Here is a 57,671-nt window from a genome sequence, read left to right as displayed (position 1 = left end):
TTTATCCGTATTGTATTATAAGAAAGTCATAAAAGAAGCATTGTAAACGGGTGCCTGTCACTATTCCTTTTTCGACATTATTCGTCAAAATTCGAGGAGTGACAGGCACCTTTTAAGCATAATGAATATTATTTGTTTCAATGCAATATTTATAAAGGGATACAAATTCATCCCAAACGGATAGTAATAAGTCTGTAAGCTTTGGATCAAAGTGTTTTCCATTATCTTCCATTATGATTGCTTTTACTTTCTCTGGTGGAAATGCTTCTTTATAAGAACGTTTCGACAATAGTGCATCGAATACATCAACGATGGAGACAATCCGTCCTTCTAAAGGAATTTCATCTCCTTTTAAATGGTTGGGATAACCGCATCCATTCCAGCGTTCATGGTGTGTCTTTGCAATTTGGGCTGCCATCTGAATGACAGGGAGTTCTAAGTTTGATAATATTTTGTGACCAATATTTACATGTGTTTTCATTGATTCCCATTCTTCACTGGACAGTTTTCCGGGTTTATTTAAAATGGAATCTGGTATTCCTACCTTTCCAATATCATGGAATTTAGCGGCAATTCGAATATCTCGGACAAACTTTTCATCACAACCAGCAATTTCTGCTAACTTTCCAGCAAATAAACCTATTCGATTCACATGTTCACCTGTATCATCATCACGGTATTCAGCAAGGTGCAATAGACTCTCAACTGTATCAAACATAACCTTTGTTTCCTTACTAACATTCTGACTTACGAGTAATCGATGAGTGAACTCAGATAATTTCGATTGAGGTAATCTCCATGTTTTATAGTATGTTGGCTTTTCTTCATGATCGGATGAAGTGAGGATTGCTTCCCTCTTTAAATCACGTGCTGGACAACCATTACACGGAAGTACACGGCCGTAAAATAATTCATAGCAGCGTTTATTTGTCATATCTTTGTCGGTTTGTCCCCTAGCTTCTAACGCTCTTTTCGTATTATCATCCATCCAAGTAATTATTCCAAAATCAATCATACTAATTTCATAGCTATAAATATCCAGAAAAGATGACACATTTAAGCTATAATAAGGCCGCAATAATTTCCTTAGGATGGCTAACGTAAATCGAGTAAATCGTTCAAAAGCATTTAATAAATCTGTGATGGATTTATCCATGTTTTCTTTTTTCTTAAAAAATGTTTCTCTAGTAGTTTCGTTTAATGTATCCACGAAAGAAATAATCAATTCTTCCGATATATTTTGGTCGATGAGCTTTCTTGTCCAATCACGAATCGTCCTGTAGAATGATGCTTCGTCTCGATACATTTTATTTTGGAAAAATTGTTTCAGAAAATTGTGTAAGTAGGCTAAATAAGATTCAACAAAAGGGAGTAGTTGTGCATTTTGGCTTCGCTTCATTAAAGCGGAGCGATAATTATAGATAATTTCATCCAAATGAAAGGTGAATAGCCCACTAAAAGAATCGAGTTTTTCAAAGTCAGTATCTATTATTCCTGACTTTCTCTGTAGTTGCTTAAATTCATACTGCAAAGGATAAGCTGCTTTATTAATTTCCATTTGATTATAAGCGTCTGCAGTGATTTGCATATCAAAGTTTAATAAAGAATCAATGGCTTGAATTAGCGGTAGGACCTCATCGCTCGGGATGAGACCAGTTAAATGGTCAGTAATAATTTGAATGTAACGACGGTTTGTAGAAATAAACCAAGGTAATTCTAACCCGATTTTAGAGTGAACATTACCAATTAAATAACGATAATGTATATAAGATTCATCAATATTAGGTGAAAAAATAGATTTCAAGTAATTTACTTGTCTTATTTTTAATCTTTCTAAATTAGAGTTGTCATCGATTATTTTCTTTAGATGCTCTACTTTGTAAATCTCATCATATAATTGATCAACAATCGGACGACTGAATGGCATTAAGATGTTTGCATATTCATGGATGCGTGCTAAAGATTCTTCTGTAATCCCTGTCAAAGAAATTTGTGTCAGACGTTCTGGATCATTGGTATTAATATGCATAATAGTTGCACTCCCTAAAATTTATTAGACCATATTATTGTTTGAAATGATCATAATCAACAACATATTTCTTTTCATTTATTTTTAAAGGGAGTTATGTGTACCCTTTCTTCCGTCATAGTAAATATTGTATACGTTCGTTTCATAATGTAAAAAATTCTCTATACAGAGGATATTATATATCAAAAAAATTACAACAACATCATTTTTTGCCTTTATTCGACAAAAATTCATAAAATTCAAGGAGTGACAAATTTGATTGTTTTTGAATGTTTTTGATGGTAAAATGCGGTTGGGAGGGTTATCATGTTAACAGATGAACGGTATTCACTCATTTTAACTATATTGAAAGAAAAGGGTATCGCAAAGACACAAGATTTAATGAATGCGTTAAATTGCTCGGAATCTACTATCAGGCGCGACCTAGAGTATCTTGATAAAATAGGAAAACTTAAACGTATTCACGGTGGTGCAAAACGAATGTATCATTTACATGAAGAATTATCCAATCAAGAAAAATCGCTCAAAAACATTCAAGAAAAAACATTGATTGGAAAATATGCAGCATCACTAATTGAGAAAAACGATTGTATTTTCCTAGATGCTGGTACAACTACACTTGCCATGATTGATTTTATCGATAATGGAGATATTACAATAGTAACAAATGGTATATTACATGCTTCTTTACTTGCAGATCGTAATATTCAATCCGTACTGATTGGTGGAAAAATAAAGGCCTCCACTAAAGCTATTGTGGGTGCAACAAGTTTAAGCCAATTAAAGGATTATCGGTTTAGCAAAGCTTTTATTGGAATCAATGGGATTGATGTGGAATTTGGTTGCACGACTCCAGATCCCGAAGAAGCAGCCATTAAAAGCTTAATACTTAAGCAGTCAGCTTTAACTTTTGCATTAGCTGATGAAACGAAATGGAACAAGGTTAATTTCGTAAAAGTTTGTAATATAGAAGATGTAACAATTATTTCGAATGAGATAAAAGATAGCAACCATTTGTTTCGAGAAAAAACAACGATTTTGGAGGCAAAGGAATGATTTATACCGTAACACTTAATCCATCCATTGATTATGTTGTCCAAGTAGAAGAAGTAACACTTGGAAAGTTAAATAAAATCCACACCGATTTTAAATTACCGGGTGGGAAAGGCATAAATGTTTCCCGGATTTTACATGCTTTAGAAACGGAGTCAACAGCGCTTGGATTTCTTGGAGGCTTTACAGGAGAGTTTATTGCGAATTGGTTAAAAAACGAGTGTATCGATACCGATTTTATTCAGGTTCAAGATGACACACGCATCAATATCAAATTAAAATCCATTGAAGAAACAGAAATTAATGGACGTGGACCGACAATTACGAACGAGGAAGCGGACAGGCTTTTAAGGAAATTAAGTGAGCTAAAAGAGGATGATGTCGTTATCTTATCTGGTAGCAAGCCACCTTCTTTGCCTGAAGACTTTTACCAGCAGCTGATTAAAAGAATTAGCGGTTCGAATGCGACTTTTGTAATAGATACAACTGGGAAAGACCTTGAGACAGCTCTTTCCTATAAGCCTTTGTTAATAAAACCAAATACCGTGGAATTATCGGATTTATTTAACGTTGATCTCAAGAAGCAAGAAGAGATTATTCCATACGGGAAAAAATTACTCGAATTAGGTGCAGAACATGTCATTGTTTCGATGGCTGGAGATGGGGCACTCCTTTTTACAAGTGAAGGTGTTTTTCGTGGAATTAGTCCAAGTGGAACAGTTAAAAATTCTGTTGGTGCAGGAGATTCGATGATCGCTGGTTTTATAGGGGAATTTATGAAGTCAAAAAATGCTGTGAAAGCATTTAAAATGGGATTAGCAGCTGGGAGTGCGACGGCTTTTTCAGATGATTTAGCGAAGAAGGAAGACATCCTTTCCATACTTGCTGCAGTGCAAGTTGAAGAATTCTAATAGAGGTGATAGATAAATGAAGATTACCGATTTACTTCGGAAGGACATTATGGTCCTTGACTTACAGGCGAAAGAGAAAGAAGCTGTCATTGATGAAATGATTGCAAGCCTTGATAAGCATGACGTTATAACAGATGCAAAAGAATTTAAAGATGCGATATTAAAGCGCGAGGCGCAGACGTCAACTGGGCTTGGGGATGGAATTGCTATGCCCCATGCAAAGAACAAAGCAGTAAAAGAACCGACAGTACTTTTTGCTAAAAGTAAAAGTGGAGTGGAGTACGAATCACTTGACGGACAACCTGCCTATTTATTTTTTATGATTGCTGTTCCAGAAGGTGCAAATAATACCCATCTGGAAACATTAGCGGCATTGTCGAGACAGTTAATAGATAGCGATTTTATTAAGAAATTGAAAGATGCTGAAACACCAGATGAAGTTCATGCTTTGTTTCAGGAGGAGCAAGAGGAGGTAGAGCAGGAAGATAAGTCTGAGGATGTTCCAAATGAGAGGGATGGTAAGCCGTTTGTTGTTGCCATTACAGCGTGCCCAACTGGAATTGCCCATACGTTTATGGCAGAGGATGCATTAAAGAAAAAAGCGAAAGAAATGGATATTGAGATCCGTGTGGAAACACAGGGGTCAGAAGGTGCAAAAAATACTTTAACGGCTGATGAGATTAATCGAGCTGAGGCAGTTATTATTGCAGCGAGCAAAAAAGTAGACCTCGACCGTTTCAACGGGAAACATGTTATTCAACGTCCTGTAGCCGATGGAATTAATAAATCAGAAGAGCTAATTACAAAGGCGATAAAACAAGATGCGCCAGTCCTTCATGGAGAAGGGACTAAGCAAAAGGCTGATGATGTGGAGGATAAAGCAAATTCCGTTTGGGGAAAAGTATATAAAGATTTAATGAACGGGATTAGTCATATGCTTCCATTTGTTGTTGGTGGAGGGATTATACTTGCACTCTCTTTCCTTTTTGAAAGTATACTTGGTAGTGATAGTACAGTATTTACCTTCTTGAACGGGTTAGGCGGGAATGCGTTTAACTTCTTAATTCCTATTTTTGCTGGGTTTATTGCTTTAAGTATTGCAGACAGGCCTGGTTTAATGCCTGGTATGGTTGGTGGTTTGATTGCAGTTGAGAGTAATGCTGGTTTCCTAGGTGGATTAGTAGCAGGTTTCTTAGCTGGTTACGTGGTGATCTTGTTGAAAAAAGCATTTCGTGGATTACCAAGGTCACTTGAAGGATTAAAACCAATCTTAATTTATCCTGTATTAGGACTATTTTTTACTGGGATTTTAATGTATTTCATCTTTGGCCCGATTTTCTCTACAATAAATACAGCAATGGTGGACTTCCTGCAAAATCTTGGAACAGGAAATGCGGTTATTCTTGGAGCAATTCTTGGTGGAATGATGGCCATCGATATGGGTGGCCCATTTAATAAAGCGGCTTATGCCTTTTCCATTGGAATCTTCACAGATACTGGTGATGGCAGCTTGATGGCAGCTGTTATGGCAGGCGGTATGGTTCCGCCACTTGCGATAGCATTAGCAAGTACGATTTTCAAGAAAAAATTCTCCGAAGAAGAGAGAAAGTCAGGTGTGACAAACTATGTCATGGGATTCTCCTTTATTACGGAAGGAGCGATTCCGTTTGCAGCAGCAGATCCGTTACGTGTAATTGGCTCTTCCGTTATAGGTGCAGCTATTGCAGGAGGCTTAACACAGTTTTGGAATAGTGCGATACCAGCACCACATGGTGGGATTTTCGTTGTACCGTTAGCTGACAATGCAATCTTCTTCTTGTTAGCGCTCGTTATTGGAGCTATCGTTTCGGCAGTTTTGTTAGGTGTTTGGAGAAAAACAGTAGAGGATAATTAATATAATGAAGCGTGCCTGTCACTGTAAGGTTTTTGACAATGTACGACAAAAACCGACAAGTGACAGGCACCTTTATTCATTTATCCAGTTTATGGTATCGTTCATTTTAACGTTAAATACAGAATTGAATCCGTTATAAGCTAAAATTTCAACTAATTGTTCGGCCATATAATTAGGTGTATATTTATATTCGCTATTCACCCACTCAACAATTAAACCAAAGAGAGCGTAGGCTTTATAGCTTGCAATTAAATTGTGATCTATTTTTTTGTTTTTATTCTTTACCATATCTAAGTCATATAGTGCCAGTTGCTTTAACACGCTACATATTTTAGCTTGATATCCAGTTAAGACATTTGATTTTATGATAATTGAATAGAATTTGGAATAAGAATAGACATGATTAAAGATTTTAACAGTAGAACTTGTTAATTCTCCAATATTGAACTGATTCGAACGAACATAGGGTTCTCTATATGAATGAACCAAATCCTCCATCACATCATCAATAAGCTCGTTTAGTAGTTCTTCTTTTTCTTGATAATGTTTATAAAAGGTACCACGATTTAAGTTTGCGCAGGTAACAATATCAGTGATGGTAATCTTATTAAAATTTTTCTTTTCCATGAGTAGAATCAAAGCTTCTTTTAATGCATGTTTCGATTTATAAATACGTCGATCATTGCTCATAAACAAATTACCACCTTTTTGTTCATTATATAACCAATTTTAGACAGAATGATGAACGGTCATACAAAAATAGACAAATCTATATTGGTTTGTATCTTGATATTTTAATTATAAACCAATAAAATTAAGGTGTACAAATGGTAACGCTCTCTTATATTTACATATTTAGATTACGATAAATTTACTAAAGGAGAAGATACATATGAAACTCGATGGAAAAGTAGCAGTTGTTACAGGAGCAGCATCTGGTATGGGGAAAGCGATCGCAGAATTATATGCAAAAGAAGGGGCAAAAGTAATTGTTGCCGACCTTAACCTTGAAGGAGCAGAAGCTGTTGTTAATGAAATTTCTAATAACGGTGGAACCGCAAAGTCTGTAAAAGTGAATGTTGCAGAACGAGAAGATATTGAAAACATGATTGATACAGCAGTAAATGAATACGGAACATTGGATATTTTAGTTAATAATGCAGGTATTATGGATGGATTTGAACCTATTGGAGAAATCTCTGATGAAAAATGGGATTTGATTTTTAATGTGAATACAAAAGGTGTTATGCAGGCAATTCGGAAAGCAGTGCCTATTTTCTTAGAAAAAGGAAAAGGTGTTATTGTTAACACTGCTTCTACTGGCGGGCTAAACGGTGCACATGCAGGTGTTGCATATGGTGCTTCCAAGCATGCTGTTGTAGGAATTACGAAAAATACTGGTTTTATGTATGCGCAGAAAGGTATTCGTTGTAATGCGATTGCACCAGGTGCCGTAGAAACTAATATCGCATCTTCCATGAAGAATGTGAGTGAATTTGGTGCTAGTCGTACACAGGTTGCACAAGCTGTGATACCGAGAACGGGTAAACCAGAAGAAATTGCACAAGTTGCATTATTCCTAGCTTCTGATGAATCTAGCTTTTTAAATGGTACAGTTGTAACCGCTGATGGTGGCTGGACAGCAGCATTTTAATAGTAGTAGTGTTTAAAGGGAGTGATCGCTCTAGAAGGGGCGACTACTCCTTTTTTTGTGCTTGTAACTATCTTTGCTTTCGACAAATTACGACAAGTGACAGGCACCGTAAGAGCGCTAAGTTTTTGTAAAGTTTGTACAATCACTCTATTCGCTAACATATACTTATTGTAGACTATATGTATATGAGGAGAAGGGGGTAAGTGTAGTGGGGAGATATAAAAAAGAAGAGAAGAGTTGGATGATGTATGACTGGGCAAATTCAGCCTATTCGATTATTATTACGACAGCAATTTTTCCGATTTTTTTTAAAGGAGTTGCTGAAAATGCCGGTGTTAGTGGGGCTGATTCCACTGCCTATTTGGGGTACACAATTTCAATCTCTACATTTATTTTAGCGATGCTTGGGCCAATTTTAGGAACCATCGCAGATTATAAAGGGATGAAAAAGAAATTCTTCCTTTTTTTCTTTATCTTAGGAACCGCATCAACCATAGCTTTGGTTTTCGTCCCAGCGAATAATTGGGTCATGTTATTAATTGTTTATATGCTGACTACGATAGGTGCGCGTGGAGCAAATGTTTTCTATGATGCATTTATCGTTGATGTGACAGAAGCTGAGCGAATGGATGAGGTATCTGCAAGAGGCTATGCTCTAGGCTACATTGGTAGTGTCATTCCATTTATTATTTGTATTGCTATCATTCTCTTATCACAAATGGAAATGATTCCACTCGCTGTCAGTACAGCAAGTAAAATCGCTTTTTTAATTACAGCGATATGGTGGATTTGTTTTACCCTTCCATTACTGAAAAATGTAAAACAAATTCATTGGGTGGAACGTGAACCGAGAATTGTGGCAAGTAGTTTTACACGACTTGGAAAAACCTTTAAAGATATTCGGCAGTACAGAGCAATTTTTCTTTTTCTACTTGCTTATTTTTTCTACATTGATGGGGTAGGAACAATAATATCGATGTCAACTGCCTATGGTTCTGATGTAGGATTAAGTTCCACTGGATTAATTATTGCATTGCTGGCAGTCCAAATTGTTGCAGCGCCATTTGCTATTCTATTTGGTAAACTTGCAATACGGTTCGGTGCAAAGAAAATGATCTATGCTGGAATTATTATTTATATATTTGTTTGTATATATGCAATGTTTCTTGAAACACTTGTAGACTTTTGGGTCTTGGCAATGCTAGTAGCAACAGCACAGGGTGGTATTCAAGCACTAAGCCGTTCTTTCTTTGCACAAATGGTTCCGAAAGAGAAATCGAATGAGTTTTTCGGATTCTATAATATTTTTGGTAGATTTGCAGCAGTTACAGGTCCATTCCTTGTTGGTGTTACAACACAAATGACAGGTAGCTCTGCTATTGGCGTGTTTAGCTTAGCGATATTATTTGTTATCGGATTCGTTATATTAATGTTTGTCCCAGAACCTAAGAGTGACAGGCACTATCCTGGATTCGACAAATCCTGACAAGTGCCTGTCACCACAAAATTAATGAATATGTTCTACTTCATAACCGTTTTCTTCTAGAATGGATATAATATGTGGTTCCATGATATAGTGTAAGCTACCTACGATAACGAAATATGTTTTCCCGTTATCTTCTTCAAGGAACCCCATGATGTCCTCTGCCATTCCATCGTTTCTATTATCATTCAATGCCTCCATAAATTCCTGATCTTCTTCGGTCATGTCCACATCTTCCTCTGCTGTTAAAGCAGCTAATAATTTATCAATATCCCCTTCTTTGTATAACCCGATTAACGTATCAAGGTCCTGCTTGTAGATTTCTAGATCGATTAACGATTCTTCTAGCATTTGTACCTGATATTCTAGTGAAGTCTCTGCAAAAATATTAAATTGCTCTTCTGCTGTTTCTAACGCAATGATTTCCTTCCCGTCGTCAGCTGCACGGTTTAAAAAGTATTCATCCACTCCATGTATGTAACCAAGTTGTTCTGTCATTAGTTGTTGAATGGTTGAAGATAAAATCCACGGTTTGTACATCTCTAATAGCTGTAGAGGTATACCAATTTCTTCCAATGTAGCTCCTACATTATTGTACAATTCTTCTGGTATGTGATCTTTGATTGTGGTCCCATCTTGATATGTACCGAGCTCTACCATAACATCTTGTAATTCAAATGGGTTAAGTGTAGTTAGGTCAATTTCAGGTACGATGACATCGGATGATGCATATGCTTCCTCGATTTTCTCATGCAATGGGTATAAGTCTTCTATTCCAATATGAATGGTTCCTTGCAAGTAAACTGTTGTGTCTCCGTTTTCTACTTCCCAAAGGAAGCCACCAGGACCATCAGGACTACCGACGATTTCTGGTTTCGTATTGATAACCTCGATACCCTTTTCATTTAGTTCTTCTAATAATGTTTGTGTCTCTTCATTTTCATCGATTGGATTGCCAACAACATTAACTTTTTCTAGATTCTCTAACTCTGTTAAAATCGAAAAATCAGTGATTTCATTGTCCTCAAGTGATAGTGTTTCCAAACTATCCAATACTTCTAGGCCACTTAAGTCACCAATTCCTAATTCGGATAAATTAATTTCAACAATTTCATCAAAATCTGTTTCATAAAGTTCCTCGTCTGATGCTTTACCTGCTTCCTCTCTTAATGCGATTTCTAATTGCTCATCAGAAAAAGTAATCGGTTCTGCTACGTTCTCATCCTGACATGCAATCAAGACAGAAGCTACCATTATCCATAATAGAATTGGTAATATGCGTTTCATTAAAACTTCAGCTCCATCTCCTAAGATTTTAACTATATCTATTCATACCACAATTAATGGATACCTGTCACCATCCGGTTTTCGGCATATTTCGCGGTGGCAGGAAACGAAAAAGTTGTTGATATTATTCAAGGAATTTTTTTCTCTTTTTTAATCGCCTCTACAACTTGGCGGTAGGTCCTATAAGCAAATTCTTTGTAGAAAGAATCAAGAATTGGCTCAAAGTTTTCCTTTGCCAATGTAGCAAACGTAAGAGCTTGTTCTAAGTTATCAAGCTTCAAATGACATAAAGCTTTATAGGAATCTCCTATATATAAGAGTGATAAATCATATGGATGATGCAAGTAGTATGGTACGTTTACTTTGTTTAGCCAATGGATTGCCTCTTCATAATGGCCAAGTTCATAAAGGCATTTTCCCTTCACAATGATGAAATGTGGGTCCAACGTTTCAATACTTACTTCATTTAAGTGTTTTTCAATGCGATCTAATGCACCAGAAAAATTTTGCTCCTTAAAAATCATTCTCTCAGCTGCTATAAAATCTGCGAAAGCATGATAAAATGGATCATCAACAAATTCACCATAGTGCTTTAATTTATTCGTATAATAGGATATCTTTTCTTCATCATGAAATAATAGCCCATACCCAGCGGCGATACGGAATAAATCATCGATATGATAAAAAATTTTATGTGTTTTTGAGTATTGAATGGCATTCTCAATCACTTGCATTGCTACATCTGTATCCCCTATAGCCAATCGATAAACTGCCTCACTATAGTCAAAATCAAGTTTTATTAGTGGATCGATGTATGGCTCTTTCTGTTCAATTTTTTCTTTTTCTTGTAAAAGTACCTGTAGGGCAGACGAATACTTATTTTTGGAAAACAAAACAGTTGCTTGAAAGATTCCAATACTCGCTCTCTTTGAAGTTGCATTTATCTTTTCATAAATGTTAGCAGCATGCTTTAACGTATCTTGCCAGCCGTCTTGGTTGGAATAAAACAGGCTATAGCTATACAGTTGCAATAAACGAGCAGATTCATATCCATCTTCAAGTTGATTCAAGTAAGGCCTAATATGTTCGACCACTTTAGTGAATTTCCTGACCAACTGATCCTGCACATATATTTCTGATTCGGAGTGATAAAGTACTTCCGCTTGTTTTAATAGCTTTCTTATTTCTTTCTTATCCCCCTGTTGCATTAGTTCTCCTACGCCAACTCCAAGCTGTTCACTAATAAAGGTTAAACTTTCCATCGAAGGTTGTGCCTTATTATTTTCGATCAGGCTTAACATGCTTTTGGATATTCTTTCCCCAGCTAGTTCTTCCAGCGTCATTTTTTTTTCTTTTCTCATTTTACGGATACGTTCACCTAATGTTTCCATAGAAGCCACCTCGCAATTTATCCTGTCAACCATCCATAAGACTCCCACCACAGTAGTACTAAGAATTTTAGGTGGAGAGATTAGACACTAACACCCCGATTGGTTCAACTAACAAACTATGGGGAAAAGGAAGCCCCACACTGATTGAAGTTTACAGTTATATATTTTAATTATATTAAATATTATTCAATATGAAAAGCGTTCTGTTTTTACAAAAAGTTTAATTATATTTAACTTTTGTGTTGTAAATATTCTCCAAATTTCCTATAATAAGTTTAATCAAATTAAACTTAAGGAGTGTGCTAAAGAATGAATGAACAGTTAAAATTTAAAAAGGCAACATACCATTTGTGGACGTTCATCGTTAGTAAATTTATTTCCAGTTTTGGAGCACAAGTATACGCGTTCGCTGCTAGTTTTTATATTTTGCAAGTAACAGGGTCTGCTACCAACTTTGCATTAAATTTACTTTGCAATGTATTGCCGAGGACGATTGCAGCACCATTTGCTGGATATGTGGCTGATCGTTTCTCGAGAAAAAAGGTTGTTATTATTTCCCACATTGCAACTGTCTTGACCATCATTAGTTTAATCACGATTAGCTTGACGATTGGTTTTTCAATTACGACAATTTATATAGCAACAGCGATTTTTTCACTTACGTCAACATTTTCTGGATTGGCATTTACATCTTCTATTAGTGGTCTAATTGATTCCGATAGAATCCAAAAGGCGATGTCATTAAACCAAATGGTCGTCTCAATTGCTTCCATTGCGAGTCCTGCAGTAGGTGGTATATTGTATGGATTCGTATCCATAACTGTCTTACTTGCGATTTATCTTGTTGCTATGATTATTGCGCTCAGTCTTGAATCAACGATGCAGTTCAACCTATTTATAAATTTGAAGGAAAATGTTGCGGGCAAAGAACAGGGGTCTATGTGGCAAAGCATGAAAGAAGGTTTTGCTTATGTGAAGGGAAAATCTGTCATTATGGCAATCATTTCGATTGCACTTGTTATTAATTTCTTTGTAGGTGCCTTTCAAGTAGGCTATTCCTTTATCCTTATTGACAATTTGCATATGTCATCTGAGCATTTTGGGATCGTCGAAAGCTCTTTTGCTGTAGGTATGCTCATCATGTCAGTTTATTTATCTATTCGCAAGGAATTGGTTTATCCACTTGTGTATGCCAAGAGAGGAATTCTATTATTAGGAATCATTCTTGCAATTTATTCCTTACCTTTGCTTGTCAAAATACCATATATGGGTATGTTTTCTTTTTATATGATTCTAATGTTCTTGTTGGGAGCCATCATTATGTTTATCAATACACCTATTAATGTCATGATGCAAAAACAAATTGATGATGCTTACAAGGGGCGTGTATTTTCCATTATGGAAACAAGTGCACAGGCATTGATTCCACTCGGTACAATCCTATTTGGTTTTCTTTATGATACGCTACCAGCACCTTGGATCATGGGAATATCAGCAATATTACTTATTGTCTCTGTCCTTTATCTCGCTAGGCCTTTTGTTTTACATAAGGCACACCCGGAATGGGGCGAAAGGCGAAAAAACATGTCTGGATTTAAACAAAAAGATACAGGATGAGTTGGGTGCCACCGTTTGGTTTCAGACAAATTTCACAAGGGGAGGCACTATGTTAGGAACTGTGTGATTTGCGTCACAGAACTTTTTATTTAATTGGATTATGATGATGTTAAGAAAAAATAGGAGGTTATATGATGCAATTTACAGTTGAACATACACCAGCAAATATTGTGAAGATTTTTCCAAAGGCGAGTGATTTATTCAAAGAACATCGAATTGATTTCTGCTGTGGGGGAAATCGCCCGTTGAAGGAAACCTTTGTAGAGAAGGACTTGGATGAAAAATTGATATTATCGAAGTTAAATACTAGTTTTGAAACGTGGAACAAAGAAGATCATGAGGTTGTAGACTGGGATTCCAAGCCACTATCAGAACTAGTCGATCACATTAGACATCACCATCATGCTTATTTAATGGAAGAACTACCAGCACTCGGTCAATTTGTTACGAAAATCTTTCGTAAACATGGTCCGAACCATCCACATTTAATGGATTTATACCGTATTTATAGCAAGTTTTCAATGGAGATGGAAGAACATACGATGAAAGAAGAAAATGATGTATTTCCACTTATTAAAGAATATGAAGCAAATCCTAGTAAGGACTTATTAGAGAAAATAAGAGAAGCGAATGGGGAACTAGAGGATGAACATAACGAAGTTGGTGAGCTATTGAAGTTGATGCGGGATATTACAAATGACTTCCAGCCACCAGCAAATACATGTGGTTCCTACCAAATTACTTACGCCCGCCTAGCTGAAATGGAAGAAAATACGTTCCAACATATACATCTTGAAAACAACGTTTTGTTTGCGAAATTATAAGTAGTATAAGACTAATCCGTATCCGACTGCTGGACATGGGTTAGTCTTTTCTTGTAGGTACCTGGTACGGTTCGTATTTCGACAACTTCCTACATTTTTCGACGAGTGACAGGCACCCCAGTGGGACTCTAGACGTGTTATAATGTTTGTATTATATTCTGGGGTTCAGGTAAAGAGGGATTGTAATCATGCAAACAAAATTAAATCCAAAGATTATTAAAGAACGATGTGGTACGGTTTCCTTTAAAAGAGGGGATGCTTTTTATCGTAATGGAAAAGTAAGCATGGAGAAACGATCACCAAAAAGCATTGAAGCAACAGTTGAAGGGATCGAGAATTTTCATGTCACTCTTGAGAAGGATAAGCACGGGAAATTACAAACAGCATGTAGCTGCCCACGGCTTTCCTCTTATAATAAAGATTGTCAGCATATTGCAGCAGTATTAATAGCATTGCATGATCAAAAGAATCAAAGAACAGATGGTAGTCTCTCGGACGGGGAACATCCACACCAAACAACAGAGGAGCTTTCGGACAAGCTATTATCACTTTTTCAGGAGCCCAGCGTTCAGCAAAGTAGTCATCAGCGCCACTTTGAAAATAGAGAAATAATCGATATAACATTTCTTTGTAAGCCAGTTACAGTTGAAATGCAAAAGACAATGTTTGGGATTGAATTGACTGTTGATCAAGCCCCATTATTAAAAATCCGCGATTTTCTTGAAAAGGTGAGGGCAGGTAAGTCGTATCACGTTTCAACATCTAAAAAGTATGATCCAGTCAAACACTGTTTTCAGACGGAAGCGGATAGGGTCATTCAAGAACTGATTCAAGTAATGGATGACCAAAAAATGTATCAGCGCGCCATTCCTAGTAAATTTATTGATGACAGTATGGAGCAACTTATACTTATTCCAGCATCTTCATGGGAACGTATCGAGCCTTTACTCGTTAAAGTCCCGTCAGTCGTGCTGGAATACGATGGGAAAAGGTATAGGCATTTTCAATTATCCGATGAAACACTTCCGTTAAAATTTGAATTTGAAGAAGCGAAAGCAGAGGGGTATCAGCTTAGAATTAATGGATTTAATCGTATGTTCGTGATGAGAGACTATCACACGGTACTATTTAATGGAAAACTTATTCCAATGAAAAGAGATGATACCGAACGATTGTCTGAACTAAAAAGGATGCTTGAAAATTCAGGTACAAATGAAATCCCAATACGAGAGGCACAAATGAAATATTTTATGGAAAAATTAGTGCCTGCACTCAGGAAAATGGGGGAAATACACTTATCTGGTGCCATTACAAAAAGATTAAGAAAAACGCCATTATCCGCAAAGCTTTACTTAGATCGAGTGAAAGACCGATTACTTGCAGGACTTGAGTTTCAATATGAAAATGTCATCATTAATCCACTTGATAAAAGGGAGTCACAAGTTGGTTCGATGATTATAAGGGATACCGAGAAAGAAAAAGAAATCTTACAAATTATAGAAGATAGCCAGTTTAATGAAACAGAGAGCGGCTACTACTTTCATAATGAAGCATTAGAGTACAACTTTTTATACCATGAGCTCCCAAAGATTCAGAAACTTGCTCAAGTATATGCGACTACCGCTGTAAGAACGCGGATAATCCCCAAAAACCCACGGCCAAGAATTAGGGTGAAGCATAAAAAGGAACGTACCAATTGGCTCGAGTTTACGTTTGATATGGACGGTATTCCGCAGAAGGAAATTAAGGAAGTACTAGTCGCATTGGAAGAAAAAAGAAAATACTATCGATTAAAAGATGGTGCATTGCTGTCACTTGAAACAAGGGAAATGGAAGAAATCAGTCGTTTTCTTAATGCTGTGCCGATGCAGGATGAGGAATTCGAAAAGGGCATAGAAGTACCTGTTATAAAAGGACTTAGACTTCTAGATTCTGTAGGAGATAGTGACACAATCTCAATTGAAGCCTCGTTTCGTGATTTTCTGGAAAGTATCTATCACCCTGAACAGTTGAAATCTAAAGTTCCAGAACGATTAGATAATATTTTACGAAACTATCAGAAACAAGGATATAGATGGATGAAACAGGTAGCGAGCTATGGATTTGGAGGAATTCTTGCAGATGATATGGGACTAGGAAAAACAATACAGAGTATCACCTTCATTGTGTCAGAGCTTAAACAAATCCGTGAAGGAAATAAACCTGTACTAATCGTTTGTCCATCATCACTGACTTATAATTGGCAAGCGGAAATAATGAAGTTTTCCCCAGAAATTCAAGCGATTATCATGGACGGGAAGAAAGTAGAACGTACAAAATTGCAAAAGGAAATAAAGGACATGGATGTGCTTATTACGAGCTATCCCTTGCTGCGCAGTGATATTATCTGGTATGAGAAACAGGAATTTCATACCGTGTTTTTTGATGAGGCGCAAGTGTTTAAAAACCCTATGACGCAAACAGCCCGTGCAGTTAAAAAGTTAAATGCTAGTCATCGATTTGCATTGACTGGGACACCAATTGAGAATTCACTGGAAGAACTTTGGTCGATTTTTCACGTTGTATTCCCTGAGTTGTTCCTTGGTTTGAAGGAATATAGTAATTTGACTAAAAAGCAGATTTCTCGGAGAATTCGTCCGTTTATGCTTCGTAGGGTAAAAGAGGATGTTCTTCATGAGCTACCTGGGAAAAACGAAACGATTGTGTTTAGTGAGTTACTTCCAGAACAGAAAACGTTATATGCTAGTTATTTGGCAAAACTTCGACATGAAACATTGAAGCATCTCGACAAGGAAACAATACGGAAAAATCGTATTAAAATTCTTGCGGGGCTAACAAGATTGAGACAAATCTGTTGTCACCCAGCATTGTTTATTGATGGCTACGAGGGTGAATCGGCGAAATTCAGGCAGCTTATGCAAATTGCCCAAGAATCGAAGTTTGCGGGTAGAAGGGTATTGATATTCTCTCAATTCACGAAAATGTTGCAACTTATTGGGAAGGAATTTGCATATCAAGGAAGATCCTTCTTTTATCTTGATGGAAAGACGCCTTCAGAAGAAAGAATTGAATTGTGCAATCGATTTAATAAAGGAGAACGCGATATTTTCTTGATTTCATTGAAAGCTGGTGGAACAGGATTGAACTTAACTGGTGCAGATACGGTTATTTTCTATGATAGCTGGTGGAATCCTGCTGTTGAGGAGCAAGCAGCAGACCGTGCACACCGCATTGGTCAGAGGCATTCCGTTGAAGTAATCAAGCTCGTTGCAAAGGGTACGATTGAGGAAAAAATGAACGACTTACAAGATAAGAAACGTCATCTAATAGAAGAAATAATTGATCCAAAAGAAAGATCAGTGGCCAAACTAACTGAAGAAGACATACAAGACCTGTTAGGGTAATAATTGGAGGGATGCACTTCTTCGACATTTTTCGACAAGTGACAGGCACCAACACGGCAAGGAGGAAGGCTGATGATTCGCATCAGGGAAGCGGCGATAGATGATCTTCCAGCACTGCTGGAAATTTATAATTATGCGATTTGTAATCTTACTGCTACATTTGATTTACAGGAACAAACATTAGAGGATCGCAAAAAGTGGTTTGAACATCATGGAGCAGAATATCCATTAATTGTTGCAGAAGAAGATGAAAACGTTATTGGATACAGTAGTTTAAGTCCATTCAATGAGAAGCTGGCATATTCTGCGACGTCAGAAGTGTCAATATATATTGCTCCGAACCAACAAGGTAAAGGTGTTGGTAGTCTATTAATGCAGCAGATTTTAAAGCAAGCCCGTCAACTAAACTATCATACGGTAATTAGCGGAATAACAGGAGGAAATGGGGCAAGTATTCATTTACATGAGAAATTTGGCTTTGTACTTGCAGGAACATTAAGGGAAGTAGGCAATAAATTTGATGAGTGGCAAGATGTCCACTATTATCAGCTTATTTTACGTGATTGATACAGGCTACCATACCTGAAATAGTTCTAATTTGAAAAGGTGGATTGGGAATGGCGAAATTAAGGGTCGTGTTTTATAGCTTTGCAATATTTTTCATTCTACTTCCTACAAGCTATGTATTTATCACGAATACTCCAATACATGATTTATATCGCAAAATAATGATTAGCTCTGCAATCCTATTCATTATACTTGGAAACCTCATTACTATTATCGAAAAACAGAAAGAAAAAAAGCGCATAGTAGGGGATGTTAGTATTATTATTGCGCTTTTCATTGTATTTATTTCAAGGCTTTTTTTGTGAGAAAAAGTTTATGAGTAGGAAATTGCTCGCCTGCTTTGTCCATTCCAAATATTATGGAATGCTAGTTTAGTAATTTTCACATCTTTTTCTGTTGTCCAAGGATCATTGTAATAAAAATGCCCTTTGTCAAATCCAGTTAATGTTAGTGCGTGTACGGTGAACCCATGCATGGATGATACCCAAACGACAACAGGCTTTTCGTCAGTTAATTGTTTTTCTATATCTGCAGCTGTTAAATCGACAGCATTACCTGCGTAGTGCTCAACTAATTTTATTAGTGCCGAGGGATAAATTGTCCACCCATCAGGTGTGAAAGGGTCACCTACATAGCCATTGTTAGGGTCTTTTGTAGCTCTTGGCATTTCATTTGCAAGTGTAACTTTATCTGCGTTACAGCCTTTATACCTTAGCATCATCGTTACTGCAGTAATCTCACAACCTGTCGGCAATTCAGGCAACTGGCTTATGAGTGGTACATCTAGTAGTAATTTCTCCATCACAATTCTCCTAACTGTTTTTTTTCCTATTCTTTTAATACTGAAAACATTCTAGTGCTAATTATAGCAATATTCCCTTTATTTTTGTTGGAACAAATAGAATAACTTTTTTAATTTTTAACTGGTTGAAGCTTAATTGCATCTACTTTAAAAAAATACCTTTTCAGATTCTAAATGAAAACGATAACAATAAAATATCTAGTAGTAGGGATCATTATGAAAGGGGATTGAACTAGAATTTTGTAATAAATTCAATTACTAAAGGGGTGAGTGTGTTGGAAGGTTTTGGACTTATTATATTAATTTTAATTGGTGTTTTATTTGTCATTTTTGCAACAGCAAAGTTGAAATTGCATCCATTTATGTCCCTCTTGATAGCTGCATTTGGTATAGGAATTATTGCTGGATTACCTTTAGCTGATGTGGTAGAAGCAGTAAATGGTGGATTTGGCGGATTGATGGGGAGCATTGGTCTCGTAATTGTCTTTGGTACGATTATTGGAGTAATTCTAGAAAAATCAGGTGCTGCACTTCGAATGGCTGAAGTTGTATTACGGCTCGTCGGTGAAAAGAGGCCACAAATGTCAATGAGTCTTATTGGGGCAATCGTTAGTATTCCTGTTTTTTGTGATTCTGGTTATGTTATTTTATCCTCTTTGAAAAAAGCGTTAGCAAAAAAAGCTAAGGTTGCAGTAGCATCAATGGCGATTGCGTTATCAACTGGACTATTTGCAACGCATACACTGGTTCCGCCTACACCTGGTCCAATTGCGGCAGCAGGTAATATCGGGGCAGAAAATCATTTAGGAACCATCATTTTTATCGGTCTCATTGTAGCTATTCCAGCAATCATCGTTGGATACATCTGGGCAATGAAAGTGGGAACGAAGATTAAAGTGGAAGGAGAAGATGAAGAGGTACTAAATTATGATTATGATGAAATTGTAAAGGCATTTGGTGAAATGCCATCCACCTTTAAATCCTTCGCTCCAATAGTCGTCCCTATTGTATTAATCGCATTTAGTTCCGTTATAGCTTTTGCTGGTTGGTCTGGAGCGGTTTTTGAAGTTTTTACTTTCTTAGGATCGCCTGTTGTTGCGTTATTGGTTGGTGTCCTTTTAGCATTTTCTTTATTACCGAAGTATGATGAAGAAACACTATCTGGTTGGATAGGCATTGCATTAAAAGAAGCAGCACCAATATTACTAATAACTGGTGCTGGTGGTGCTTTTGGCCGCGTAATTAGTACTACTCCAGTAGCTGAATTTATTCAAGGATTTGGTGAGAATGTACTTTTTTCGGGAGCAATGTTCTTGATGATCCCATTCCTTATCGCTGCTGCATTAAAGTCAGCACAAGGGTCTTCAACTGCTGCACTCGTTATTACTTCAACTTTAGTGGCACCACTTTTAGTAGAACTTGGAATTACTGGTGCAATCCCTCTTGCTTTGGTCGTAATGGCAATTGGAGCAGGTGCAATGATTGTTTCTCATGTAAATGATAGTTATTTTTGGGTCGTAAAGGAATTTAGTGGGATGTCTGTAACACAAGCATACAAAGCACAAACTGCTGCAACTTTATTACAAGGAATTACCGCGTTTGTAGTGACGTTTATTTTGTGGTTGATATTGACTTAGCGGGAATATTAGCAAATCGTATTTTTCCGTCCTCTCACAACTTTTCGAAGGTGTGGGAATTTTTCTTTTAACCCGGTAATTTTAGTTTCATCTTCATAGGTGCTAGCTGGGTCTCACAGATTAATATCTGTCTTATAAACGATACGCCTTAAGCCTTAGTTTAAAATACTTTCTAAGGACGTTCACTGAAACGCAATTTTCGTGTATTCTTGTAGATAACAAGAGTAAGTTGAGAGGTGGATGATTATTAATGAAAAAGAATGTGATTATCGTTATGGTTGCGCTTATTGTTGTAGCTGCGTTTATTGTTAATTTTTTCCCATTTGGAAATGAAAAAACAAAAGAAATTGAGATTGATGATGAGGCATTTACAGGTGTAGAAATTGAGACCGAAAATACGAAGATTGAGATATTGCCAACAGATGCAGACTTTGCAAAGGCGGTACTATCAGGAGATAAGAGTAATAAGTATAAACTCGATGCGAATGTAAAGGGAGATACACTCCAAATAGTATTAGATGATCGGTGGTTTCAGTTTATTTCATTTGATTTTACTTTTTCCACGCCACTACTAACGGTATATCTCCCTGAGAAGGAATATGAAATCGTACAAGTGGAGACAGATAATGGAACGATTCAGGCAGACCAATTAGAGGCAAAAGAAGTGTCCGCCGAGTCGAATAATGGGAAAATTGAACTAAAAAATATAAAAAGCGAATGGCTCGATATTAATGTTGATAATGGGCAGGTTCTATTAGAAAATGTTGAAGGTGAAATTAATGGTAAATCAGATAATGGAAAGATTACGCTCATAACAGAATCCTTGGATAGGGACATTGCCTTAAAAACAGATAACGGGGAAATAAATATCCAAACAGAAAAAGAACCGACTAACGCCACGATTGATATTAAAGTTGATAATGGAAGGGTTTCTGTTTTTGGCGATTCCCTTTATGACACGATAATCGGTGATGGGGAGCATGTAATCGAGTTAAAAGCGGATAATGGATATATAGAGATAAAGTAGGGGGATAGGTGAAAGGCAAATGAGGTATGTGTAGCTAACAAGAAATTGTATATTGCAGGTAAGAAATAACTGTATTGATTTTTATACAGTTTTTCTTACCTGCATATTTAGTTTGTAAGGATTACAAAAATGATTTTATAAAACATTTACTAATTACTTTATAAAAAATACTTGAAATTATCTAAAAAATATATTAATATTTGAACTAGTTACAAAATTGGGCTAACCAGTTACCCATTAGCCCGCATTATAAGTTGGTGAAATCAAATGGAAGAAGAATCATTATTTACAAGTATAAAAACGGAAAGAATGTACGAGGTAATTGTCTCTCAAATTCACGAATTAATAAAAGCTGGTAAGTTAAAACCTGGTGATAGGCTACCAAGTGAGAGAAAACTAGCTGAAAGCTTGGAGTGTAGTCGTTCGTCATTAAGAGAAGCGTTTCGTGTATTAGAATCTGATGGATTGATTATTTCCAAGGCTGGGGGCGGGAGGTTTGTTCAAACAGTAAATGGAAATATGAAATTGGATTTTGACTTTAATTCTGTAAACGTTTTAGAAAAATCAGCTTTACTTCATTTTTTAGAAGCAAGAGAAGTACTTGAGCCAAAAATAGTGGAGTTAGCCATTCAACGTGCTTCAGATGAACAACTGGAGAAGTTAGCTAGAGTATTAGAGAATATGGATAAGGATCTAAGAAATCCAGTTGAAAATATAGACAATGATAGTATATTTCATCTTGGGCTTGCGGAATTAACTGGGAACTTTGTTTTTGTATCGATGATGGAAACAAACCTGAACATGATTAAAAAAATGCGGAAGAAAGTTTTAACTTCTCCAGATCGCCACCATTACGCCATGGAGGAGCATAAGCAAATTTTTGAAGCGATAAAAAGAGGAGATACAGTAGTAGCTGTTGAAAGAACTTTACATCACTTGCAAAACTTACGGAAGAATATAATGCAAAATTATTAAGCAACAACGGAGGGAATGTTTAAATGAGCCTGAGTATAGAGGGACCTTTAAATGGCATTCGCATCTTAGATGTGTCTACAGTTATAGCAGCACCGTTTGGGGCGACTTTATTAGGTGACTTTGGGGCAGAAGTTATTAAAATAGAGATGCCAAATAGGGGGGACTCACTAAGAAACATAGGACCCTTTAAAGAAGAAGAACCATTAAGATGGCCTGCGCTAGCACGTAATAAAAAGTCACTAACACTAGACCTTCATAAAGAAGAAGGTAAGAAAGTACTGAAAGAATTGATACGAAAATCAGACGTACTGATTGAAAATTTTAGACCAGGCACCCTAGAAAAGTGGGGTTTAGGTTATGAAGATTTAAAAAAGGAAAATCCAAATTTAATCATGACTAGGGTAACAGGATATGGTCAAACTGGTCCAAATTCTCCAAAAGCTGGTTTCGGAACACCTGCAACTGCATTTAGTGGTTTTACATACTTACACGGTTACCAAGACAGACCACCAATTAGTCCATCTTTCTCTCTAACTGATTATATTACGGGTATTTATGTTGCTTTCTCAACAATGACAGCGCTCTATTATAGAGATGTTAATGAAGAAGGCACAGGGCAATCGATTGATATTAGTCTATATGAGTCAGTATTTAGAATGCTCGAGTTCTTAGTAGCAGATTATGATCAAAATAAGATTATTAAAGAAAGAACTCCAGGATTAAGCGGACATTCTAGTCCAGCAGGAATTTTCCAAACAAAAGATGGACACTGGATGTCGCTGGTAACTAGTTCGGATACCACATTCGCTAGGTTAGCTGAAGCAATGGACCGTGAGGATATGTTAGTAGACAAACGCTATCATACAAATGTCGAAAGACTGAAACGGTTTGAAGAAACAAATGGGATTGTTGCTGATTGGATAAAACAATTTACGAAAGTTGAAATACAGAGAGTCTTAGATCAATATGGTGTACCAATAAGTCCAATATATAGCATTAAAGATATCTTTGAGGACGAACATTATAAAGCTCGTGAGAACATTGTAGAGGTGGAGCATCCTCGTCTAGGGAAATTCAAAATGCCAGGTGTTGTTCCTAAGTTTTCCAAGACGCCAGGATCCATTCGGAGCATTGGACCAGATTTAGGTGAGCATAATGATGAGATTTTAGAAGAGTTATTACAGTACAGCAAAGGAGAAATTAATGCATTAAAAGAAAGCGGTGTCATATAGGAGGAGAAGCATGATTTATCCACAAGAAGTCGTTGTTACTGAGGTTTGTCCTAGGGATGGATTTCAGAGTTTGCCAGAATTTATTCCGACTGAAGAAAAAGTAGAGATTGTAAATGAGTTAATGACATGTGGGTTCAAGCAAATTGAAATCACATCGTTCGTCCACCCTAAGGCAATACCACAACTTAGAGATTCCTCTGAATTATTATCTAAGATAAAGAGAAATTCAAATGTTAAATTAAGAGCACTAATTCCGAATTTAAAAGGGTTAGAAAGAGCAATTGATTCTGGTGTAGACAAAGTTAAATTAATGTTATCTGCAACAGATTCTCATAGCATTAGTAACGCAAATTGTAAGACCGCTGAGGCATTAAGAGGATTTGAACCAGTTATTTACAGAGCAAATGAAGAATCTATGAAAGCTACTGGTTCCATTTCTGTTGCTTTCGGATGCCCGTTTGAAGGGATGGTTCCTATTGAACGATTATTATCCATTACTGAGTGTTATGCGGAAATGGGTGTGAATGAAATATCACTAGCAGATACTGCTGGTATGGCAAATCCCGTATTAATTAAGAACGTCATCGAATCTTTGAAAAAAGAATTTACACAAATGAAATTTACACTTCACCTGCATAACACAAGAGGAATGGCATTTGCGAACGCAGTTGCGGGTTTAGAGGCTGGAGTTACTGATTTTGATAGCTCAGTTGCTGGTATTGGAGGATGTCCATATGTGCCGAATGGTAGTGGAAACATTGCATCTGAGGATCTTATACATGGATTTGAAGAGATGGGAATCCAAACAGGGGTTGACTTAGACAAAGTAATAGCAATTGGTAAGAAAATTAATTCTCAGTACCCAAATTTCTCAGATAGCTATGTACTGAAAGCAGGTAAAACTTCGGAGCTTAGCTTACCTCCAGCAAAACAACAGAAAGTTGGGGAAACAAATAATATATAAAATATTTTAATCTGAAAATCATTGAAGGAGAGATAATGATGTCAGCATTACAATTAAAAAATCATTCTCCATTGTTACCCGATGAAATCATTTCCAGAGCAAAAAAATTAAGTAGCACACTATTAAGTGATGCCATGAATGGTTCAGGAGCAATGGATTACCAAATTAAACCGTTAACAAAAGGTAGCTTCATGGTCGGCACAGCTATTACTTTAGAACTACAGCCGGGTGACAATCTTTATCTTCATCAAGCAATTTATTCTGGGCAAGAAGGATACGTTATTGTTGCTGATGGGCAAGACCATAAGGACAATGCGTATTTGGGGGAACTAATGGCTTTAGCAGCAGAAACAATTGGTGTAGAGGGGCTTGTAATTGATGGTCTAGTAAGGGATAAGAAAGTGTTAGAAGCATTAGAAATACCCATTTTTGCTAGAGGATTTGTACCAAGTGGTCCATATAAAGAGCAAAGAGGCATATTGAATGAAACGATCAATTGTGCAGGAGTGACGGTTAACCCAGGAGACTTAGTATTCGGTGACGAAGATGGCATTACTGTTGTCCCTTGTAATCTAATAGAAGAAGTTTTTGAGAGAGCAGAGAAAAAACTAGCATATGAGGTAAAAAGAATCGAAGTAATCAATGAATACCTTGAAAAGAAGGAAAGAGGGGAGTTCCCTGATAGCATTGAACCTTCATGGTTAAAAGAAAAAATCGAAACAGTGTAGAAAGAGGGGGAATTAGTTGAATATAAGTTTTATAGGTTATGGAGAAGCGGCATTTGAAATGTCTAAAGGTTTAAAACAAGTTGGAGTAAAAGCAATCGTTGCTTATGATCATATGATTAATGATCCTAACTTTCAAACAATACTTTATGAAAGAGCGAGAAAAGCAAGCGTTGACTTATCAGAATCAATTAAAGATACTGTGAAAAGTGCAGACGTATTGTTTGTTGCAGTCCCAGCAGATAAGGCTGCAGAAGTTAGTTTAGTGGTCAAAGATTATCTACCAGATGGAGTTCTTTATGTTGATGTATCTGCCTCAACACCTAGTACGCAAAAAACTATTGCAACCAATTTAAGCGAAACTGTTTTATTCGTAGATGCTTCAATGTTAGGCCCGCTAACAAAGTATCAACATAGAGTACCTATGCTAGTAAGTGGAAATGGAGCAGATTCTTTTATCAGTTATATGAGTAATTATGGTATGAATATCACAAAGGTTAGCGACAAACCTGGCGATGCATCAAGTATCAAACTAATTAGAAGCATCTTTATGAAAGGATTAGCAACAATTTCTTTTGAAACATTTGAAATTGCTAGGGAATTAAATGTTGAGGATTATGTATTAGCGTCTTTAAGTGAAACGATAGAAAATAGCTCATTAGAAGATACAATTAATCAATTAATTACTGGCACCTCAATTCATGCTGAAAGAAGGACAAAGGAATTAGAGGGATCGATAGAAATGCTTGATTCTTTAAATATTAATTCAACCTTATCAAATGCAATTAGAGAGAAATTAATGTTTGTTACAGAGCAAAATCTGAAGGAACAATTTAATGGGGAAAGACCCAAAGATTGGGTAACTGTTATTGATACGATGAAACAAAAGCAAGGTAGCTAAGACTTAAGAAGGAATAACGAATCAAATGTATACGATTACAAAAAATGGGAGGCTTTTAAATGAAAAAGTTAATGATGATTTTGGGTATTGCACTTGTATTATTCTTAGCAGCTTGTGGAGATGAATCAGCATCATCCAATGGTGGAGCAGAAGGATCAGATGGAGATTGGGTACCAGAAGGAAACATTGAGTTGGTAGCACCATCGGCAGCTGGTGGTGGCTGGGATACTACATCTAGAATGGTTGCGCAAGTATTAAATGAAGAGGGAATTACGGAAAGAAATGTTGGAGTAATTAACAAAGAAGGTGGAAGTGGATCAGTAGGTTGGGCGTATATTGCTGAGAGAAATGATCCACATAATATTTTTATTACAAACCCACAAATTGTTACTTCCCCATTATCAGGGATTGCTGAACTTGGTTGGGAAGATTTCACCCCTATTGCAAACGTTATAGCTGACTATGCTGCATTTGTAGTTCATGCTGATGCGGAGTGGAACGATTTAAACGAACTTATGGATGACATCAAAGCTAATCCTCAGGATGTTTCAGTTGTTGGTAATTCTGTAGCAGGTGGATTGGACCATCTGCAATTCTTAAAAATTGCTAAAGCAGCTGGTGTAGATCCTACTACTGTTAAATATGTTGCAACACAGGATGGTAGTGCAATGACTTCATTACTAAATGGAAATGTTGATGTATATTCAACTGGATTGGCTGAGGTAATAGAGCAAGTTAGAGCTGGAAATATAAAAGTTTTAGCCATTACTTCAGAGGAAAGAATTGAGGGGGATATTGTATCTGAATTCCCTACTGCTGTTGAACAAGGTATTGATGAAACATTTATTAACTGGCGTGGATTTATGGGACCAGGGGACATGGACCCCGCAGCCGTAGCCTATTATGAAGATAAATTTAAGCAAGTAAGTGACTCAGAAGCGTTTGCTGAAATTAGAGAACAATTTGGATGGTCAGAAGTATACATGGATAGCGAAGAGTTTAAAGCACATATTCAAAGTGAACATGACGCATACAGAGAACTACTGGAAGATTTAGGAATGTTAAAACAATAGGTTAAAAAGAGAGGAGATTAACCTGTGAAATTCACACTTAATAAAAAGTTGAGTACAGCTTTGTCCGTCATATCTATTGCATATTTAATCATGGCGTATCAGCTTCCAGAATATACACTCGTACCCGTTGACTCGGATGTCATACCTAAAATACTAGGTTATATTTTATTATTCTTATCTATCATTCTATTTTTCTTGAAGGATGAGGAGAAGAAGGAAGCATCTTTACCTAGAAAAGAGATTGGGATGTTGCTCGGAACTGCCGTGCTCATCCTCTTCTACATCTTTTTGCTTGAGATTGTTGGATTCATTATTATGACAACACTATTTATTTTTGTAAGCTCTCGCTTTTATGGCTACAAAAAATATATAACAAATGGTATTGTTTCTATTGGATTTTCTGTGGCAATGTATTTATTATTTAATGAACTTCTATTGGTTCGCCTGCCATCAGGGTGGCTACCATTATAGGGGAGGGTGAAGTATGGATTTCGGAGGTTTATTATTAGGATTTGAATTCGTGTTAAGTTTTCAAGGTATCTTTTTCGTATTTCTAGGCGTATTTATAGGTACATTGATAGGAATGATGCCAGGGCTTGGTCCAATTACTGCAATCGCCGTAATGATACCGATGACATATGGGATGGATCCAGTTATCGCAATCGTGCTTATGGCTGGTGTGTATTATGGAGCAGTTTTTGGTGGGTCATCAGCATCAATCCTATTAAACGCACCGGGTACATCTAGTACGGTCGTCACAGCATTTGATGGCTATCCAATGGCTCAAAAAGGTCAGGCAGGGAAAGCCTTAGCAATTGCGGCAATCGCATCCTTTGTTGGTGGAACAGTAGCAGTAATATTAACTATGCTTTTTGCTCCTCTAATGGCAAACGTTGCAGTATCATTTGGACCTGCTGAATATTTTGCATTGATGTTCATGGGATTACTGTTGATTACAACATTGTCAGAGGGTTCTACTACAAAAGCATTAATTTCAGCTGTGCTAGGATTTATGGCAGTGACAATTGGTACGGACGCTCAAACGGGAACAAGTCGCTTTACTTTTGGCTCGATGAATTTATTAGATGGAATTGATTTTCTTGTTGTTGCATTAGGGCTATTTGCACTTGCAGAAGTTTGTTTCCTCATTATTAATCGTAACAATAAGATGCAAAATACAGCTAACCTTGGTAGTTTACGTTTAAATAAGAAGGAATTGAAAGAAATGAGCGGTCCTATGAGCCGTCATTCTGTTCTGGGATTTATTATTGGAGTACTTCCAGGTGCTGGAGCAACAATGGCTTCTTTTATGAGTTATATTATGGAGAAGAAAATATCTAAAAATCCAGAGGAGTTTGGGAAAGGTTCGATTAAAGGGCTTGCTGCCCCTGAAACTTCGAATAATGCAGCTGCTACTGGATCGTTTGTACCATTACTAAGCTTGGGGATTCCTGGCTCAGGGACTACAGCTGTTATGCTAGCTGCACTATTGGTACTAGGTGTGAAGCCTGGTCCGTTATTAATTGAAGAAAGCCCGGAAATCTTCTGGGGGGTTATAGCTAGTATGTATTTAGGAAATATTTTCTTATTACTACTAAACCTACCTTTAATCCCGTATATATCAAAAATATTGCAGATTCCTAGACAGTTACTGATATCTCTTGTTGTCATGTTTTGTTTATTGGGAGTTTACACTGTTAGTTTTAGCACCTTTGATATGTTGATTTTATTGGTATTTGGAATCCTAGGGTATTTTATGAAATTGGTAAATATACCAGCAGCCCCATTTATTCTTGCGTTTATTTTAGGTGGAATGTTGGAACAGAATTTAAGACAAGCATTGACTATTTCAAATGGTAGCTTCGATATATTCTGGAATAGTCCAACAGCGATGGCGTTGTTTGCGATTTCTCTTCTTTCTTTTATCGTTCCGTTATTATTCCGTAAAAAGAAAATGAAGTAGATAAATACATTTTGTATTACATGAATAAATAGAGTCTTACATATCTCGGAGGTGTAAGACTCTAATACTATTCATGAATGTTTGTATATGTAGGTGTATAAAATGAAACTATATTCTTTCGTTATCCTTGTAACCTTATTCTCAACTGGAATGATGGGTACTAGAGTGGTTATTCCCCTTGTATCAAACGAATTGGGAGCCAGTACAATAGGTGTAGGACTGATTGTATCTTTATTCTCCATTCTACCGTTATTTTTTTCCATAATGATAGGGAAAATCATTGATAAAATGAATTTTAAGATCCCAATTTACATTAGTATTGTTTTGACTGGGATTGGACTAATCTTACCATTTGTTTTTCCTCACATAGTAAGTATTGTAATATCACAATTAATTTGCGGGGTTTCCCATACCATCTTTGCTCTTTCAGCACAACGGTTTGCAGGTATAGCATTTGGATTAGAAAAGAGAGACATAGCTATTGCTCAATTTAGTTTAGGTATGGCTTTAGGGAGTTTCATCGGACCTTTATTAGCTGGAGTTTTATCTGATATATTTAGTTATTATGCGGGCTTTGCTATTTTAGGTGTTATTAGCCTTTTATCTATTTTTCTTGTAATCAAGTTAAATAGTACTTCTAATGATTCAAGCAGAGCTAATAAGATTGATAATAATAATCCTTCCGTTCGAAACCTATTAAGGAACAAGCAATTACGGGCTGCGATTTTGATAAGTACAATTGTTTTGTTTGCAAAAGAAATCTTTATTGCCTATTTTCCGCTTCATGCTAATGAACTTGGTTATTCTTCGACCATGATAGGTTTCATCGTGGCCATTCATACGGTAGCTGCGATTCTTATTCGAGTGTTCCTTGGATACTTAATGGAACGTTATAAAGTAGGCAGGTTAGTTATGGTTTCTATTATTTACTCTGGAATTATATTAATTATATTCCCGTTTTTTGATCAAATCATTATGGTTACATTACTCTCGTTTTTATTAGGGCTTGGACTTGGCCTAGGTCAACCACTCTCCATAACGATGACTGTTCACTCATTAGATCCAAGCCATACTGGAGAAGGACTTGGACTAAGAATTACATTTAATAGGTTAACCCAAGTAATTGCACCAATTACTTTAGGGGGAATTGCCACTGTTATAGGAATGACTGGAGTTTTTTGGGTGACAGGAATTTTAATTTTGGGGTTACAAAGCTTACTAGTTACGAAAAAGTATTAATTTAATTATAGGGGTGTAGTTATGGTCGAAATAGAAATAGAGAAATTAAATAAATTAATGACAGATATTTTATTATCAAATGGGGTTAGTGAAGAAGAAGCTCCGGTTGTTGTAGATTCAATATTGGAAGCAGAAAGAAGCGGTGTGGAATCACATGGTGTATTAAGGCTGAAACCATATGTACAGCGTATAAAAGATGGCTTAGTGAATGCGAATCCAGATATAAAAATAGCAGTTGATAGGGATTCTATCATTGTAGTGGATGGTGATAATGGTCTTGGGCAGGTCGTTGCAGAAAAGACATTAGAAATTTGTTACGATCGACTAGAGAAGTCAAGCATTATGGTTGCAAGTGTGAGAAATAGTAATCATTTTGGAACATCTGGTTATTTTTCTAGAAAAGCAGCTGAAAAAGGGTACCTTGCCATGATTGCGTCGAATGCAAGTCCAACAATGGCACCATGGGGAGGGTTAGATCCATTACTTGGTACAAATCCAATTGCAATGTCTTTTCCTATTGTTGAAAATAGTAATTTCACATTAGATATGGCAACAAGTGCTACAGCAAAAGGGAAAATCCGTACTTTTGAAAGAAAAGGAATAGATATGCCAACCGGTTATGCATTGGATAAGGACGGATACGATACGACTGATCCAAAAGCAGCATTGGATGGAGGAACAATACTTCCGTTAGGGCAACATAAAGGGTATGGATTATCCATGTTTGTTGATGTGCTTTGTGCTGGGTTGAGTGCAGCTTCATTAAGTTATGAAACTGATTCAATGTTTAACTCAAATAATATAGCAAATATTGGGCATTTCTTTTTATTAATAAAGATTGATGACATCGTGCAACGGGAGCAATTCGACAATAGAATGCAAGAATGGATTAATACTATTAAAAGTTCTGAAACACGCCCAGGATTTGAAGAAATATATATTCCTGGTGAAATTGAGAATAACAAATTAAGTAACCAAGAAGAAACAATTTTTATTCATGAAAAAACTTACAAAGAATTATTGGATATGTCAAATGGAATTAGTGTGAAATAAAAACTAGTTGAAACATCATCTAAATTATATAGTAGTTTTTGGTGACGTTCTTTTAAATACTAGATCTTCAATAATTATTTTCAATAATTTTAGAGAAACTAGAATCATAATCTAGTTTCTCTATAGGTCCATTCAGGCACCTGGCAAAGTAGTCATCGGTGAATCCGACCAACCTTTAATCATAGGCAATACATTCTGAATTGGAATACTAAATCCAATGGCTCCTACATCAGATGCAGCTGAATTAATTCCAAGTACCTCTCCTGATTCACTGTGAACCAGTGGACCTCCACTATTTCCTGGAGCAATTGGTGCTGAAATTTGATACACATCTTCATAATGGTATGGGGGAAGCTCTAAATCTCGATCAATCCCACTTATTATTCCAGTTGTTACGGTATTATCAAGACCTAAAGGATTCCCAAGAGCAAGTACTTCATCACCAATTTCTGCCTTCTCCGTTCGTATTGGTAAAGGATCCTGTCCGTGAAGCCCGTCAACCCTTACGACTGCAACATCAATATCGGTACTTATTCCGATAACAACCCCATCAAAGGTGCGTTCATCAGAGGTAATGATATTGACATCTTTTGCACCAGCAACAACATGTGCGTTTGTAATAACATCTCCCTTGTCATTATATAAAAAACCAGATCCAAATGAGCCATCTGCTAATTCAATTTTTACTACTTTTTTCTGTGCTTCTTCAATCACATCTTTGAGTTGCATGGAGGAATCTACTTCCGTCTCTGCTTCGTCTGTTTCAGTAGGAATCACTTCACTAGCTAAGATTCTGGAAGGCTCATCAAGTTTTTCAGTTATATGTTCCTGTATAAAAAAGAACACAAGTGCACCTGCACAGCAAATAACTATGGTAGTAATAATGCTTAACACCCAACGTTTATTCATCGTTTTCACCTTCTTTCTATTATTATTCATCGAAATACCATGTAATATTGTAGATTTCTACTGTTACCTCTTGATTGACGTCTTCAATTAATCCAGTGAAATACCCTTCGTCACCAGGTTCTAATGTATAAGGGTCAATATAAACGAATCCCTCAAAAAGGAATTGACCATTTGCATCGTATACAGCATAGAAGGCAGTTAGTGAATAGATGGGGATTGTTGCAGTACTGATAAGGCTACCTTCAAATGAAACATCACCATTTTCATTTAGTTCGGCAGTGAAGGATGTAAGCTCTACTGCTGCAGTTCGATTATGCAAATCTTCCTGATCTGACTTTTCTTGAGCTTCTTCAAAAGCAAGCTTATCTTCCTCAACTTGCGCTTTTCGTTCAAGTAGTTGTTCGTCATTTGTTTTATAACTTAAGCCTTTATTAATTGTATCCAATGCCTCAGCAAATTCACTATTTGCAAGCTGTTCTGTTACCAAATCATTTGTAATTTGTACAATTTTATCCAAAATTTGTGTTTTGATTTCGTCAACTTCGCTTGAAGATAATGATTCAAGAGTACTTAGCCTGTTTGCTAGCGCATCAACGGTTGAAAGACTATCTATTTCCAGTTTTATCTTCCCTATCGTAATTGTTTCTTCCTCTACAACAATTTGATCACGGAAAGATTCAAAGAGAGCTCCTGTTTCCGTTTCGGATTGTTCTTTAAGTACAGAAAGTTCATCATCAGCTTTATCAAATTCTTGGTCTGAAACTAACTTTTGTACATGATTGAGTTGATTGGAAAAAGCCTGGGCGCGCTCGATTTCTTCTAGGTTATCCGATAAAACCTCATAGTCAGCCCTTATATCTAATGCTTCACTTAGTGTTTCAATTGCTTCCCCGAAATTTCCTTCTAAGGCAGCATCCTCTGCAATTTGTTGTAATTCTAGAACCTTATCATTCTTACTTTGTTCATTGAAATAATAAAAAGTTAAGACAATACAAACAACAAGGAAGCTTACAATCGGGATGATGATTGGCAATTTGGATATGATAGGGCTTGTTTTGCTTACTGGTGGGGTATTATTCTGAAGTGGTGATTCGTTGACTGCTTGTTTATGTTGTGCGGAATTGCTATTCTCTTGCTCCGTTGAATTCTGCTGTTCTACTTTTTCCCCGCAATTCGTACAAAAACTTGTTCCCTCATGAAGTGTTTCTCCGCAATGATGACAAAACAATAAAGTCATCCTCCTTAAAAATTATATTTAGACTTCTCGCATTTAAATTCACAACATCATCTTATTCTATTTGTAAAATCTAAAATGGTGACTGGAGGGAATTAGGAACGGAAATGATTGGTTAAAGTACAGTATATAGAGTGGACAAAATGATTATGTCTAAGTGCCTGGACCTTAAATAATTTGAAACCTTTTGTATGTTTGTCCCGTATTGTATGTAGTAGAGATGAAAGTGCGGTGACTTCATGGATTTTCTATTACTTATATTGTTTGTGGGTATTGTTTTATTCTTCTTGTGTAGGTTTTTAATTGTGATGGTGAATTTGAAACAGGGCATCTTATTACCAACAACGGTTGAAGAAATAGCTGTTATTCGTAAGTACCCACAAAAGATTGTAAACTTGCCTACCTATTCGGAAAATAAGGTAGGGATCATTGTCTATATTTTGGTGCTTCTTTATATGGTCTCGATGCTTGTTTAAGGATATCTTTACGTGGATTTTCCCTTGATGTTATTTTTATTAATTACGATCCCAATGTTTCACCTGTCTAACCTCCTAAATATATTTGCGGTAGTAGAGGGCGGGATAATTTTTGGTGCGAGATTTGTGCCATGGAGGAAAATAAAATCATTTGAATTTGTTCGAATTGATGTGAAGCATAACTATTATGGGTTTACGAGTGAAGTGAATGATCAATATGAATTGAAGGTAAAAACAAGCTTTCGAACCTTGAGCAGTATTATTACTTCAGAAGAGATAAAAGGAAGAATTAGTAATATAGTAGAAGAACATAAGCAAATGGGTTAGTAGTAGAAAATTACCTTCTGAATAGAAAAAGAAATGGCTTCAGCATATTGCTGTGGCCATTTTATCTATGCAGCTAGATAGCAAAGGTTTGTATGAGATAACGTTCGATAAATACAGCAAGACCGTCACGTTCATGGTGACCTGTAACAAAGTCAGCAACAGCTTTCACTTCTGGTTCTGCATTCGCCATGGCAACACCAGTTCCGGCATGACGAAGCATTTGTATATCGTTTGGTCCATCTCCAAATGTTACTACATTAGCAGGGTTTATCTGATAAAGCTTGAGTATTGATTGAATGGCAGCCCATTTTGAAACCCCGCGTGCGACGATTTCAAACCCATCATTCCAATTAATTATATCAGCCTCTTCTATAAATAATTCTGAAAGTTCTGACTCACGAGAACCTGTCTTGATAGAATATTTTAATACGTCCTGATAGTTTGCTTGGCTTAAATCACCAACATATCGAGGAGGTACCTGGCCTTCTTTAATCCATCCGTCAATTTCTACATTTATTTGATTGCAATATAGTCCAGTAGCAGTGTGTACGACAATATCACAAGGTACTTGACTCGTAACAACGTGAAGTCGATCTTTATCCAAGGAGATAGGTTTTATTTGAATTGCTTTTCCAGTTAAACCATCGTGTATGGAAGCTCCGTTTAAACAAATCATTGGAGTTGTAAGTCCTAATGCACGATGATATGGAACTGTAATTTCATACTGGCGCCCTGTAGCGAGAAAAACGTGGACACCTTGATTAATTAGCTCATATATTGCCTCTGCATTGCGCCTAGAAATCTCGTTAGAGGTCGTTAGCAATGTGCCATCCATATCGATAAATGCCGCTCGAACATTCACTTTTTTGTGCCTCCCTATGTTTGATACTCTAAGTGTACCAGCATAATGTAAAGTTCGTTTTAAAACAATGTATGGTTTCAATAAATTTTCATAGGACATTGGTATGAAATAAATTTTCTTATGAGGTGGAATATAAGGATGGGGAAGAACATTGTTTTTCTAGCTTTAAGAGACAAAAAAGCCAAAGGATTGCTCCCATGGCCTTTAACTACTATTGTATGATAGCAATAATACCTCTTTCATCATCTAAGTCTAACTTGATTCCTGCAAAAGGGTCTATATTTAGAAATTCATCAAGCCACATACGCAGGGCCTCAATCAGATTAGCTGTTATAAGCACTTGCTTACGACCTGCCCAAAATACTTCCGCAGAAAATCCAGTATCGTCATCATACATTAATTCTACTTCAACTTCTTCTGGATTCATTTGTTTTTTTCGGGATGTATAAATACAAAGTGCGTTAATAATATCTTGTTCTGGAATAATTAACTGCTCCATGGGTTTGTATCCTCTTGTTTCTTATTCTTGAAGTGGGTATAGATTTTACGAATGATCACAATCAGTAACACAATGGCAAAGATGTTCACTGCCATACCTAACATAGAACCTAGAATACCCAAGTTTCCTAATAGACCACCAAATAGTAATCCAGCTAGTCCACCTAACATAAGACCTTTCATAAGGCCACTCGACATAAATCCACCTTTTTTATCGGTGCCTGTTGTAGATTTATTATTCGTAACAGAGTCTTTTTTGTTGTTTTGGAAGAAAGAACTGTTATTGGTACTGTTATTGTTGTTATTGTAGTTAAAACCTTTCTTCCCTGACTTATAGGACTTTGCTTCAACTGTTGTTGAGTGATCTTGGAAAATAAAACCCCCCATTGGTGCAAATATAAGTGTTGCTGTAAGTAATGCTGCAAATAAATTTTTCAATTTCCTTATCCTCTCTTTGTTCTACTATTCTAGGTTGAAAGTCTATTATACTATAATTTTAATATTTTTATTATGTTGTAGTCCTTTTTTAGTAAAATAGAAGTTTTCCTTTAGGTTCTAAAAATGTTCAAATCTTACCGGGTAACAATATAGCGTTTCATGATAAACTTGGTTTTGAATATGTGTAAATTTAATTGGCTAAAACTGAGGAAGGATGGATAATTTATGAACAAAAAATATTCCCTAATGATTGGTTTTGTTGCAATTATAATTGTGGCATATCTGTTTGTGGTAAACACTAGTAATGCACCTGAAGTAGTTGAAGCAACAGACATTAAAGAAAGGGTGCAGGATTACAGTGAAGGAAACAGCACCTCAGAGTCCGCGTCAATTACCTCAGAACAACTTATCGTAACAGATTCTGATGAAAACGAGACCACCTATGAATTACCTGAAGAAGAATTCTTTGTTTCGATTGCACCTTTCGAGGAAACAACACATCCCTGTGCAATCCATAGCTTGACTGGATGTCAGGGTGAGATGGTGAATGAAACGTTTGATATTTACATTGAGGATATGAAAGGAAATGTAATTGTGGATGATACAGTGGAATCTCAGGCAAATGGTTTTATCGATTTATGGGTTCCACGTGACCAAACATATAACGTAAAAATTTCACATGGTGGGAAGACTGCAGACTCAACGTTTTCCACATTTGAAAATGATAATACATGCATTACAACTATTCAGCTGACAGAACGTAATGAAGCGTAAGTGGGTAGATAGCTGGTGAAAGGCCCATGCATAGGAAGATAATGACAAAATTCGTCTAATGTTAGGCGAGTTTTTGTTATAATGAGCGTAGGTGATTAAAGGTTAATTCTGTAGACTACATAAGAATTTTTTTAAAAAGGAGGATTATATGATGAAAAGCAATCGAAAAATGTTAATGGTAATGTTTGCTATCGTATTTGTACTTTTATTAGCAGCTTGTGAAAACGCGTCTGAAGAGTGGAGTACAACGTTCGGAAACCAGTCACAGAATAACAATTTATCTCAAGATGCTAACGACGATTCCGAATCTTCAAATGTGGCTTCGTCAGTAAATGCTACAAATACGGACAACGCCAATGCTAGCAGCCTAGATGCAGATAATAATGTTACGAGCGAAGAAATGGATACATCAATCAATGCTCAAGCGAAAGATGAAGACTTGGCTATTAATAATGCTACAGTGGTTTTGAAGGAAGAGTATCTCGAGAAATTAAATAATACTAAAAAAGAATTGGAAGAAGTGCAAGCAGAAGATTCATCAACATACGCTATGAAAAAAGTAGCAGGGGATAGATATGATGTTTGGGATGAATTGTTGAATGATGTTTATGGAGTTTTAATGGAGCAACTTTCAACTGAAGAGATGGACCAATTGAGAAAAGAACAACGGAATTGGATAAAGGATAGAGATGATACTGCCAAAGCGGCCTCTCTTAAGTATGAAGGTGGTACGCAGGAACACTTAGAATATGTGACCGTATTGGCAAATCTTACAGAAGAAAGATGCTATGAATTAGTTGAGGATTATATGAATGAACATTTCATTCCTGTTGTACAATTTTACGGGACAAAATAGGGGGGACTGAAAATGGATATAGAACAAAAACTGTATCAAACAGCAAAAAATCTTATAGAAAAAAGGTATCCTACTGGTTGGGGTGGAGCGGCAGCAATGTACACAGCTAATGGAGCAATTTTAACAAGTGTTGCACCAGAGGTAATAAATGCTTCTACAGAGCTATGTATAGAAACAGGAGCGATTTTGGAAGCGCATAAGTTAAATACGAAAATTACTCATTCCATTTGTGTTGTAAGAGATGATGAAAATGAAGATTTTAAAGTATTGACACCTTGTGGGGTTTGCCAAGAAAGATTCTTTTACTGGGGTAATGATGTAAGAGTCGCAGTGACTAATGAAGAGAAACAATTACTATTTAAAACATTGGAAGAAGTTCAGCCATATCATTGGTACCAAGCATATAAAGATAAATGACAGACAACACATTCTGGAGGGATACATAGGTGGGGGAGAATATAGAATTCATAGAGTTTTACTGTAATGACTCTGATATGGATGAAATTGCAGAATTATATTGTAAGACATTTTTAGCTAAAGATTATTCACGAAAAGAAAAGCAACTCGCCATACAGAACATAACCAAACACGCAAATTATAAAGGTTTTAAAGGTCTTAAAGCGAAAGATGGCAAAGGGAATATTGTGGGGTTTTCATATGGCTATACAAGTGTACCAGAACAGTTTTATAGACAAAAAATTGCAGAACAGTTGTCGGAAACGGAATGTAAGACTTGGTTATATAACAGTTTTGAATTTGTAGAATTAGCTGTAAGTCCATATTTTAGACGTCTTGGAATTGCAAGTAAATTACACGATATGTTAATAGAGAATATTGATCATAGAACGACTGTATTAACGACTAGAATAGATAATAATCCGGCGATTAATTTATATAGAAAAAAAGGATGGAAATTGATTAAAAACAACGCTCCAGTTATTTCAGAAAATAATTTGCAAGTAATATTGGGGAAAGAAATAAACTAATATATAGGTATACCAGCTTAATTAGCTAAATTTCCTTAAAGAACAGAGGATGTATGTCTAATTGAAGGCATTAATCATCAATAAAAACAGAGGCTGGGCGATAAGTAAAACCATGCGCACTAAAGAAGAACGACTATAGGATAGAAAGCTAAGATTGTTTTCTTGCTATTATTAAATATTAATTTATAGTTGATATAAAGTGTGGACGTATTTAATTCAGTATAGTGTGAAGTACGTCGTTCCGGAAACACACTTCGCTTTCCGCAGGCGGCTGATGAGCCCCCTTCGTGCTGACGCACTACGGTGTCTCATCTAGGCCTTTCCTCCTGCAGGAGTCTACGTGTGTTTCCTCCACTAGGTTGAACTTACTAACCATTATCTCCTTTGATACGGAAAGTCAAAAAGCATAGTATTACTTCACTAGTCTGGGTGAGTGTAGGGCGGTGACTCCTGCGGGAATAGCACGTGTCGGAAGACCCCGGAAGAAGCGTTCTGTGCTTCTGAGGAGGTTGAGGCCGTGCCCGCGGAAAGCATCCGCCCGGAGCGATCCCAGACGGCGAGATGTGCTCCGATTTAAGATAATCTGAATTAAGTTAGTTTGGAGTTTATACAAAATCCAAAGTAATTTGAAATGTAATGGGAAGTTTTGAAGCATCGTTCGTATGTTGCTTTAGTAAGGATATTTTTTCCCGGACTCTTTTTTTGTTTTATTGTAGTTACTTGTGATGACCTCAAGTAAAAGTTTTATCTCACGCATTAATTATTTTCAGCCAATCTTCCCAACGGTCCATCTTCATTAATTATATCTTGAATATCATATACGGAAATCGGGAACATTGGGAACCCAAACGCATAGGCGGTTAATTCATATAGTTGGAAATAAATTACGAGTGTTTTGTCTGCAACATAGAAGTCTTGGTCTGGTTTTATTATCGTAAAATCATCAAGAAGAGCAATTTCACGTTGTTTGATTTGTCTTTTTATGATCGCTGATAATCTTTCTCTGTAATTACTGTTCGGTTTGAACAGGTCTTCTAGTTCACTTTTCTTTCCTTTTTCCAAATCAAATGTCAATGCATTGATATACGTCATCCCGTGAGCAGCATGGTAGTGATACGTATAGTTAGTGAGTGTTAGACTTAATACATTACGCTGATTATTCTTCAGTTCATACGTACCTAGCATTTCTACCACTGTTGAGGGCATATCTTCAATTTGCTGATTAATTAATGTTTGAACCTCATGTATAATGGCGTGATTAATATTTCTTTGTAATGTATGGTTATCCATATGAAATGCTTGCGGATAGTAGATATTTTTATTAACCCCACCGTTATGCTCCAAGGTTTGAATCGAAACAGGTAATGAAATAGGCAATTTTCTCATCCTTTTTCACCCATCATATGCAGGGGGGGCCTGTCATCGTTCGCTTTTAGTCAATTTTTAACGTAAATTGCACCTTATAATTGAATTTTGGTAATCCTTCACTTATACTTTTCCGTATCAATAGAAAGAGGATGATTAATTGTGACGTTTGAAGAAGTTTTACCTCGCCTAAAAGCTGGAGAGAAGATTATTCGCAAAGGTGTGTGCTTGAGGCTGCCACTAAAGTGACAGCCCGTCTTCAAGGTTGGAATAATTGACGATGGGGAGACTAGGACTAAAAATTAACTATTAACAAGTATGGCTGCTTATTGTTAGAGCTCGTTATTTGTTATTTTAAATGTTTTCTCTGTCCCATCGCTAAAAGTAATCTGTAATTCTGCTTTTAGAAATTCCTTAGGTATGTTGAAACTGTTAATTGAGGAAGATATCGCTTCGTCATCTTTCATATCTGGATTAATTTCTAAGTCATGAACAATAGGGAACATCGCATCAAATGCATCTGGTCCACGGGCATCAATACTATTAAATGGGTCGTAAAACTCTGCTTCCACTAAACCATCTTCTTCTCGTATTTCACCCTCGAATTCAGAATCAAAATACAACACTTCAAAGTCAACTGTTGAATAATTCAACTGCTCTAGTTTATTCTTCATATCATCCATTGGACTTAACACTTCTTTGCTTTCTACTGTTTTGTTTTCGTTTAATTTTTTTGAAGCATCCTCATTATCATCATTTCCGCATGCTGTCATAAAGAAAGCGACCATAATAAATACAGCAGTAAGTATTCGCTTTTTCATCCTATCTCCTCCGAAATAAATTGTTCATCTACCATGTATTATTTCCTATAAATTGGAAGTCTATTCGTACGAAAGGTGGCACTTTATATGAGTCGCACAATATATGTAAATAAGAAAGTGGGAGACATTAAAGATCTTCCACTTTCCATTTTCGTTGAACATATCTTTCGTATTTAGTGGTGAGATTAATAGAACCCTGGATTATATCCGCCGTAACCATATCCATAAGCAGGATACGGTCCAAACCCAGGCCCAAACCCATAACCAGGACCATATCCGTACCATGGCCCAGGCCCATAACCGTATCCAGGCCCAGGTCCAGGGCCGAATCCAGGTCCATCAAATAATTCCCCACCGATAAATCCTAAACCAGCACCAATTAATCCCGCGGTTAGTGGAGTAATACCCCAACTCCTATGATCAAAACCTTGGGGACCTACGTGGTTTATTGGTGCATTATTATTATATCCATGCATTTGAATTCTCCTTTTCTAAAAAATTACCGTTTTATACCTCGTTTAATCATGCTACACTACAGCCTATGGTACATCAGTTTAAAATGGACTAGGCGAAAACTTCAATTTTAAAAATATATAGATGTGCAGTTGCAAAAAACGGGTAACACTCAAATAGTTTTCGACAAATTCCAACAAATTTCGAGGAGTGACAGGCACCTAATAAAAAAGCTAACAAAGTGTGGGATTTGATTCCCATCTTTGTTAGCTTAATGTCTTGTGGTTATTGCTCGTCAGTCTCAATATTTATCCATTTATAATTATCTGAACTCACTGTATAAGTTATATAATCCTTTAGATATTCTTTTTGCATGTATGCTGTCCCGTTTTGATAGAGTGGAATCAGTACAGCACTATCTTCAATGAGCATTTTTTCTGCTTTTAAAAGTGCTTCCCAGCGCTCCATTGGCTTATCTGCAAGGTCTGACTTCGAACCAAGTACAAGTCTGTCGTATTCCTCATTCGAATATCCGGTATGATTTCCTGGGCTATCAGTAATAAAAAGATTCAAGTATGTTAGTGGGTCTTGATAATCACCGTCCCACCCCGTAATAATCAATTCATATTCCTGTCCAACATTCGCTGCAATACTTGCTTTTGGTGTTAAGTTTCTTATATTAATTGTAAGTCCTGGTAGATTGGATTCCATTTGGAATTTAAGGTTTTCTGCCAATTGTTTGGAAGAGCTAGAATCTGAGCTAATCAGTTCAAATTCAAGTTCTGTTTTACCTAGTTCGTCCAATCCCTTCTCAAATAATTCCCTAGCTTTTTCTGGATCATAGTTAGTAAGATCCCCATTTTCATCACGGAAATCTTCCCCTGTTTCTGGATTTGTAGCTACTCCTCTTGGTACGTTTGCATTAGCAACAATCGATCCATTGTTTAAGAGTTCATCAACAATAATTTGTTTATCGATTACCATATTTAATGCTTTTCGGATATTTAAATTAGCAAGATCTGTTGTTTCTCCATCTTTTCCTTGATTCATTTTCAAATAAGAAGCGGAACCAGTCAAATAGGTATGAAATTCATCTTCACCTTGAAATTGCTGTACATAATCACTTGATAGATTAACTCGGTCAAGCTCACCATTAAGATATAGTTTTACTGCAGTCTCTGTATCTTTTACAACATTTACTTCAATTTTGTCTACATTTACTGCATCTTTATCCCAATAGTTTTCATTCTTTTCGTATGTCCAAGAAGAATCTGTGCTCTTCCAATTAGATAATACGAAAGGGCCATTAAATAATGTGTGTTCACTATCTAGTGCGTACTCGTCTCCATGTTCTTCAACAAATTCCTGCTTCTGCGGGAAGAAGGTTGCTGTCGTTAATAATTCTTTGAAGAATGGAACCGGATTCTCCAGTGTTACTTGTAATGTATGATCATCAAGTGCTTCTACTCCTAATTCATCTGGAGGTAATTCTCCCACTAATATCTCTGATGCATTTAAGACGATTGCCTCTAACTGTGGTCCATAAGCAGCACCTGTTTCAGGGGCAACGACCTTTTTCCATGCATATTCAAAATCATTTGCTGTTACGGGTGAACCATCTGACCATTTCGCATCTTCACGAATTTTAAATGTAAGTACCTTATTGTCATCACTTACTTCAGGCTCTTCAGCGGCCATTGCAAGTTGTGGTTTACCTTCTTTATCTAAGCGGTACAAGCCTTCAAAAACTTGATTAATCACATTAAAACTGAAATCATTATCAGCTAATGTTGGATTAAGACCAGGTATTTCACCTGCAGCACTTAGTCTTACTATTTTTTCTTCACTTTCCCCATTATCTACTGTTTCATCACTTTTATTTGTGCTTTGATTTTCTTTATCTCCACAAGCAGCTAAAAATATAAGCACTAATAAAACTGGTATAAATATTCGTAAATACTTCACCTGATATCCCCCTTATGTACTGTTGTAATAGCCATTTATCATCTTAACAGTATTAATTAGATTAGTAAAAACTTCTGCTCCTTATAGATAACTCACTAATTCGACAAATTTCAACAAAAACCGAGGAGTGACAGGCACCATGAAAAATTTAGTAGCTTTTATTTAATTTTGAAATTATAATTATTTAGTGATTATTATTTACTTAGGGGGAGCGAGATGAAGCGAATTGTTTCATTGTTGTTGGCATTAATTATAAGTATAGGGGTTTTGCCAACGATTGTATTGGCAATTGAAGAAAACGACCCAGCGTTTGAATCGTATATTGAAGAGATTGGCTGGGAAAAGCAAGATTACATTGACTATTTAGAGAGTAAGGAATGGAGCTTAGAAGATCATTTTATCTCAGTTGATGAATTGGGAATTCCATTAACAGAAGAATCCATTAAGCCTGTACTTGAGGATTTTGATTTGACACGCGAAGAATTAAATGCACTACTTGTAGAATTTGGGGATATAGCAGAGGGTCAGGACGTATTAGACGGAGAATATCTCGTTTTTGAGGAAGATCTATCGTATACCGTTGATTATTATGTAAATGGCTTAACACCAGTTGATGACAATAGTTTGCAGGAACTTCTAGATTATTACGAATTTGATTCTAAGGAAGCATTAGAGTCATTTCTTAATGAATACGATGAATCCATCGAATATTACGATTATATTGAGGACCTTGAGATGACTGTCGATATGTATTTATACCCGGCAGGTACTGTAATAGATGATGATAATCTACAAGAGCTTCTCGAAAACTATGATTTTGGTTCTAAAGAGGACTTGGAATTATATCTAAAAGAGTATGGAGATTCCATTGAATACTATGCGTTTATCGAGGATTTAGATTATTCTATCGATATGTATCAAAATGGATATTATGAAGAAGATGACTTAACGTATTTAGATGAAGAGCTAATAGATATGAATTTTGTTGATACAAGTTCTGTCTATATCATGTTTTTATTACAATTATTTTACGGACTAATTTCTAGTTAAATTTTATAAAAAGAACCGATGAGAATTTTCTCATCGGTTCTTTGGTACGTTAGCGAGAAGTATAACCTGCGTCCGCATGAATGGTTGTTCCAGTAACATAAGAAGATGCGTCAGATGCTAACCAAAGAGTCGCTTCCGCAATTTCGTTTGCTTGTCCAAAACGGTTAAGTAAGCTTAGTTGTGGTGCATATTCCTCTTCTGTATAGCCAAATTGCTCTAATGCCCCACGAAGCATAGGTGTATCGATTGCACCAGGAGCTACTGAGTTTACGCGAATATTTTCTGGACCATTTTCTAATGCTGCTACTTTCGTCATTCCAACAACACCGTGTTTTGCAGCAACATATGCAATGTTATTAGGTTGTGGACGGAAACCACTAACAGAAGAAATGTTGATAATAGAACCGCCATTTCCTTGTTTCTTCATTTGTTGTAATTCATATTTCATGCAAAGTGCAGCACCTTTTAAATCGACAGACATTAGGCGATCCCAATAGTCTTCATCAAATTCAGCTGCTGGTTTATCATCTGGGGTTAAAGCAGCATTATTTACTGCTACATCTAATTTACCATATGTATCAACAGTAAATTTCACCATCGCTTGTACATCTGCTGATTTAGAAACATCCACTTTTACAAAAGCTGCTTCTCCACCATTCGCTTTTATTGATTCTGCAACTTCGGTACCTTTTTCTTCATTATAATCTGCAATGATAACTTTCGCTTTTGCATCAGCAAACAATCTCGCTGTTGCTTCACCCATACCCATTGCTGCGCCAGTAATGATAGCAACTTTTCCTTCTAAAACGGGAAATGTCATATAAATTACCTCCTAATAATCTTATGTTTACATAAGTAGTATATCTACAAGGGCGATGCGTATTCAATCAACAACTGACAAAAAATCGTACATTACTAAACAATTTGTTGCATTTTGTATATTAAAATTTGCAAGAATAATTGTTTCGTATCATAATTTAGGGTGAGGTGAGCGTTTCATGCAAGACTATGTAGACAAAAGGATTCAGCGTTCAAAGTCAGCACTTAAAAAATCATTCCTATCAATACTCGCGCAAAAGAATTTTGATAAAATTACGATTTCAGAAATTGCAAGTAAAGCAAATTATAATCGTGGAACATTTTATGCAAATTTTGATTCGAAGGAAAAATTGTTAGATGAGATTATACGAGATGTACTGGATGAAATGGTTGACCAAATTAGAAATCCCTATAAATCTATTGAAAGAGTAAACATGAAGGAAATGCGTATAGAAGATATTATGCTATTTACGTATTTTAAAGAAAATGCGGAGCTTTATAAATTATTATTAAGTGATCACATTCGTGTGGATTTTCGTTATCAAATTGCTAAAGCGATTGAAGCGTTGTTTTTAATGGAATATGAGTATGAGTTGGAAGAAGGGACTATCCTTAATCCGAAATGGTTGTATGTCTACCGTGCACATGGAATAGCTGGAGTTATTATTCGGTGGATGGAAGAAGATTTTCAGGCAGATCCAGCTTATATGTCAGAACAAATTGTAGAACTTATGCTTACTTCAACGGAGGTTTTTAATGTGAAGGTTTAACATGGAAAATATATAGCACACGGCCTGTTAAAATGCAGGGCCAAATACATGGAAAAACCTGCTGCTTCGTAGTTCATAAGCAGGTTTGTTTGGTTAGAGTTATTTGGAAATCCTTCCTGTTATAGTACCACTATATGGTGATAGTCTTTTTTGCATCGATTAATTATTCCCCCTATGCAAGTCTTTTCTAATTATTGTATGGTTTAAAATAATCATTGCTTCGTCAACCTTCCGTAATTTTAGGCATCTGAAACTTTTTTCGTGTTATAGTCGTAAGATAGGGAAGGGGAGAAAGGAAATGATGTCCTTTTTGTAATAAAGCAGTAATTTTAGATTATAATTTATTATAGTCTGTAAGTTTTATAGCATGATGCGTACACAAATTTAAGCAAACATGAAATAGAGGTTATATATATGATGAAAGAGGCGTTAACTATACAAGCGGATAAGAGCTATCACGAGGCTGAGCAGAAGGCGACTGCTTATTTTACAACACTTACGGAAGGGCTCGAGAAACAGGCATTTATCAAGTCTCTAACCAAGGATATTCAGACATGGAAACAGAGTCACATCCAACCGCCTTCCATCTTTTCGCGATTTACACGTAAAAGGGTAAAAGCTGACACTAGAAATTATCAACCATATTTACAGTGGTTAGATGTTACAGGTAAACTTGATAATTATCTAGACCGAAGTATTTCCTATATTTTTATGCGGGACTTGGGAAAAGCACTAGATGAGAAAGAAACGCAAAGTCGGATTGAGCATAATGTCACACGTTTAAAAAAATACTTGCTAAAAGATGGGGATCAGACGTTTAGTATGGCGAAGTTATATCGAATGGCTGAAAAGGAGGGTGTTGAATCTACTCTAATTTGGATGTTTGAAAAATTAAAAAACGTTTCTTCTAATATTCCCCAGGGAATGGATGCAGACGAGGCCCAGCGGAAATTGATTAAGATAATTGCGGGGGTAGTCATGCAAGTGATTGAAGAGATGGCAGGAAAAGGTTCACCAGAAGAAAGGAAGCGAAAGTTAGAAGAAGCAATCCGATTAGGTTACGCTTATGGACTAACATACCCATTCATTGATGACTTGCTTGATTCCAATGTTTTATCTCGTGAGGAGCAAAAACGCTATTCTGATTTGATACGCACGACATTATTGACAGGAACGGTACCGGAACTAGGTGATTGGGGAGGGAAGAATGGTGCGCTGATGAAATACATTCATTCCGAACTCCGAGATGCCTTTGAATATATGAAAGCACACCAGCTTGAATCCACATGGCGTTCCTTTCTTGAGCAATCCTATGTGTTCTTTAAATCCCAGGAAGTGGACCGTTTAAAGGATCTATCAGATGGAAGTTACACGAATGAAAGACTTTATATCCCTGTTATTGTAAAGGCAGCATCTTCACGATTGATTGTTCGTTCTATTATTCGTGCTGCTGAGGATGAGGGAATTGATAAACGAACCTTTTATTACGGGATATACAATCAACTAGCGGATGATTTTGCTGATATGTTTGAAGATTTGGAGGAGGGGAGGGTCACTCCCTATACTTATTATCTGAAATATCATGCCGAGCGACAGGACCTGATCAATCCGTTTGAACTGTATTGGGCAGTTATTGGCTATTTAATTCATGAAGTGTATCATTCCGATGAGAAGACTCGCGAAGTAATTTTAGATCGGGCAATTAATGGACTAAAAAGATATGAAGTGCGAATGGGTACAGATACATACGATAAGGTCATGGGTGTGTTCGCTACTTTTCATCCAGAATTTAATCGTCTGATCGAACAGATGGCAGAGAAGGCAGATGATGTGGATTTCTTTGACAAACTCCTCAGAGACCATATCTTGAGCATGCTGAAAGATGAACGGAAGGAACAGGAAGATTTTATGGATTCGGTTAAAACGATTCGTAAAGAGATCAATAGTGAATTATCGATTTCAATAGCTGAAAAAGATGATTTAATAAACGAGCAAATCATTGATGCAGCAAATTATAGCCTAAAAAGTGATGGGAAGAGGCTTAGGCCTATTATTACTTGGTTCATGGGTGTACGTGCATATGGATTAGAAAAGGATGCAATTATGCCGCTTCTAAAATCACTTGAATATATGCATACGGCATCCTTAATCTTTGATGACCTTCCTTCTCAAGATAACGCACCTGTTCGTAGGGGACGTCAAACCGTTCATGAGACGTATAATGTGGCTGTAGCAGAACTAACAGGGTTGTTTTTAACACAGAAAGCAGTTGAAGAGCAATCATCACTTCATACATTTGATTCAGGTACGGTATTACAATTAGTAAACTATTCGGCACGGATTATTGCAGATATGTGTAGGGGACAGGCGATGGACCTTGATTCGAAAGGGAAAAACTTGACCTTGGAACAGTTGAATGTAATGTGTTTTTATAAGACAGGGATGGGATTTGAGGCTTCTCTCGTCATGCCCGCAATCCTTCGAGGAGTAGGGGAGGCAGAGAAGAAGGCGCTACGAACATTTGCATATCATGCGGGCATTGCGTTTCAAATTAAAGATGATCTACTTGACGTAGAAGGCAATGAGAACACCCTTGGAAAACCAACAAGTAAGGATGCAGAAAATAGTCGTTCAACCTTTGTTTCTATACTTGGTCAAGAGGGTGCTAGGAAAGAGATGTGGGAACATTACTGTTCTGCTATGGATGCCTTAGAGCAGGTACCACAGGGTAGCGCTTTTCTTAAGCATTTGTTAAATTATATTATTAATAGGGATTATTGATTAGTTGTAAAAAGGAAAGAGGTTGCTCACCATAATGATTGAGCAACCTCATTTTGATTTACTAAAATTATTCTTGTTCTTCCTCATCATCCACATCTAAAATCGCATCAAATGCTTCGGATACTTTATCAAACTCTTCATCGGTTTCAATTGCTGCTAGGTCACCTTCGTCATCAATTTTGAGGAAGAAGACATCAATGTCATCTTCGCTATCGTCCTTAATATCTTCAACAAAGCATACAGCCACATAATCTGTATCTTGTAATGTAACCTTAGCTAATACCTCAACCTCTTCTTCTTTCTCTGTTTCATCACTTATATTAAATACATCGCCTACTTTAATTTCTTCCATTATTCATGGCCTCCTCTTATTAAAATTATGTAATAGTATCATCTTTCCCTATTTCGGGCTTAATTAAGCACCTAAAAAAGCCTCTCTTATATGTAACAATACAAAAGAGAGGCTTTTTCTTTACTCCTATTGCATTTTAATTGGCGTACAAACTGCGTACAAACTTTCAGCTGAATCAGACATATTAACTTCAACAATTTTGTAGCCGTTTTCTGTTGTCTTTTTTGTTAGCATTTTATTGTTTTCCATTATTTTCTTCCTCCTTAACGAATATAGCACACAGAAATTAATATATGAAGGAATAATTTATTTGTGCATGATTTTGGAGGAAATAATGAAAGTACCTACTTTAAAAAGCCCAATTCCCATTTCTAAATACAGGTTCTTTTGTACCATCAGCTAAAATGCCATCAATATCCATTTTTTCAGAACCAATCATAAAATCAACATGTGTTAAACTGTCATTTAATCCATTTTCCTTTAATACCTCTTCTGACATCGTTTTTCCACCTTCGATACAGAAGGCATATCCTTTACCAATTGCGATATGGTTTGATGCATTCTCATCAAACAATGTTTCATAGAAAATTAAATCTGTATCAGAAATAGGTGAACGATGTGGAACGAGTGCAACTTCTCCAAGATAATGGGAGCCTTCATCTGTTTCAATTAGATTTTTCAATGTTTCATACCCTTTTTCCGCTTGGTAATCCACAATTTTACCGTCTTTAAAAGTTATTGAGAAGTTCTCAATTAGATTTCCAGAATAGCTAAGTGGTTTTGTTGCTGTAACCGTTCCATTTACGCCAGTCCTGAGTGGCGCAGTGAACACTTCTTCTGTTGGGATATTTGCAACAAAAACAGTTCCTTGTGCATTAACACTTCCAGCACTAATCCATACATGCTTTTCTGGTAGTTCAATCGTTAGATCTGTACCCTCCGCTACATAATGAAGCGCCTTGTACTTTTGTTGATTTAAATGACTTGCTTTTGTATCTAATGTTTCAATGTGCTCTTGCCATGCTTGGACAGGCTCTGCGAGATTTGCGCGAGTTGCACTGAAAATTGCATTCCATAGTGATTCTACAGCCTCGTCTTCTTCTAGTTCAGGATAAATTTTCTTCGCCCAAACTTTATTTGGAGTAGAGACAATGGACCAGCTTACCTTGTCACTCATTTGATAATTTGCAAAGGTTTTAAGTGCTGTTGAACGTGTAATGGATGCAGTCTGAATGCGTTCCGGATCAATACCATTTAATAAATCTGGATCACTAGAAAGGACGGATAAGAAAGCAGCGTTATTCTCTGCTAATTCCTCCAGGTGTTTTACCTTGTATTTTGGGAAATAATTAAATACTTCGTTTGGTGCCATTTCAAATTTCGTTCGTGTAAGATCGTCATCGGACCAGTTAACTTCAACATCAAATGCACCGCGCTCATAAGCTTTCTTCTGTAAGATTCGTACAAATTCCACCGCAGAAATCGGAGCATTGATGTAAAGTGTTTGTCCTTTTTGAATATTCACTCCAACTTCAATTGCTAATGAAGCATATTTCTCTAGGTTTTCTTGAAAATTTTTCATGTGAATCATCTTCCTCCCTAAATTTTAACGTGTATCTGTATTTTAGCATATAGCCATTCATTTATGGTAAAAGTGTGTCAATATAGTGTCTTTAAACTTCAAATGTTGCATGTACCAGGTTCTATGTTCTATGATTAGCTTTAAAGAGGGAAAAACGCGATTGAATTAAAGGATTGGTGAGATATCATGTTAAAAAGAAAATTATGGATGGTGCTAATTATTTTAGGAATAACAGTCCTAGCAGCATGTGGAAACGAAAGCGAAAATGGGGAAGAAACTGAGGAACTAACACCCCTTGAAGTGGAATTCCTCGTTCCAGAGAAAGTAGAAGTTGATGAAAATTTTGAACTCGAGGCAATTGTTACCTATGGAGATGAAGATGTAACAGATGCTGATGAAGTCACTTTTGAATACTGGAGACAAGGTAATGAGGATGAGACCACAAAGATTGAAGCAACAAATAATGGAGATGGAACATACACGACTGACTTATCAATAGCTACTGATGGGGTATACGAAATATTTGCCCATACAACAGCAAAAGGCTTACATACCATGCCGAAGAAATCGATAACGATTGGTGAAGGTACTGTTTTGGAACAGGAAGACGCAGAACATGTAGAAGGTGAACATAATCACGGGGCACATGACCATGGTGCAACTGAAGGAGGATTTGCATTACACTTTGTGGATCCTGGAGCTGCTAAGCAAGGTGAAGAAGTCAACTTAACTGTACATTTGCAAATGGATGGTGAACCTTTAGCACAGGCTAATGTTCGATATGAAGTAGTAAATGATAGTTCAGATATACATGAATGGATTGAAACAGAAGAATTAACTGCAGGTGAATACGATAGTACGTATGTACTTGAAGAAGCAGGTATCTATAATATCACGATTCATGTTGAAAATGATGAGGGTTTACATGAGCATGAAGAATATACCATTGAAGTGGAATAAAAGAGAAGTGTCAGTCAATGTATTAGCGGCTGACACTTCTATTTGGTTATATAATTTTCTGTATAAAAAGGTTGTGAATCCTTGTTAAAGTCAACGCCTATAGCAAGTGCTTTAAAGTCCTTGTTTAATTTGTTTTCACGATGACCAAGTGAATTCATTAAACCCTCATGTGCAAAAATACTGCTTGGTTGACCTGTTGCTAGATTTTCCCCAGCCATCGAATATGCAATTGCATCTTCTGTCATTCGGTCAAATGGCGATTGTCCTTCTGGATTCGTATGGCTGAAATAATTGTTGTCAGCCATGTCTGTGCTATGGTCACGAGCGGTTTGCCTGACAGATTCTTCCCAAGTTAAAATGGAAAGACCATGGTTTACTCTCGATGCATTGGTTAGGTCAAACAATTGATACTCGAAGCCTTCTCTTAGTTCCTCGCTAGGTTTTGCAAAGTACTGCTTTTTCTGCTGTTCGAGATCACTACTTATGATTTGGATTGCTGTAACAGTGAAGTCTTCATGTTTATCGTAAAAGATGGTCACATAATTATTTTCGATAAGAAATGTATTATATTCTTGATTGTTCTCGAATTGATATGTTACAAAACCTTTTCGGATGCCTTTTAGTGGGTCATCTAGTGTCGATAGAACCGAGTCTCTTGTGCTATCAAACGTAATTCCATTTGTAGAAGTTAGCAAATCTTGATTCGTATATAAGCCAACAACCTTATCATTTTCATCATAAGAAGCCATGAAAAAGTTTTGATAGTTTTCGTGATACGTTACCCACTGAGCCCCATATTCATTCGTTGTTGTGCGCTCAGGATTTCCCGCTATCTCTTCCACCTGTTGACGATCATCACCAAGCTCAACATTATGAATCGAAAAGGATTGTTCTCTTGGCGTATCTAGTCGTGGTTTATTCGTGTCAAGATCGGGCTCTCCTTGCTGCTCATCACCATGTAAGAAATCTCTCAGCTGTGTGACTAGTAAATGGGTTTCTTGCTTAAAGTCATCAATTGCGCCAGTAACTTTCGGGTTTTCCTTTAGTTCATTAACATCAGAGTGAATATCTTTAAAAACACCAAGAAAACCAGATTCATTGAACGTTTCCCCGTAAAAATGCCAAAGTGCACCAACAATAAGTAATAAAAAGATTATATTTCGTAATTTCGGCATTTTTCCACCCCTGACCTTTCTTTCTGTCTATGTATTTTACCAAGTTTATATTGAATCCACAATGATTTCGAGGCAAACGAAAAGAGAAGGGAGCCCCCGCTTCTTATTATTAACCTATTAATAATGGAAAATACTTGTCTAGTGAAAAAAGGGAGGAAGTGATGAATTTTTTTCTTGATAATGGTTAGCGTTTTTAAGGGAAGTGTTCTCCCCTTAAAATGGTGTCTTTAATTCCAATTGGAGCTTCATTATGTCTGCTTTTGTAAAAGATAAATTTGGTGCACTGCCATTTTGGTAGTTAATGATTGTTTTTAAGGTGAGAATCGTTGGAAAGGCAAGCATAATTTCGTTATTTTCAAATGCCGTCAACGCCTTTTCTGGGGTAATCCAAAATGCTTCGTCTATTTCCTTTTTGTCAGGTATTGGAAGTTGTCCACTTGGAAGATGTGCGACAAAAAAGCGTGTATCAAAACGAATGGGGCTCCGTTCTGGTGTAATGAGTTGGCCAATATAAGTTAATGTTTGAAGGTCGAGCCGAATATTTTCTTGCTCTAACAAGTCATTGAAAGTCATTTTGTCTGTGATTAGCTGTTGCCGATAGTGAATTGCTTTTTCATCTAATAAGTGAATCATTGAACCGTCAATTTTATCTCCTAAAAGTATCCCGACTTCTTCAAATAATTCTCTAGCTGCACCGATGTAATGCTCTAGGCTTACCGGGGAAGGAACATGAATGTTTACATGTTGCTTATTTATGAAAGAATCATGTTTCTCAATTGAACCACCAGGAAAAACGTGAAATCCCCCCATGAATTTCATTGTTTTAGGCCGTTGTGTTAAATATACTCTTGATAAATCATCCAAAAGTACAACAGTAGATGCTGGCTTTGGTGTAGCAACCATATGTAACCTCCTTAATAATCGTTGTTTTGAAATTTCAGTAATCATCTTATTACATTATACTAAAATTTAGTAAGATAGATACGATTTATCTATAGAGCTGAAATAAGTTCTAAGAATAACCTATTATCCTCTGTAAAAACTAACCATTATGTATGAACATAAGGAGAGGTTTTTGTTGGTTACTTTAAAAGCAATTTTAAAAGCACAAGAGAAAATGAAGGGCATTGTTCATCAAACACCTTTGGACTATTCCCGCACGTTCAGTGATATGGCTGAAAATGAGGTATATCTAAAACTAGAAAATTTACAAAAGACGGGTTCCTTCAAGGTGAGAGGCTCCTATAATAAAATGATTTCACTCCGGAAGAATGAAGTTGAAAATGGAGTTGTAGCTGCTTCTGCAGGCAACCATGCTCAAGGTGTTGCATATGCCAGCACAATGCTCGGTATTCCTTGTACGATCGTTATGCCTGCCAGTGCCCCTTTAAGTAAAGTTCAAGCAACGAAGGGGTATGGTGCGAATGTAATATTACAGGGAAATACGTTTGATGATGCCTTGGATTATGCATTGGATGTAAAAGATAAAACAAATACTGCATTTATTCATGCTTTTGATGATGAAGCGATTATTGCTGGACAAGGTACTGTTGGACTAGAGATTATGGAACAACTTCCAGATGTTGAAGTAATTATTTGTCCAGTCGGTGGAGGCGGTCTAATCGCTGGACTTGCTGCAGCAGTAAAAGAAAAAAATCCTGCGATTCAAGTATATGGTGTAGAGGCTAAGAGCTGTCCAAGTATGGCTGAATCATTGAATCTTAATAAATTAATTACGGTAGAATCATCCCCAACAATGGCAGACGGAATTGCTGTAAAGAGACCGGGACAACACACCTTTAAGCTTGTACAACAATACGTTGATGACATGATTACAGTGGATGAGATGGAAATTGCAGGGGCAATGCTCATGTTACTGGAAAGGAATAAATTACTCGTAGAAGGTTCGGGAGCAGTCTCGCTTGCTGCGATGCTTAATCATAAGCTTCCGATTAGAGATAAGAAGGTCGTTCAAGTTATTAGTGGTGGAAATGTTGATGTGAGTTTTATCTCACGGATTATTGAAAGAGGAATGGTAGAATCGGGTCGTTTCATGCGTTTTCAAACAATTCTTAAGGATAAACCTGGTAATCTTGAGAAAATCCTACAAATAATTACGGAACAACAAGGAAACATCTTGGATATTTCCTTAAGTCATATGGGAGATAAAATATATCCAAGTTATGCACAATTATCTCTTTCTATCGAGACAAGAGATAAGGGGCATATTGAAGAAATACATAAAGTCTTGAAAAGAAGAGGGTATGTAACTGGGGCAGAGTAACAGAAATATATCTGAACATTGCCGTCTAAAAAAGAGGCTAGAACTTTTTCTATTGCTGAATATAAATTCATAGATGATGTAAACTCCGCAGTAAGCGCATGTTGATTTCCGCTGCAGGCAGTACGCTTTCCGCGGGCACGGCCTCAGCCCTCCTCGCGGAAAGACCACCGCTGCGGGGTCTTCGGACACGTGCTTTTCCCGCAGGAGTCGACTGCCCTCCGCTACAATCAACAATCATATTAGCAATGATACCTGTTGGTGTTTGGATTATGCAATATCAGCGAAGTGTATTTCCAGAACGACGTGCTTCACACAATACTGAATTAAAGAGATCAATACTCTATATCAAATCCAAAGTAATCTTAATTGTAATGGGCGATTTTGAGTATCTTCGGATTTTTCTATACTTAAATATTTTTGTACTAGCCTCCATTTATGAATGATTTTAATCTTCAGCTATGCATCTTTTAAAGTCTAATTAACGGTGATAGGGATAGTTTAATTTTTAAAAAATATATTAATGAATTGTTTGCGTATAACTAAACTAAATTATATAATGTTTATTATATAATAAACTTATGAGGGGAGTGTTTGTAGAATGGCTCAAAAATATCGGTTTTGGGATGCAACAATCGAGGAGCTTTGTAAAGGATATGTATATGAATCATCAACCGACGATTATATTTGTCTTTTGTGTAATAAAAGCTTTGAAAATGGAGTTATTTATCCTATTGATAATGTTTTATATGAAGCCAAAAAGGCAATTGGGCATCATATAAAAGAAGTGCATGGCTCAACGTTTGATTATTTAATACAGATGGACAAGAAGTATACAGGGCTGTCAGAACATCAAAAGGAATTACTACAATTCTTTAAAAATGGAGTAAGTGACAAAGAAATAGCAACAGAAACTGGAGGAAGCAACTCTACCATTAGGAACCATCGATTTAAATTTAGAGAAAAAGAGAAACAAGCAAAAGTTTTTCTAGCGATTATGAATCTATTAAAGAAAGATGAAGATACAAAAGATAGTTTCATCGATATTCATAAGGGGGCAAAAATGGTGGATGAAAGGTATGCTATTACTACTGAAGAGAAAGAAAGGGTATTATCAACTTACTTTGATAAAGGGTTAGATGGCCCATTAAAAACATTCCCAAGTAAGGAAAAAAGAAAGATTATTGTATTACAACATCTATTAAAATCTTTTGAGATAAAATCAAGTTATTCTGAAATGGAAGTAAATGAAATACTGAAAAAGGTTTATAGTGATTTTGTGACAATTAGACGTTACTTTATCGAATATGGTTTTATGGAACGGAGTAAAGATGGTAGTAAATACTGGGTGAAGAACTAAGGCATAATTGGTATAGCGTAAGAAGACAAAACAACCTAGATAGTAATCAACATAGAAATCGGGTGATACATTTTGAAGGGAACAACACATGTAGCCATTGGGGCAGCTGCGGGTTTATTTACGGCTAATATCTATCATACGGATCCAACATCAACGATGGTACTAGTAGGATTAGGAAGTATAGCGGGGCTAGTACCTGACCTTGATATTGATGGGAAACTTAGTAACAAGATTACACTTTCTAAAGATGTTTTTCGTTTAATTGCACAGGTGATTGCCATATTTATTATTGGCTATAGCTTTTTTACCGGGACAGGATTTGAGAAATGGATTGGTATTGGTGCTGGTATTATGCTTTTCATTCTAGCTATTTTTATTAGGCAACGGCGAATGTTAACCTTAACGGGTATCGGCGTACTTATTGGAGGTCAGGCATTACAAGAGGATTGGTTATGGTTATTAGGTATCTATCTTATTATTGCGTCATTTGTATCGCATCGTGGTTACACACATTCTATATTAGGAGCCGTTTTTTTTGCATTTATTTCTTTTTCTTTAGATAAGTCACTGGCATTGGATGGTGTATCAATAGCTTGTATATTAGGATATGTCAGCCATTTAATTACAGACATGAAGTTTTTTCCGGTTAATAAAAGGGGAATTAAATTATTTTTACCGTTTAGTAAAAAAGAATTTTAAATAATGTAGGCTCTTTGCATATTTATTGTTGCTATTGATATAAACTGCGAGGTATGTATATGGTAACTTAAAAGTGAGCCACCATAGCAATTGAAAACTGAGCCACTTTTGATAGAAAATAACCCTAATGACATGTTAGGGGGAAACATCAGGAGTGATTATATTGAGTGAGA

Annotated in this window: 56 protein-coding genes (1 of these 56 running past the window's edge); 36 read left to right on the top strand and 20 right to left on the bottom strand. The window is 36.5% G+C overall.

Going from position 1 to position 57,671, the window contains the following annotated elements:
* Positions 1-46: the 3' end of an ABC transporter permease gene (locus tag D8M05_RS09830; RefSeq protein ID WP_121131301.1), read on the top strand. Its footprint begins 1,907 nt before the window's first position; only the last 46 of its 1,953 coding nucleotides appear in the window; its start codon lies off the left edge, out of view; its stop codon occupies positions 44-46.
* A gap of 66 nt (positions 47-112) precedes the next feature.
* Here D8M05_RS09830 and D8M05_RS09825 read toward each other — a convergent pair whose 3' ends face one another.
* Positions 113-2,029 (bottom strand): HD domain-containing phosphohydrolase, encoded by a 1,917-nt coding sequence (locus tag D8M05_RS09825; protein WP_121131300.1) that lies wholly within the window; start codon positions 2,027-2,029, stop codon positions 113-115.
* A 306-nt stretch (positions 2,030-2,335) separates the two neighbouring features.
* On the opposite strand from D8M05_RS09825, the gene D8M05_RS09820 reads away from it, so the two are divergent.
* From D8M05_RS09820 to D8M05_RS09810, 3 genes are read left to right on the top strand one after another with little or no spacing between them, the layout of a single operon-like run.
* Positions 2,336-3,085, top strand: coding sequence for a DeoR/GlpR family DNA-binding transcription regulator (locus D8M05_RS09820; protein WP_121131298.1), 750 nt, complete (start codon positions 2,336-2,338; stop codon positions 3,083-3,085).
* Positions 3,082-3,993 carry a 1-phosphofructokinase gene (gene pfkB, locus D8M05_RS09815; RefSeq protein ID WP_121131296.1) on the top strand — a complete coding sequence of 304 codons (912 nt, stop codon included), beginning with the start codon at positions 3,082-3,084 and terminating at the stop codon, positions 3,991-3,993. Before D8M05_RS09820 ends, pfkB begins: the two co-directional genes overlap by 4 nt.
* Before the next feature lie 16 nt (positions 3,994-4,009).
* Positions 4,010-5,887, top strand: coding sequence for a PTS fructose transporter subunit IIABC (locus D8M05_RS09810; protein WP_121131295.1), 1,878 nt, complete (start codon positions 4,010-4,012; stop codon positions 5,885-5,887).
* A gap of 72 nt (positions 5,888-5,959) precedes the next feature.
* On the opposite strand, the gene D8M05_RS09805 is transcribed toward D8M05_RS09810, so the two are convergent.
* On the bottom strand, positions 5,960-6,577 hold the full coding sequence (locus D8M05_RS09805; protein ID WP_121131293.1) for a TetR/AcrR family transcriptional regulator: 618 nt from the start codon (positions 6,575-6,577) through the stop codon (positions 5,960-5,962).
* A gap of 202 nt (positions 6,578-6,779) precedes the next feature.
* On the opposite strand from D8M05_RS09805, the gene D8M05_RS09800 reads away from it, so the two are divergent.
* Together D8M05_RS09800 and D8M05_RS09795 are read left to right on the top strand one after the other, a co-directional pair.
* Positions 6,780-7,541 (top strand): SDR family oxidoreductase, encoded by a 762-nt coding sequence (locus D8M05_RS09800; RefSeq protein WP_121131291.1) that lies wholly within the window; start codon positions 6,780-6,782, stop codon positions 7,539-7,541.
* 208 nt (positions 7,542-7,749) lie between these two features.
* Positions 7,750-9,027, top strand: coding sequence for an MFS transporter (locus D8M05_RS09795; protein WP_121131289.1), 1,278 nt, complete (start codon positions 7,750-7,752; stop codon positions 9,025-9,027).
* Positions 9,028-9,048: 21 nt separating this feature from the next.
* Here D8M05_RS09795 and D8M05_RS09790 read toward each other — a convergent pair whose 3' ends face one another.
* Together D8M05_RS09790 and D8M05_RS09785 are read right to left on the bottom strand one after the other, a co-directional pair.
* Positions 9,049-10,311, bottom strand: coding sequence for a TraB/GumN family protein (locus D8M05_RS09790; protein ID WP_121131287.1), 1,263 nt, complete (start codon positions 10,309-10,311; stop codon positions 9,049-9,051).
* A gap of 128 nt (positions 10,312-10,439) precedes the next feature.
* Positions 10,440-11,702, bottom strand: a complete 1,263-nt coding sequence (locus D8M05_RS09785; RefSeq protein ID WP_183072760.1) for a helix-turn-helix domain-containing protein — start codon at positions 11,700-11,702, stop codon at positions 10,440-10,442.
* Positions 11,703-12,011: 309 nt separating this feature from the next.
* On the opposite strand from D8M05_RS09785, the gene D8M05_RS09780 reads away from it, so the two are divergent.
* The 5 genes from D8M05_RS09780 (at position 12,012) to D8M05_RS09760 (ending at position 18,419) form a co-directional block, all read left to right on the top strand.
* Positions 12,012-13,319, top strand: coding sequence for an MFS transporter (locus D8M05_RS09780; protein ID WP_121131283.1), 1,308 nt, complete (start codon positions 12,012-12,014; stop codon positions 13,317-13,319).
* Between the two features lie 131 nt (positions 13,320-13,450).
* Positions 13,451-14,143, top strand: a complete 693-nt coding sequence (ric, locus tag D8M05_RS09775) for an iron-sulfur cluster repair di-iron protein (RefSeq protein WP_121131281.1) — start codon at positions 13,451-13,453, stop codon at positions 14,141-14,143.
* 188 nt (positions 14,144-14,331) lie between these two features.
* On the top strand, positions 14,332-17,547 hold the full coding sequence (locus D8M05_RS09770; RefSeq protein WP_121131279.1) for a DEAD/DEAH box helicase: 3,216 nt from the start codon (positions 14,332-14,334) through the stop codon (positions 17,545-17,547).
* A 72-nt stretch (positions 17,548-17,619) separates the two neighbouring features.
* Positions 17,620-18,114 carry a GNAT family N-acetyltransferase gene (locus D8M05_RS09765; protein ID WP_121131277.1) on the top strand — a complete coding sequence of 165 codons (495 nt, stop codon included), beginning with the start codon at positions 17,620-17,622 and terminating at the stop codon, positions 18,112-18,114.
* Between the two features lie 50 nt (positions 18,115-18,164).
* Complete coding sequence (locus D8M05_RS09760) at positions 18,165-18,419, top strand: histidine kinase (protein ID WP_121131275.1); 255 nt, start codon at positions 18,165-18,167, stop codon at positions 18,417-18,419.
* 8 nt (positions 18,420-18,427) lie between these two features.
* Here the strand turns inward: D8M05_RS09760 and D8M05_RS09755 are convergent, their stop codons facing one another.
* Positions 18,428-18,916 (bottom strand): C39 family peptidase, encoded by a 489-nt coding sequence (locus tag D8M05_RS09755; RefSeq protein ID WP_121131273.1) that lies wholly within the window; start codon positions 18,914-18,916, stop codon positions 18,428-18,430.
* Between the two features lie 275 nt (positions 18,917-19,191).
* Here D8M05_RS09755 and D8M05_RS09750 point away from each other — a divergent pair, with 275 nt between their 5' ends.
* The 12 genes from D8M05_RS09750 to D8M05_RS09695 all read left to right on the top strand — a co-directional run bounded on the left by D8M05_RS09750 (position 19,192) and on the right by D8M05_RS09695 (position 31,705).
* Positions 19,192-20,553 (top strand): GntP family permease, encoded by a 1,362-nt coding sequence (locus D8M05_RS09750; RefSeq protein WP_121131271.1) that lies wholly within the window; start codon positions 19,192-19,194, stop codon positions 20,551-20,553.
* A 250-nt stretch (positions 20,554-20,803) separates the two neighbouring features.
* Positions 20,804-21,580: a DUF4097 family beta strand repeat-containing protein gene (locus tag D8M05_RS09745; RefSeq protein WP_121131269.1), complete on the top strand. Its 777-nt coding sequence runs from the start codon at positions 20,804-20,806 to the stop codon at positions 21,578-21,580.
* A 267-nt stretch (positions 21,581-21,847) separates the two neighbouring features.
* Complete coding sequence (locus D8M05_RS09740; RefSeq protein WP_121131267.1) at positions 21,848-22,555, top strand: FadR/GntR family transcriptional regulator; 708 nt, start codon at positions 21,848-21,850, stop codon at positions 22,553-22,555.
* 23 nt (positions 22,556-22,578) lie between these two features.
* On the top strand, positions 22,579-23,787 hold the full coding sequence (locus D8M05_RS09735; protein WP_121131265.1) for a CaiB/BaiF CoA transferase family protein: 1,209 nt from the start codon (positions 22,579-22,581) through the stop codon (positions 23,785-23,787).
* Between the two features lie 10 nt (positions 23,788-23,797).
* A complete protein-coding gene (locus D8M05_RS09730; protein WP_121131263.1) occupies positions 23,798-24,751 on the top strand; it encodes a hydroxymethylglutaryl-CoA lyase in 954 nt (317 codons plus the stop codon).
* A gap of 38 nt (positions 24,752-24,789) precedes the next feature.
* Positions 24,790-25,479: an RraA family protein gene (locus D8M05_RS09725; protein ID WP_121131261.1), complete on the top strand. Its 690-nt coding sequence runs from the start codon at positions 24,790-24,792 to the stop codon at positions 25,477-25,479.
* A gap of 16 nt (positions 25,480-25,495) precedes the next feature.
* Positions 25,496-26,377, top strand: a complete 882-nt coding sequence (locus D8M05_RS09720) for a DUF1932 domain-containing protein (protein WP_121131259.1) — start codon at positions 25,496-25,498, stop codon at positions 26,375-26,377.
* A 59-nt stretch (positions 26,378-26,436) separates the two neighbouring features.
* Positions 26,437-27,450, top strand: a complete 1,014-nt coding sequence (locus tag D8M05_RS09715) for a tripartite tricarboxylate transporter substrate binding protein (protein WP_121131258.1) — start codon at positions 26,437-26,439, stop codon at positions 27,448-27,450.
* Positions 27,451-27,474: 24 nt separating this feature from the next.
* Positions 27,475-27,921: a tripartite tricarboxylate transporter TctB family protein gene (locus tag D8M05_RS09710; RefSeq protein WP_121131257.1), complete on the top strand. Its 447-nt coding sequence runs from the start codon at positions 27,475-27,477 to the stop codon at positions 27,919-27,921.
* Between the two features lie 13 nt (positions 27,922-27,934).
* Positions 27,935-29,413: a tripartite tricarboxylate transporter permease gene (locus tag D8M05_RS09705; protein WP_121131256.1), complete on the top strand. Its 1,479-nt coding sequence runs from the start codon at positions 27,935-27,937 to the stop codon at positions 29,411-29,413.
* A 102-nt stretch (positions 29,414-29,515) separates the two neighbouring features.
* On the top strand, positions 29,516-30,652 hold the full coding sequence (locus D8M05_RS09700) for an MFS transporter (protein WP_121131255.1): 1,137 nt from the start codon (positions 29,516-29,518) through the stop codon (positions 30,650-30,652).
* 21 nt (positions 30,653-30,673) lie between these two features.
* Positions 30,674-31,705, top strand: a complete 1,032-nt coding sequence (locus D8M05_RS09695; RefSeq protein ID WP_121131254.1) for an Ldh family oxidoreductase — start codon at positions 30,674-30,676, stop codon at positions 31,703-31,705.
* A gap of 132 nt (positions 31,706-31,837) precedes the next feature.
* Here D8M05_RS09695 and D8M05_RS09690 read toward each other — a convergent pair whose 3' ends face one another.
* Together D8M05_RS09690 and D8M05_RS09685 are read right to left on the bottom strand one after the other, a co-directional pair.
* Positions 31,838-32,614, bottom strand: a complete 777-nt coding sequence (locus D8M05_RS09690) for a S1C family serine protease (protein WP_121131253.1) — start codon at positions 32,612-32,614, stop codon at positions 31,838-31,840.
* Positions 32,615-32,636: 22 nt separating this feature from the next.
* Entirely contained in the window at positions 32,637-33,842 is a 1,206-nt protein-coding gene (locus tag D8M05_RS09685; RefSeq protein ID WP_121131251.1) for a zinc ribbon domain-containing protein, read from the bottom strand.
* Positions 33,843-34,153: 311 nt separating this feature from the next.
* Between D8M05_RS09685 and D8M05_RS20180 the strand changes: the two genes are divergently transcribed.
* The gene (locus tag D8M05_RS20180; protein ID WP_183072759.1) at positions 34,154-34,324 is read left to right on the top strand and encodes a hypothetical protein; all 171 of its coding nucleotides are present in this window, start codon (positions 34,154-34,156) and stop codon (positions 34,322-34,324) included.
* 27 nt (positions 34,325-34,351) lie between these two features.
* Entirely contained in the window at positions 34,352-34,651 is a 300-nt protein-coding gene (locus D8M05_RS09675) for a hypothetical protein (RefSeq protein ID WP_147405172.1), read from the top strand.
* 73 nt (positions 34,652-34,724) lie between these two features.
* On the opposite strand, the gene D8M05_RS09670 is transcribed toward D8M05_RS09675, so the two are convergent.
* From D8M05_RS09670 to D8M05_RS09660, 3 genes are all read right to left on the bottom strand, one after another.
* Complete coding sequence (locus tag D8M05_RS09670) at positions 34,725-35,513, bottom strand: HAD family hydrolase (protein WP_121131245.1); 789 nt, start codon at positions 35,511-35,513, stop codon at positions 34,725-34,727.
* Positions 35,514-35,724: 211 nt separating this feature from the next.
* Positions 35,725-36,012 (bottom strand): YxcD family protein, encoded by a 288-nt coding sequence (locus D8M05_RS09665; protein ID WP_121131243.1) that lies wholly within the window; start codon positions 36,010-36,012, stop codon positions 35,725-35,727.
* Positions 36,000-36,449 (bottom strand): hypothetical protein, encoded by a 450-nt coding sequence (locus D8M05_RS09660; RefSeq protein ID WP_183072758.1) that lies wholly within the window; start codon positions 36,447-36,449, stop codon positions 36,000-36,002. The genes D8M05_RS09665 and D8M05_RS09660 overlap by 13 nt, the downstream gene beginning before the upstream one ends.
* Before the next feature lie 225 nt (positions 36,450-36,674).
* On the opposite strand from D8M05_RS09660, the gene D8M05_RS09655 reads away from it, so the two are divergent.
* From D8M05_RS09655 to D8M05_RS09640, 4 genes are all read left to right on the top strand, one after another.
* Complete coding sequence (locus D8M05_RS09655) at positions 36,675-37,223, top strand: CueP family metal-binding protein (protein ID WP_121131241.1); 549 nt, start codon at positions 36,675-36,677, stop codon at positions 37,221-37,223.
* Between the two features lie 148 nt (positions 37,224-37,371).
* On the top strand, positions 37,372-38,079 hold the full coding sequence (locus D8M05_RS09650) for a lysozyme inhibitor LprI family protein (protein ID WP_342772254.1): 708 nt from the start codon (positions 37,372-37,374) through the stop codon (positions 38,077-38,079).
* A gap of 12 nt (positions 38,080-38,091) precedes the next feature.
* Positions 38,092-38,496 carry a cytidine deaminase gene (locus tag D8M05_RS09645; protein WP_121131237.1) on the top strand — a complete coding sequence of 135 codons (405 nt, stop codon included), beginning with the start codon at positions 38,092-38,094 and terminating at the stop codon, positions 38,494-38,496.
* Positions 38,497-38,525: 29 nt separating this feature from the next.
* Complete coding sequence (locus D8M05_RS09640) at positions 38,526-39,065, top strand: GNAT family N-acetyltransferase (protein ID WP_121131235.1); 540 nt, start codon at positions 38,526-38,528, stop codon at positions 39,063-39,065.
* A gap of 756 nt (positions 39,066-39,821) precedes the next feature.
* Here the strand turns inward: D8M05_RS09640 and D8M05_RS09635 are convergent.
* The 4 genes from D8M05_RS09635 to D8M05_RS09620 all read right to left on the bottom strand — a co-directional run bounded on the left by D8M05_RS09635 (position 39,822) and on the right by D8M05_RS09620 (position 43,669).
* The gene (locus tag D8M05_RS09635) at positions 39,822-40,442 is read right to left on the bottom strand and encodes a DUF3298 and DUF4163 domain-containing protein (protein ID WP_245985280.1); all 621 of its coding nucleotides are present in this window, start codon (positions 40,440-40,442) and stop codon (positions 39,822-39,824) included.
* Positions 40,443-40,762: 320 nt separating this feature from the next.
* Complete coding sequence (locus tag D8M05_RS09630; protein WP_121131231.1) at positions 40,763-41,251, bottom strand: YusW family protein; 489 nt, start codon at positions 41,249-41,251, stop codon at positions 40,763-40,765.
* 185 nt (positions 41,252-41,436) lie between these two features.
* Positions 41,437-41,727 (bottom strand): hypothetical protein, encoded by a 291-nt coding sequence (locus D8M05_RS09625; protein ID WP_121131229.1) that lies wholly within the window; start codon positions 41,725-41,727, stop codon positions 41,437-41,439.
* Positions 41,728-41,989: 262 nt separating this feature from the next.
* Positions 41,990-43,669 carry a peptide ABC transporter substrate-binding protein gene (locus tag D8M05_RS09620; protein WP_121131227.1) on the bottom strand — a complete coding sequence of 560 codons (1,680 nt, stop codon included), beginning with the start codon at positions 43,667-43,669 and terminating at the stop codon, positions 41,990-41,992.
* Positions 43,670-43,885: 216 nt separating this feature from the next.
* On the opposite strand from D8M05_RS09620, the gene D8M05_RS09615 reads away from it, so the two are divergent.
* The gene (locus tag D8M05_RS09615; protein ID WP_121131225.1) at positions 43,886-44,719 is read left to right on the top strand and encodes a processed acidic surface protein; all 834 of its coding nucleotides are present in this window, start codon (positions 43,886-43,888) and stop codon (positions 44,717-44,719) included.
* 49 nt (positions 44,720-44,768) lie between these two features.
* Here D8M05_RS09615 and D8M05_RS09610 read toward each other — a convergent pair whose 3' ends face one another.
* Positions 44,769-45,539, bottom strand: coding sequence for an SDR family NAD(P)-dependent oxidoreductase (locus D8M05_RS09610; protein WP_121131223.1), 771 nt, complete (start codon positions 45,537-45,539; stop codon positions 44,769-44,771).
* A gap of 178 nt (positions 45,540-45,717) precedes the next feature.
* Between D8M05_RS09610 and D8M05_RS09605 the strand changes: the two genes are divergently transcribed.
* Both D8M05_RS09605 and D8M05_RS09600 read left to right on the top strand, forming a co-directional pair.
* Complete coding sequence (locus D8M05_RS09605) at positions 45,718-46,308, top strand: TetR/AcrR family transcriptional regulator (RefSeq protein WP_121131221.1); 591 nt, start codon at positions 45,718-45,720, stop codon at positions 46,306-46,308.
* Positions 46,309-46,725: 417 nt separating this feature from the next.
* Entirely contained in the window at positions 46,726-49,089 is a 2,364-nt protein-coding gene (locus tag D8M05_RS09600; protein ID WP_121131382.1) for a polyprenyl synthetase family protein, read from the top strand.
* 67 nt (positions 49,090-49,156) lie between these two features.
* Here D8M05_RS09600 and D8M05_RS09595 read toward each other — a convergent pair whose 3' ends face one another.
* The 3 genes from D8M05_RS09595 to D8M05_RS09590 form a co-directional block, all read right to left on the bottom strand.
* Positions 49,157-49,441 carry a DUF1292 domain-containing protein gene (locus tag D8M05_RS09595; protein WP_121131219.1) on the bottom strand — a complete coding sequence of 95 codons (285 nt, stop codon included), beginning with the start codon at positions 49,439-49,441 and terminating at the stop codon, positions 49,157-49,159.
* 126 nt (positions 49,442-49,567) lie between these two features.
* Positions 49,568-49,690, bottom strand: coding sequence for a hypothetical protein (locus D8M05_RS20740; RefSeq protein WP_281271904.1), 123 nt, complete (start codon positions 49,688-49,690; stop codon positions 49,568-49,570).
* Between the two features lie 100 nt (positions 49,691-49,790).
* Complete coding sequence (locus D8M05_RS09590) at positions 49,791-51,023, bottom strand: aminopeptidase (protein ID WP_121131217.1); 1,233 nt, start codon at positions 51,021-51,023, stop codon at positions 49,791-49,793.
* A 186-nt stretch (positions 51,024-51,209) separates the two neighbouring features.
* Here D8M05_RS09590 and D8M05_RS09585 point away from each other — a divergent pair, with 186 nt between their 5' ends.
* The gene (locus tag D8M05_RS09585; protein WP_121131215.1) at positions 51,210-51,983 is read left to right on the top strand and encodes a FixH family protein; all 774 of its coding nucleotides are present in this window, start codon (positions 51,210-51,212) and stop codon (positions 51,981-51,983) included.
* A 38-nt stretch (positions 51,984-52,021) separates the two neighbouring features.
* Here D8M05_RS09585 and D8M05_RS09580 read toward each other — a convergent pair whose 3' ends face one another.
* Both D8M05_RS09580 and D8M05_RS09575 read right to left on the bottom strand, forming a co-directional pair.
* On the bottom strand, positions 52,022-53,158 hold the full coding sequence (locus D8M05_RS09580) for a CAP domain-containing protein (RefSeq protein ID WP_121131213.1): 1,137 nt from the start codon (positions 53,156-53,158) through the stop codon (positions 52,022-52,024).
* Between the two features lie 213 nt (positions 53,159-53,371).
* Entirely contained in the window at positions 53,372-54,061 is a 690-nt protein-coding gene (locus D8M05_RS09575) for an NUDIX hydrolase (RefSeq protein ID WP_183072757.1), read from the bottom strand.
* A gap of 175 nt (positions 54,062-54,236) precedes the next feature.
* Between D8M05_RS09575 and ilvA the strand changes: the two genes are divergently transcribed.
* The 3 genes from ilvA (at position 54,237) to D8M05_RS09560 (ending at position 57,498) form a co-directional block, all read left to right on the top strand.
* Positions 54,237-55,442 (top strand): threonine ammonia-lyase, encoded by a 1,206-nt coding sequence (gene ilvA / locus D8M05_RS09570; protein WP_121131209.1) that lies wholly within the window; start codon positions 54,237-54,239, stop codon positions 55,440-55,442.
* Between the two features lie 598 nt (positions 55,443-56,040).
* On the top strand, positions 56,041-56,799 hold the full coding sequence (locus D8M05_RS09565) for a DUF2087 domain-containing protein (protein ID WP_121131207.1): 759 nt from the start codon (positions 56,041-56,043) through the stop codon (positions 56,797-56,799).
* 72 nt (positions 56,800-56,871) lie between these two features.
* The gene (locus D8M05_RS09560) at positions 56,872-57,498 is read left to right on the top strand and encodes a metal-dependent hydrolase (protein WP_121131205.1); all 627 of its coding nucleotides are present in this window, start codon (positions 56,872-56,874) and stop codon (positions 57,496-57,498) included.
* The last annotated feature ends 173 nt before the right edge of the window (positions 57,499-57,671 follow it).

This window comes from Oceanobacillus bengalensis (assembly GCF_003628445.1).
GTDB lineage: Bacteria > Bacillota > Bacilli > Bacillales > Amphibacillaceae > Oceanobacillus > Oceanobacillus bengalensis.
This window is presented reverse-complemented; position numbering and strand designations above follow the sequence as displayed.

What these genes read in the sequence shown, in the direction of transcription:
- D8M05_RS09825 (WP_121131300.1), bottom strand. Translation starts at nt 2,029, where the DNA reads ATGCATATTAATACCAATGATCCAGAACGTCTGACACAAATTTCTTTG.
- D8M05_RS09820 (WP_121131298.1), top strand. Translation starts at nt 2,336, where the DNA reads ATGTTAACAGATGAACGGTATTCACTCATTTTAACTATATTGAAAGAA.
- pfkB (WP_121131296.1), top strand. Translation starts at nt 3,082, where the DNA reads ATGATTTATACCGTAACACTTAATCCATCCATTGATTATGTTGTCCAA.
- D8M05_RS09810 (WP_121131295.1), top strand. Translation starts at nt 4,010, where the DNA reads ATGAAGATTACCGATTTACTTCGGAAGGACATTATGGTCCTTGACTTA.
- D8M05_RS09805 (WP_121131293.1), bottom strand. Translation starts at nt 6,577, where the DNA reads ATGAGCAATGATCGACGTATTTATAAATCGAAACATGCATTAAAAGAA.
- D8M05_RS09800 (WP_121131291.1), top strand. Translation starts at nt 6,780, where the DNA reads ATGAAACTCGATGGAAAAGTAGCAGTTGTTACAGGAGCAGCATCTGGT.
- D8M05_RS09790 (WP_121131287.1), bottom strand. Translation starts at nt 10,311, where the DNA reads ATGAAACGCATATTACCAATTCTATTATGGATAATGGTAGCTTCTGTC.
- D8M05_RS09785 (WP_183072760.1), bottom strand. Translation starts at nt 11,702, where the DNA reads ATGGAAACATTAGGTGAACGTATCCGTAAAATGAGAAAAGAAAAAAAA.
- D8M05_RS09780 (WP_121131283.1), top strand. Translation starts at nt 12,012, where the DNA reads ATGAATGAACAGTTAAAATTTAAAAAGGCAACATACCATTTGTGGACG.
- ric (WP_121131281.1), top strand. Translation starts at nt 13,451, where the DNA reads ATGATGCAATTTACAGTTGAACATACACCAGCAAATATTGTGAAGATT.
- D8M05_RS09770 (WP_121131279.1), top strand. Translation starts at nt 14,332, where the DNA reads ATGCAAACAAAATTAAATCCAAAGATTATTAAAGAACGATGTGGTACG.
- D8M05_RS09765 (WP_121131277.1), top strand. Translation starts at nt 17,620, where the DNA reads ATGATTCGCATCAGGGAAGCGGCGATAGATGATCTTCCAGCACTGCTG.
- D8M05_RS09760 (WP_121131275.1), top strand. Translation starts at nt 18,165, where the DNA reads ATGGCGAAATTAAGGGTCGTGTTTTATAGCTTTGCAATATTTTTCATT.
- D8M05_RS09755 (WP_121131273.1), bottom strand. Translation starts at nt 18,916, where the DNA reads ATGGAGAAATTACTACTAGATGTACCACTCATAAGCCAGTTGCCTGAA.
- D8M05_RS09745 (WP_121131269.1), top strand. Translation starts at nt 20,804, where the DNA reads ATGAAAAAGAATGTGATTATCGTTATGGTTGCGCTTATTGTTGTAGCT.
- D8M05_RS09740 (WP_121131267.1), top strand. Translation starts at nt 21,848, where the DNA reads ATGGAAGAAGAATCATTATTTACAAGTATAAAAACGGAAAGAATGTAC.
- D8M05_RS09735 (WP_121131265.1), top strand. Translation starts at nt 22,579, where the DNA reads ATGAGCCTGAGTATAGAGGGACCTTTAAATGGCATTCGCATCTTAGAT.
- D8M05_RS09730 (WP_121131263.1), top strand. Translation starts at nt 23,798, where the DNA reads ATGATTTATCCACAAGAAGTCGTTGTTACTGAGGTTTGTCCTAGGGAT.
- D8M05_RS09725 (WP_121131261.1), top strand. Translation starts at nt 24,790, where the DNA reads ATGTCAGCATTACAATTAAAAAATCATTCTCCATTGTTACCCGATGAA.
- D8M05_RS09715 (WP_121131258.1), top strand. Translation starts at nt 26,437, where the DNA reads ATGAAAAAGTTAATGATGATTTTGGGTATTGCACTTGTATTATTCTTA.
- D8M05_RS09705 (WP_121131256.1), top strand. Translation starts at nt 27,935, where the DNA reads ATGGATTTCGGAGGTTTATTATTAGGATTTGAATTCGTGTTAAGTTTT.
- D8M05_RS09700 (WP_121131255.1), top strand. Translation starts at nt 29,516, where the DNA reads ATGAAACTATATTCTTTCGTTATCCTTGTAACCTTATTCTCAACTGGA.
- D8M05_RS09695 (WP_121131254.1), top strand. Translation starts at nt 30,674, where the DNA reads ATGGTCGAAATAGAAATAGAGAAATTAAATAAATTAATGACAGATATT.
- D8M05_RS09690 (WP_121131253.1), bottom strand. Translation starts at nt 32,614, where the DNA reads ATGAATAAACGTTGGGTGTTAAGCATTATTACTACCATAGTTATTTGC.
- D8M05_RS09675 (WP_147405172.1), top strand. Translation starts at nt 34,352, where the DNA reads ATGTTATTTTTATTAATTACGATCCCAATGTTTCACCTGTCTAACCTC.
- D8M05_RS09665 (WP_121131243.1), bottom strand. Translation starts at nt 36,012, where the DNA reads ATGGAGCAGTTAATTATTCCAGAACAAGATATTATTAACGCACTTTGT.
- D8M05_RS09655 (WP_121131241.1), top strand. Translation starts at nt 36,675, where the DNA reads ATGAACAAAAAATATTCCCTAATGATTGGTTTTGTTGCAATTATAATT.
- D8M05_RS09650 (WP_342772254.1), top strand. Translation starts at nt 37,372, where the DNA reads ATGATGAAAAGCAATCGAAAAATGTTAATGGTAATGTTTGCTATCGTA.
- D8M05_RS09645 (WP_121131237.1), top strand. Translation starts at nt 38,092, where the DNA reads ATGGATATAGAACAAAAACTGTATCAAACAGCAAAAAATCTTATAGAA.
- D8M05_RS09630 (WP_121131231.1), bottom strand. Translation starts at nt 41,251, where the DNA reads ATGAAAAAGCGAATACTTACTGCTGTATTTATTATGGTCGCTTTCTTT.
- D8M05_RS09625 (WP_121131229.1), bottom strand. Translation starts at nt 41,727, where the DNA reads ATGCATGGATATAATAATAATGCACCAATAAACCACGTAGGTCCCCAA.
- D8M05_RS09615 (WP_121131225.1), top strand. Translation starts at nt 43,886, where the DNA reads ATGAAGCGAATTGTTTCATTGTTGTTGGCATTAATTATAAGTATAGGG.
- D8M05_RS09610 (WP_121131223.1), bottom strand. Translation starts at nt 45,539, where the DNA reads ATGACATTTCCCGTTTTAGAAGGAAAAGTTGCTATCATTACTGGCGCA.
- D8M05_RS09605 (WP_121131221.1), top strand. Translation starts at nt 45,718, where the DNA reads ATGCAAGACTATGTAGACAAAAGGATTCAGCGTTCAAAGTCAGCACTT.
- D8M05_RS09600 (WP_121131382.1), top strand. Translation starts at nt 46,726, where the DNA reads ATGAAAGAGGCGTTAACTATACAAGCGGATAAGAGCTATCACGAGGCT.
- D8M05_RS09595 (WP_121131219.1), bottom strand. Translation starts at nt 49,441, where the DNA reads ATGGAAGAAATTAAAGTAGGCGATGTATTTAATATAAGTGATGAAACA.
- D8M05_RS20740 (WP_281271904.1), bottom strand. Translation starts at nt 49,690, where the DNA reads ATGGAAAACAATAAAATGCTAACAAAAAAGACAACAGAAAACGGCTAC.
- D8M05_RS09590 (WP_121131217.1), bottom strand. Translation starts at nt 51,023, where the DNA reads ATGAAAAATTTTCAAGAAAACCTAGAGAAATATGCTTCATTAGCAATT.
- D8M05_RS09585 (WP_121131215.1), top strand. Translation starts at nt 51,210, where the DNA reads ATGTTAAAAAGAAAATTATGGATGGTGCTAATTATTTTAGGAATAACA.
- D8M05_RS09580 (WP_121131213.1), bottom strand. Translation starts at nt 53,158, where the DNA reads ATGCCGAAATTACGAAATATAATCTTTTTATTACTTATTGTTGGTGCA.
- D8M05_RS09575 (WP_183072757.1), bottom strand. Translation starts at nt 54,061, where the DNA reads ATGGTTGCTACACCAAAGCCAGCATCTACTGTTGTACTTTTGGATGAT.
- D8M05_RS09565 (WP_121131207.1), top strand. Translation starts at nt 56,041, where the DNA reads ATGGCTCAAAAATATCGGTTTTGGGATGCAACAATCGAGGAGCTTTGT.